The organism is Streptomyces sp. NPDC059874 (assembly GCF_042731135.1).
Lineage (GTDB): Bacteria > Actinomycetota > Actinomycetes > Streptomycetales > Streptomycetaceae > Streptomyces.
In genome coordinates, this window is sequence record NZ_JBHWJY010000071.1 from 1 (window position 1) to 44,846 (window position 44,846).

At 70.5% G+C, this 44,846-nt stretch carries 55 protein-coding genes; 12 read left to right on the forward strand and 43 right to left on the reverse strand.

Annotated elements, in window-relative coordinates; all coding sequences use genetic code 11:
• Positions 1 to 161: 161 nt before the first annotated feature.
• Positions 162 to 365, reverse strand: a complete 204-nt coding sequence (locus ACFV9H_RS31100; protein ID WP_030012116.1) for a cold-shock protein — start codon at positions 363 to 365, stop codon at positions 162 to 164.
• Positions 366 to 602: 237 nt separating this feature from the next.
• On the opposite strand from ACFV9H_RS31100, the gene ACFV9H_RS31105 reads away from it, so the two are divergent.
• Entirely contained in the window at positions 603 to 1,478 is an 876-nt protein-coding gene (locus tag ACFV9H_RS31105) for a menaquinone biosynthetic enzyme MqnA/MqnD family protein (RefSeq protein WP_385404733.1), read from the forward strand.
• 87 nt (positions 1,479 to 1,565) lie between these two features.
• On the opposite strand, the gene ACFV9H_RS31110 is transcribed toward ACFV9H_RS31105, so the two are convergent.
• Positions 1,566 to 1,898, reverse strand: a complete 333-nt coding sequence (locus tag ACFV9H_RS31110) for a DUF4190 domain-containing protein (protein WP_385404736.1) — start codon at positions 1,896 to 1,898, stop codon at positions 1,566 to 1,568.
• Between the two features lie 103 nt (positions 1,899 to 2,001).
• Between ACFV9H_RS31110 and ACFV9H_RS31115 the strand changes: the two genes are divergently transcribed.
• The 3 genes from ACFV9H_RS31115 to ACFV9H_RS31125 all read left to right on the forward strand — a co-directional run bounded on the left by ACFV9H_RS31115 (position 2,002) and on the right by ACFV9H_RS31125 (position 5,752).
• Positions 2,002 to 3,780: a protein kinase gene (locus tag ACFV9H_RS31115; protein ID WP_385404738.1), complete on the forward strand. Its 1,779-nt coding sequence runs from the start codon at positions 2,002 to 2,004 to the stop codon at positions 3,778 to 3,780.
• 92 nt (positions 3,781 to 3,872) lie between these two features.
• Positions 3,873 to 5,072, forward strand: coding sequence for a cyclic dehypoxanthinyl futalosine synthase (mqnC, locus tag ACFV9H_RS31120; RefSeq protein WP_385404740.1), 1,200 nt, complete (start codon positions 3,873 to 3,875; stop codon positions 5,070 to 5,072).
• Positions 5,073 to 5,095: 23 nt separating this feature from the next.
• Positions 5,096 to 5,752, forward strand: coding sequence for a hypothetical protein (locus ACFV9H_RS31125; protein WP_385404742.1), 657 nt, complete (start codon positions 5,096 to 5,098; stop codon positions 5,750 to 5,752).
• Here the strand turns inward: ACFV9H_RS31125 and ACFV9H_RS31130 are convergent.
• Positions 5,721 to 6,035: a response regulator transcription factor gene (locus ACFV9H_RS31130; RefSeq protein WP_385404744.1), complete on the reverse strand. Its 315-nt coding sequence runs from the start codon at positions 6,033 to 6,035 to the stop codon at positions 5,721 to 5,723. The genes ACFV9H_RS31125 and ACFV9H_RS31130 overlap by 32 nt on opposite strands.
• 11 nt (positions 6,036 to 6,046) lie before the next feature.
• Entirely contained in the window at positions 6,047 to 6,976 is a 930-nt protein-coding gene (locus tag ACFV9H_RS31135) for a DUF3152 domain-containing protein (RefSeq protein ID WP_385404746.1), read from the reverse strand.
• Between the two features lie 242 nt (positions 6,977 to 7,218).
• On the opposite strand from ACFV9H_RS31135, the gene ACFV9H_RS31140 reads away from it, so the two are divergent.
• Together ACFV9H_RS31140 and ACFV9H_RS31145 are read left to right on the forward strand one after the other, a co-directional pair.
• A complete protein-coding gene (locus tag ACFV9H_RS31140) occupies positions 7,219 to 7,911 on the forward strand; it encodes a demethylmenaquinone methyltransferase (RefSeq protein ID WP_385404748.1) in 693 nt (230 codons plus the stop codon).
• The gene (locus tag ACFV9H_RS31145) at positions 7,911 to 8,822 is read left to right on the forward strand and encodes a glutaminase (protein WP_385404750.1); all 912 of its coding nucleotides are present in this window, start codon (positions 7,911 to 7,913) and stop codon (positions 8,820 to 8,822) included. Before ACFV9H_RS31140 ends, ACFV9H_RS31145 begins: the two co-directional genes overlap by 1 nt.
• Before the next feature lie 716 nt (positions 8,823 to 9,538).
• Here ACFV9H_RS31145 and ACFV9H_RS31150 read toward each other — a convergent pair.
• From ACFV9H_RS31150 to ACFV9H_RS31165, 4 genes are all read right to left on the reverse strand, one after another.
• On the reverse strand, positions 9,539 to 10,162 hold the full coding sequence (locus ACFV9H_RS31150) for a class I SAM-dependent methyltransferase (RefSeq protein ID WP_385404753.1): 624 nt from the start codon (positions 10,160 to 10,162) through the stop codon (positions 9,539 to 9,541).
• Positions 10,163 to 10,384: 222 nt separating this feature from the next.
• On the reverse strand, positions 10,385 to 10,840 hold the full coding sequence (locus ACFV9H_RS31155; RefSeq protein WP_385404755.1) for a hypothetical protein: 456 nt from the start codon (positions 10,838 to 10,840) through the stop codon (positions 10,385 to 10,387).
• Between the two features lie 162 nt (positions 10,841 to 11,002).
• Positions 11,003 to 11,215 (reverse strand): hypothetical protein, encoded by a 213-nt coding sequence (locus ACFV9H_RS31160; protein WP_385404758.1) that lies wholly within the window; start codon positions 11,213 to 11,215, stop codon positions 11,003 to 11,005.
• Positions 11,208 to 11,384, reverse strand: coding sequence for a hypothetical protein (locus ACFV9H_RS31165; RefSeq protein ID WP_385404760.1), 177 nt, complete (start codon positions 11,382 to 11,384; stop codon positions 11,208 to 11,210). Before ACFV9H_RS31165 ends, ACFV9H_RS31160 begins: the two co-directional genes overlap by 8 nt.
• 179 nt (positions 11,385 to 11,563) lie before the next feature.
• Between ACFV9H_RS31165 and ACFV9H_RS31170 the strand changes: the two genes are divergently transcribed.
• Both ACFV9H_RS31170 and ACFV9H_RS31175 read left to right on the forward strand, forming a co-directional pair.
• Complete coding sequence (locus ACFV9H_RS31170) at positions 11,564 to 12,682, forward strand: helix-turn-helix domain-containing protein (protein WP_385404762.1); 1,119 nt, start codon at positions 11,564 to 11,566, stop codon at positions 12,680 to 12,682.
• 12 nt (positions 12,683 to 12,694) lie between these two features.
• Entirely contained in the window at positions 12,695 to 13,273 is a 579-nt protein-coding gene (locus ACFV9H_RS31175) for an HD family hydrolase (protein ID WP_385404763.1), read from the forward strand.
• Between the two features lie 777 nt (positions 13,274 to 14,050).
• On the opposite strand, the gene ACFV9H_RS31180 is transcribed toward ACFV9H_RS31175, so the two are convergent.
• On the reverse strand, positions 14,051 to 14,581 hold the full coding sequence (locus tag ACFV9H_RS31180) for a GNAT family N-acetyltransferase (protein WP_385404766.1): 531 nt from the start codon (positions 14,579 to 14,581) through the stop codon (positions 14,051 to 14,053).
• 102 nt (positions 14,582 to 14,683) lie between these two features.
• Here ACFV9H_RS31180 and ACFV9H_RS31185 point away from each other — a divergent pair, with 102 nt between their 5' ends.
• Positions 14,684 to 15,967: a geranylgeranyl reductase family protein gene (locus tag ACFV9H_RS31185; protein ID WP_385404768.1), complete on the forward strand. Its 1,284-nt coding sequence runs from the start codon at positions 14,684 to 14,686 to the stop codon at positions 15,965 to 15,967.
• A gap of 132 nt (positions 15,968 to 16,099) precedes the next feature.
• Here the strand turns inward: ACFV9H_RS31185 and ACFV9H_RS31190 are convergent, their stop codons facing one another.
• The 7 genes from ACFV9H_RS31190 to ACFV9H_RS31220 all read right to left on the reverse strand — a co-directional run bounded on the left by ACFV9H_RS31190 (position 16,100) and on the right by ACFV9H_RS31220 (position 20,922).
• On the reverse strand, positions 16,100 to 16,906 hold the full coding sequence (locus ACFV9H_RS31190; RefSeq protein WP_385404770.1) for an aminoglycoside phosphotransferase: 807 nt from the start codon (positions 16,904 to 16,906) through the stop codon (positions 16,100 to 16,102).
• Positions 16,907 to 16,982: 76 nt separating this feature from the next.
• A complete protein-coding gene (locus ACFV9H_RS31195; RefSeq protein ID WP_351319859.1) occupies positions 16,983 to 17,195 on the reverse strand; it encodes a hypothetical protein in 213 nt (70 codons plus the stop codon).
• A gap of 4 nt (positions 17,196 to 17,199) precedes the next feature.
• Positions 17,200 to 18,357: a radical SAM protein gene (locus ACFV9H_RS31200; protein ID WP_385404773.1), complete on the reverse strand. Its 1,158-nt coding sequence runs from the start codon at positions 18,355 to 18,357 to the stop codon at positions 17,200 to 17,202.
• Complete coding sequence (locus tag ACFV9H_RS31205) at positions 18,338 to 19,153, reverse strand: hypothetical protein (protein WP_385404774.1); 816 nt, start codon at positions 19,151 to 19,153, stop codon at positions 18,338 to 18,340. Before ACFV9H_RS31205 ends, ACFV9H_RS31200 begins: the two co-directional genes overlap by 20 nt.
• A complete protein-coding gene (locus ACFV9H_RS31210; protein WP_385404777.1) occupies positions 19,150 to 19,566 on the reverse strand; it encodes a hypothetical protein in 417 nt (138 codons plus the stop codon). The genes ACFV9H_RS31205 and ACFV9H_RS31210 overlap by 4 nt, the downstream gene beginning before the upstream one ends.
• Positions 19,567 to 19,851: 285 nt before the next feature.
• Positions 19,852 to 20,058 carry a DUF397 domain-containing protein gene (locus ACFV9H_RS31215; RefSeq protein WP_385404778.1) on the reverse strand — a complete coding sequence of 69 codons (207 nt, stop codon included), beginning with the start codon at positions 20,056 to 20,058 and terminating at the stop codon, positions 19,852 to 19,854.
• Positions 20,059 to 20,070: 12 nt separating this feature from the next.
• A complete protein-coding gene (locus tag ACFV9H_RS31220; RefSeq protein WP_385404781.1) occupies positions 20,071 to 20,922 on the reverse strand; it encodes a helix-turn-helix domain-containing protein in 852 nt (283 codons plus the stop codon).
• Between the two features lie 248 nt (positions 20,923 to 21,170).
• Between ACFV9H_RS31220 and ACFV9H_RS31225 the strand changes: the two genes are divergently transcribed.
• A complete protein-coding gene (locus tag ACFV9H_RS31225) occupies positions 21,171 to 21,608 on the forward strand; it encodes an ATP-binding protein (RefSeq protein WP_385404783.1) in 438 nt (145 codons plus the stop codon).
• Positions 21,605 to 21,805, forward strand: a complete 201-nt coding sequence (locus tag ACFV9H_RS31230) for a hypothetical protein (RefSeq protein ID WP_385404785.1) — start codon at positions 21,605 to 21,607, stop codon at positions 21,803 to 21,805. The genes ACFV9H_RS31225 and ACFV9H_RS31230 overlap by 4 nt, the downstream gene beginning before the upstream one ends.
• A gap of 561 nt (positions 21,806 to 22,366) precedes the next feature.
• Here the strand turns inward: ACFV9H_RS31230 and ACFV9H_RS31235 are convergent.
• From ACFV9H_RS31235 to ACFV9H_RS31330, 20 genes are all read right to left on the reverse strand, one after another.
• Entirely contained in the window at positions 22,367 to 22,621 is a 255-nt protein-coding gene (locus ACFV9H_RS31235; RefSeq protein WP_385404786.1) for a hypothetical protein, read from the reverse strand.
• Entirely contained in the window at positions 22,618 to 22,881 is a 264-nt protein-coding gene (locus tag ACFV9H_RS31240) for a hypothetical protein (RefSeq protein ID WP_385404788.1), read from the reverse strand. Before ACFV9H_RS31240 ends, ACFV9H_RS31235 begins: the two co-directional genes overlap by 4 nt.
• Before the next feature lie 65 nt (positions 22,882 to 22,946).
• On the reverse strand, positions 22,947 to 23,840 hold the full coding sequence (locus ACFV9H_RS31245; protein WP_385404790.1) for a peptidoglycan-binding protein: 894 nt from the start codon (positions 23,838 to 23,840) through the stop codon (positions 22,947 to 22,949).
• A gap of 66 nt (positions 23,841 to 23,906) precedes the next feature.
• Positions 23,907 to 25,847, reverse strand: a complete 1,941-nt coding sequence (locus ACFV9H_RS31250) for a hypothetical protein (RefSeq protein ID WP_385404793.1) — start codon at positions 25,845 to 25,847, stop codon at positions 23,907 to 23,909.
• Positions 25,848 to 25,884: 37 nt separating this feature from the next.
• Positions 25,885 to 26,763: a hypothetical protein gene (locus ACFV9H_RS31255; RefSeq protein WP_385404795.1), complete on the reverse strand. Its 879-nt coding sequence runs from the start codon at positions 26,761 to 26,763 to the stop codon at positions 25,885 to 25,887.
• Positions 26,763 to 27,800: a hypothetical protein gene (locus ACFV9H_RS31260; RefSeq protein ID WP_385404797.1), complete on the reverse strand. Its 1,038-nt coding sequence runs from the start codon at positions 27,798 to 27,800 to the stop codon at positions 26,763 to 26,765. Before ACFV9H_RS31260 ends, ACFV9H_RS31255 begins: the two co-directional genes overlap by 1 nt.
• Before the next feature lie 81 nt (positions 27,801 to 27,881).
• The gene (locus ACFV9H_RS31265) at positions 27,882 to 28,865 is read right to left on the reverse strand and encodes a hypothetical protein (RefSeq protein ID WP_385404799.1); all 984 of its coding nucleotides are present in this window, start codon (positions 28,863 to 28,865) and stop codon (positions 27,882 to 27,884) included.
• 12 nt (positions 28,866 to 28,877) lie between these two features.
• Positions 28,878 to 29,783, reverse strand: a complete 906-nt coding sequence (locus tag ACFV9H_RS31270; RefSeq protein ID WP_385404801.1) for a phage distal tail protein — start codon at positions 29,781 to 29,783, stop codon at positions 28,878 to 28,880.
• Between the two features lie 3 nt (positions 29,784 to 29,786).
• On the reverse strand, positions 29,787 to 32,198 hold the full coding sequence (locus tag ACFV9H_RS31275) for a phage tail tape measure protein (protein WP_385404849.1): 2,412 nt from the start codon (positions 32,196 to 32,198) through the stop codon (positions 29,787 to 29,789).
• 233 nt (positions 32,199 to 32,431) lie between these two features.
• On the reverse strand, positions 32,432 to 32,920 hold the full coding sequence (locus ACFV9H_RS31280; RefSeq protein WP_385404804.1) for a hypothetical protein: 489 nt from the start codon (positions 32,918 to 32,920) through the stop codon (positions 32,432 to 32,434).
• The gene (locus tag ACFV9H_RS31285; protein ID WP_385404806.1) at positions 32,920 to 33,441 is read right to left on the reverse strand and encodes a phage tail tube protein; all 522 of its coding nucleotides are present in this window, start codon (positions 33,439 to 33,441) and stop codon (positions 32,920 to 32,922) included. Before ACFV9H_RS31285 ends, ACFV9H_RS31280 begins: the two co-directional genes overlap by 1 nt.
• A gap of 13 nt (positions 33,442 to 33,454) precedes the next feature.
• A complete protein-coding gene (locus ACFV9H_RS31290) occupies positions 33,455 to 33,886 on the reverse strand; it encodes a minor capsid protein (protein WP_385404809.1) in 432 nt (143 codons plus the stop codon).
• On the reverse strand, positions 33,883 to 34,230 hold the full coding sequence (locus tag ACFV9H_RS31295; protein WP_385404812.1) for a hypothetical protein: 348 nt from the start codon (positions 34,228 to 34,230) through the stop codon (positions 33,883 to 33,885). Before ACFV9H_RS31295 ends, ACFV9H_RS31290 begins: the two co-directional genes overlap by 4 nt.
• Complete coding sequence (locus ACFV9H_RS31300) at positions 34,227 to 34,550, reverse strand: hypothetical protein (protein ID WP_385404815.1); 324 nt, start codon at positions 34,548 to 34,550, stop codon at positions 34,227 to 34,229. Before ACFV9H_RS31300 ends, ACFV9H_RS31295 begins: the two co-directional genes overlap by 4 nt.
• Positions 34,544 to 34,939 (reverse strand): hypothetical protein, encoded by a 396-nt coding sequence (locus ACFV9H_RS31305; RefSeq protein ID WP_385404817.1) that lies wholly within the window; start codon positions 34,937 to 34,939, stop codon positions 34,544 to 34,546. Before ACFV9H_RS31305 ends, ACFV9H_RS31300 begins: the two co-directional genes overlap by 7 nt.
• 2 nt (positions 34,940 to 34,941) lie before the next feature.
• A complete protein-coding gene (locus ACFV9H_RS31310; RefSeq protein ID WP_385404819.1) occupies positions 34,942 to 35,190 on the reverse strand; it encodes a hypothetical protein in 249 nt (82 codons plus the stop codon).
• Positions 35,190 to 36,200 (reverse strand): major capsid protein, encoded by a 1,011-nt coding sequence (locus tag ACFV9H_RS31315; protein ID WP_385404821.1) that lies wholly within the window; start codon positions 36,198 to 36,200, stop codon positions 35,190 to 35,192. Before ACFV9H_RS31315 ends, ACFV9H_RS31310 begins: the two co-directional genes overlap by 1 nt.
• Positions 36,201 to 36,218: 18 nt before the next feature.
• Positions 36,219 to 36,920 carry a hypothetical protein gene (locus ACFV9H_RS31320; protein WP_385404824.1) on the reverse strand — a complete coding sequence of 234 codons (702 nt, stop codon included), beginning with the start codon at positions 36,918 to 36,920 and terminating at the stop codon, positions 36,219 to 36,221.
• Between the two features lie 76 nt (positions 36,921 to 36,996).
• Entirely contained in the window at positions 36,997 to 37,167 is a 171-nt protein-coding gene (locus ACFV9H_RS31325) for an Rmf/CrpP fold protein (RefSeq protein ID WP_385404827.1), read from the reverse strand.
• Between the two features lie 10 nt (positions 37,168 to 37,177).
• A complete protein-coding gene (locus ACFV9H_RS31330; protein ID WP_385404829.1) occupies positions 37,178 to 39,433 on the reverse strand; it encodes a phage minor capsid protein in 2,256 nt (751 codons plus the stop codon).
• A 69-nt stretch (positions 39,434 to 39,502) separates the two neighbouring features.
• Between ACFV9H_RS31330 and ACFV9H_RS31335 the strand changes: the two genes are divergently transcribed.
• Positions 39,503 to 39,709 carry a cold-shock protein gene (locus ACFV9H_RS31335; protein WP_385404832.1) on the forward strand — a complete coding sequence of 69 codons (207 nt, stop codon included), beginning with the start codon at positions 39,503 to 39,505 and terminating at the stop codon, positions 39,707 to 39,709.
• Here the strand turns inward: ACFV9H_RS31335 and ACFV9H_RS31340 are convergent.
• The 7 genes from ACFV9H_RS31340 to ACFV9H_RS31370 all read right to left on the reverse strand — a co-directional run.
• Positions 39,706 to 41,181, reverse strand: coding sequence for a phage capsid protein (locus tag ACFV9H_RS31340; protein WP_385404834.1), 1,476 nt, complete (start codon positions 41,179 to 41,181; stop codon positions 39,706 to 39,708). The two genes, ACFV9H_RS31335 and ACFV9H_RS31340, sit on opposite strands and share 4 nt — an antisense overlap.
• Positions 41,168 to 41,605, reverse strand: a complete 438-nt coding sequence (locus ACFV9H_RS31345; protein WP_385404837.1) for an HNH endonuclease signature motif containing protein — start codon at positions 41,603 to 41,605, stop codon at positions 41,168 to 41,170. The genes ACFV9H_RS31340 and ACFV9H_RS31345 overlap by 14 nt, the downstream gene beginning before the upstream one ends.
• 69 nt (positions 41,606 to 41,674) lie before the next feature.
• A complete protein-coding gene (locus ACFV9H_RS31350; protein WP_385404839.1) occupies positions 41,675 to 42,907 on the reverse strand; it encodes a PBSX family phage terminase large subunit in 1,233 nt (410 codons plus the stop codon).
• Positions 42,907 to 43,356, reverse strand: coding sequence for a helix-turn-helix domain-containing protein (locus tag ACFV9H_RS31355; RefSeq protein ID WP_385404841.1), 450 nt, complete (start codon positions 43,354 to 43,356; stop codon positions 42,907 to 42,909). Before ACFV9H_RS31355 ends, ACFV9H_RS31350 begins: the two co-directional genes overlap by 1 nt.
• Positions 43,357 to 43,464: 108 nt before the next feature.
• Positions 43,465 to 44,244 carry a hypothetical protein gene (locus ACFV9H_RS31360; RefSeq protein WP_385404842.1) on the reverse strand — a complete coding sequence of 260 codons (780 nt, stop codon included), beginning with the start codon at positions 44,242 to 44,244 and terminating at the stop codon, positions 43,465 to 43,467.
• Positions 44,241 to 44,603 carry a hypothetical protein gene (locus ACFV9H_RS31365; protein ID WP_385404844.1) on the reverse strand — a complete coding sequence of 121 codons (363 nt, stop codon included), beginning with the start codon at positions 44,601 to 44,603 and terminating at the stop codon, positions 44,241 to 44,243. Before ACFV9H_RS31365 ends, ACFV9H_RS31360 begins: the two co-directional genes overlap by 4 nt.
• Positions 44,600 to 44,846: hypothetical protein (locus tag ACFV9H_RS31370; RefSeq protein ID WP_385404846.1), on the reverse strand; the 247-nt coding region annotated here is incomplete at its 5' end. The genes ACFV9H_RS31370 and ACFV9H_RS31365, both read right to left, overlap by 4 nt.

The following is a 44,846-nucleotide window of genomic DNA, read 5'->3' on the forward strand; positions in this document are numbered from 1 at the left end:
CACCCCCGCGCCCCGGTTTCAGGGGGGCGGGGGCGGCTGCGTACCCCGCCACCCCACCCGGGAGGGAAAAGGCAGGAGCCCCGTTCCCTCGTGCTCGCGCAGAGGGGACAGGGCTCCTTGGGTACTGCTTTTCCAACCCGCGATTAGGTTGGCCCAGGCGACTAGGCCGGGGTGACGTTCTCCGCCTGCGGGCCCTTCGGACCCTGCGTGACGTCGAAGTTCACCGTCTGGTTCTCCTCGAGGGAGCGGAAGCCAGAGGCGTTGATCGCGGAGTAGTGGACGAAGACATCCGGGCCGCCGCCGTCCTGGGCGATGAAGCCGAAGCCCTTTTCAGCGTTGAACCACTTCACGGTTCCGGTAGCCATGAGCCCTCCTATGGGCCAAAGGGTCGCCCTGCTCCAGAACCTGCTAAGAAGTCTGAAAACTACAAAAGCCTGCGGGTCACATTCTCCGCAGGCCTCGTACTGCAAGGGAAACCAAACTGCAACTTGCGTCGAGCCTAGCACGCACCCTGCGGCCGAGACCAGAGGGAAAGATCACGTCACTCGGACGTTTGAGGCCCGCCTGAAGGCTGACGGAGACCCGGGGGCTAGTCTCGCGATGTGGACGTCTATCGCAGCCGGCCCCGTGTCGGCCACATTCAGTTCCTGAACTGCCTGCCCCTCTACTGGGGGCTCGCCCGAACCGGCACGCTGCTGGACCTGGAGCTGACCAAGGACTCCCCCGAGAAGCTCAGTGAGCGCCTCGTCGAGGGGGACCTCGACATCGCCCCGATCACCCTCGTGGAATTCCTCCGCAACGCCGACCAGCTCGTCGCCTTCCCCGACATCGCGGTCGGCTGCGACGGCCCCGTGATGTCCTGCGTGATCGTCTCGCAGGTGCCGCTGGAGCAGCTCGACGGCGCCCGGGTCGCCCTCGGATCGACCTCCCGTACGTCCGTACGCCTCGCCCAGCTGCTGCTTTCCGAGCAGTACGGGGTACGGCCCGACTACTACACCTGCCCGCCCGACCTGAGCGTGATGATGCAGGAGGCGGACGCGGCCGTACTGATCGGGGACGCCGCCCTGCGCGCCTCCCTGCACGACGCGCCCCGGCTCGGGCTGGCCGTGCACGACCTGGGGCACATGTGGAAGGAGTGGACCGGACTGCCGTTCGTCTTCGCCGTCTGGGCCGCCCGCAAGGACTACTTCGACCGCGAGCCGGCCGTCGTGCGCCAGGTCCACGAGGCCTTCCTCTCCTCCCGGGACGTGTCCCTCGAAGAGGTCACCAAGGTCGCCGAGCAGGCGGCCCGCTGGGAGGCCTTCGACGCGGACCTGCTGGAGCGGTACTTCACCACGCTCGACTTCCGCTTCGGACCGGAACAGCTGGCCGGCGTAAGGGAATTCGCGCGCCGCACGGGACCGACGACGGGCTATCCCGCGGATGTCTCCGTACAGCTCCTGGAAGCGGCGGTCGCGGAGTCGGTCACGGAGTCCTGACAGGCTTTACCAACCGTTTCCGAGGATTTCACTCCTTTCCGCATTCCGTGCGCCCGGCGCTGGAATGCGGAAAGGAATGCCGGGCCGTTACGTCTTGTCCACCAGCAGGCCCACGCCGACGAGGAGCCCGACCGCCGCCGCGACCGCCAGCAGGGAGACGAGGAGCATCGCCCAGCCCCCGAGGATGCCCGCCAGGGCCATGCCCTTCCCGTCCCCCGCGAGCCGCCGGGCCCGGAAGCGGCCCACGTGCCCGGCCGGGATCGCGATCAACGCGCACACGATGGCCATGCCGATGAAGATCGGCGGGTTGAGCCAGGCGATGGGCCCGGCGAAGTTCGCCAGAGCCCCGAGGCTCCCCATCGCGAAGAACACGCTGACCTTGGCCGCCCGGTTCCTGCCGGGCAGGACGGTCTCGCTCATGTTCCGTTCCCCTCCGCTTGCGCACCTCGCGTGTGTACGACGCCGGCAACCGTAAACGATCTCGCCCGACCCCCTAAGGTGCTGTCAAGGATCTTCCTGGGGGATGGGGGACGCGATGCAGCCGCTCGAAGCGGGCGAACCAAGGACCATCGGCGCGTACCGGCTGCTCGGCCGGCTCGGCGCGGGCGGCATGGGCCGGGTCTACCTGGGGCGCAGTGCGGGCGGCCGGACCGTGGCCGTCAAGATCGTGCACCCGCACTTCGCCGCCGACGAGGAGTTCCGCGCCCGGTTCCGCCGCGAGGTGGAGGCGGCCCGCCGGGTGGGCGGCGAGTGGACCGCGCCCGTCCTGGACGCGGACCCGGAGGCTCCGGTGCCGTGGGTGGCCACCGGATACGTGGCGGGGCCCTCCCTCGACCGGGCGCTGGCCGCGCACGGGCCGCTGCCGGAGGTCTCGGTACGGGCCGTCGGCGCGGGTCTGGCGCGCGCCCTGGTGGCCGTGCACGGGCTGGGGCTGGTCCACCGGGACGTGAAGCCGTCGAACGTGATGCTGACCCTCGACGGGCCGCGGCTGATCGACTTCGGGATCGCGCGGGCCACCGACGGCACCGCCTCGCTCACCTCCACCGGGGTCTCCGTCGGCTCGCCCGGCTACATGTCGCCCGAGCAGATCCTCGGCAAGGGGATCACCGGGGCGGCCGACGTGTTCTCCCTCGGCGCCGTACTCGCCTTCGCCGCGACCGGGCGGCCGCCGTTCACCGGGGACAACTCGGCGACGCTCCTGTACAAGGTGGTCCACGAGCCGCCCGAGCTGGACGCGGTCGCGCCCGGCGAGCTGCGCGACCTGATCGAGTCCTGCCTGGCCAAGGCCCCCACCGACCGCCCCGCCCCGGAAGCCCTCGCGGCGGCCCTCGCCCCCGCCCTGGGCGCCCCGGGCTGGCTCCCCGCCCCCCTGGTGGAACAGGCCAGCCGCGCGGCGGTGGCCCTCCTGGACCTGGACGCCGCCCCCGCCGAAGTCGGGTTCGGGCCCCCGCCCGCCGGGGAAGCCCCGTCCGGGCCGGTGCCGTTCGCGACCCCGTCGTACGGAGGCCAGGTCGCGGCCGGTTTCGGCGCGCCGGACCCCTCGTACGGAGGGCAGGACGCGGGCGGCCAGGGTTTCGGGACGCCGAATCCCGCGTACGCCTCGCCCGGTACGGCCGGCGGGTCCCCGTACGCCGCCCCCGCGGGCCCGTACGGCAGCCCCACCGAGACCGCCGGAGGCGTGCCGCAGCCGCGGACCGCGCCCGACGGGCGGCAGGTGAGCGTGACCGCGGCCGGGCGCCGCTTCAGCTGCACGCTCGTGCTCGCCGCGGCCGCCGTACTGGCCGTGCTGTCCGGCGGGCTGTACGGGATGGGCATGCTCCCCGGGCAGGGAGACAAGGAGCGCGACCTCGCCGACGGCAGCGCGCGCCCCTCCACCCCGGCCCCCGCGGGCACGGCCCCCACGGCCTCCACGGCCCCCACGCCGAGCGCGAGCGGCACCCGTACGGACGTCCCCAAGGAGCTCATCGGCACCTGGAAGGGCACCGTCACCACCGCCCGCATGGGGGTCTCCAGCGAGTTCGAGATCACCATCAAGGCCGGCAAGGTCGGCGAGGTCGTCGGCCGCGACAAGTCGATCCTGCCCGTCTTCGGCACGGACTGCAGCGGCGACTGGAAGCTGTCCTCCGCCACCGACCGCTCGCTCGTCCTCGACACCGCCGGCGGCCCCAACCCGGCCCCCGGCATCTGCTCCAACGGCTCCGCCGACGAACGCTTCACCCTCAACGCCAACGGGACACTGCACTACAAGTCGGGCGACACCCCGGCCGGGAACCCCGAAGGAGATCTGACCCGTAGCCCCTGACGTGCCCCTCAAAAAAGTGACGGAGTGTCCCTGGCGTAGGCTGGATCGGTCCGGACCTTGACACAGACACACCGCCGAAAGGTGACTCACCGGTGACCGACCAGGCCGTTCTCCAGTCTGTCCTCGACCGCGCCGCCGCGGGGGGCCGGATCACCAAGGAAGAGGCGCTCGACCTCTACCGCCACGCGCCGCTGCACGCGCTCGGCCAGGCGGCCGACGCGGTGCGCCGCCGCCGCTACGCCGGTACCGAGCACATCGCGACGTACATCATCGAGCGGAACATCAACTACACCAACGTGTGCGTCACGGCATGCAAGTTCTGCGCCTTCTACGCGGCCCCCAAGGACACGAAGAAGGGCTGGTCGCGCGACCTCGACGACATCCTGCGCCGCTGCGCGGAGACCGTGGAGCTCGGCGGCACGCAGATCATGTTCCAGGGCGGGCACCACCCGGACTACGGCGTCGAGTACTACGAGCACCACTTCTCCGCCATCAAGCAGGCCTACCCGCAGCTGGTCATCCACTCCCTCGGCGCCTCCGAGGTCGAGCACATGGCCCGCATCTCCAAGGTGTCGGTGGACGAGGCGATCCAGCGCATCCACGCCGCCGGTCTCGACTCCTTCGCGGGCGCCGGCGCCGAGTTGCTGCCGGAGCGGCCGCGCAAGGCGATCGCCCCGCTCAAGGAGTCCGGCGAGCGCTGGCTGGAGATCATGGAGATCGCCCACAAGCTGGGCGTGGAGTCCACCTCCACCATGCTGATGGGCACCGGCGAGACCAACGCCGAGCGCATCGAGCACATCGCGATGATCCGGGACACGCAGGACCGCACCGGCGGCTTCCGCGCCTTCATCCCGTACACGTACCAGCCCGAGAACAACCACCTCAAGGGCCGTACGCAGGCGACGATCTTCGAGTACCTGCGCATGATCGCGATCGCGCGCCTCTTCCTCGACAACATCGCGCACATCCAGGGTTCCTGGCTCACCGTCGGCAAGGAGGCGGGCCAGCTCTCCCTGCACTACGGCGCGGACGACCTCGGCTCGATCATGCTGGAGGAGAACGTCGTCTCCTCGGCCGGTGCCAAGCACCGCTCGAACCGCCAGGAGATCATCGACCTGATCCGCAAGGCGGGCCGCACGCCGGCGCAGCGCGCGACGACGTACGAGCACCTGCTGGTGCACGACGACCCGGCGAACGACCCGGTCGACGACCGCGTCGTCTCGCACATCTCCTCCACCGCCATCGAGGGCGGCACGGCCCACCCCGAGCTGAAGCTCATCTCGACGAACTGACGCCGAGGACTGACGTCGAACCGATGCGTACGCTCCACTCCGCCGAACTCCTCCTCCCCGGACCCGGACCCGGACCCGGATCCGCGCCGGTGCCCGACGGCGCGGTCCTGGTCGAAGGCGACCGGATCGCGGCGCTCGGCCCGTTCGCGGACCTCGCCGAGCGCTACCCGCACGCCCGCGCCCGCCGCTGGCCCGGGTTGCTCACACCGGGGCTGCTGGTGCGCGGGGCGGACGACTTGCTGGAGCGCACGTACTACCCGGACGACCCCTACGAGGTCGCGGAGCTCGGCGCCGACCCCCTCAGCCGGGCGGCGGCGCTGGAAGAGCTCAAGATGACGGAGGCGCGCTGGGGCAACAGCGCCCGGCGCGGCACCCAGAAGCTCCTCGCGCGCGGGGTCGTGGCGGTCACCGGTCGTTTCACGGTCCCGGCGGTGCGCACGGCGGTGTCCCGCTCGGGGCTGACGATCCTGCCGCCGGCCGCCCACGAGGGCACTCCCTCCCTGGACCCCCTCGCCGGACGGGACGCGGCCGGGCAGGCCTTCTACGGGGTGCTGGAGACGGGCGCCCCGGCCCGCTTCGCGGTCTTCGCGGTGGCCGACGAGGCGGAGCTGCTGGAGCGCGGGGCGACGACCTGCGTGGCCACGGTCATCAGTGGTCGGCTGCTGCACCGCCGCCGCTGAGCGGCCGGTCCTCGACGTCCTCGCTCGCGCCTTCCCTCGCCAGGGCGGCGAGCAGGCAGGCCTGCAGCCGGCTTATCCCGCCGAGCTTGGCCCGTATGTTCCCGACGTGGAACTTCACCGTGCTCACCGACAGTTGGAGCTCATCGGCGAGCTCCGCGTTGGAGGCGCCGGTGGCCAGACACACGAAGACCGCCGATTCCTGTTCGGTGAGCTGGGCCCCCTGCGGCACCTGAGTGCCGTACGAGGGGAACCAGCCGGGGACGCTGAAGCTGACGACACGCAAGGTTTCCACGGTTAAGGGACGCGCGGACCCGACAGATAAGTTCCGCGCGCGTCATACGGCCAGGCGTTGGCCTTGCAGCCGAGCAGCCCCTTGATCTGCTGCATCATCGCGGGCGCGGGCTTTCCCGGGCCCGGGCAGGTCTCGTGCTCGCGGCCGATCTCGTGCCCCACCTCGTGGTTGACGATCAGCGCGCGGTACTCCTCCACCGGGCCGTTGAACTGCGGCGAACCCTCCTGCCAGCGCTTGAGGTTGACCACGACGGTGTGGCCGGCCCGGCAGTTCGTCTCCCCGATCAGCTCGGGGGTGACGACCTCGCACAGCCGGTCGGTGGTCGTCGGCGTCGCGATCTTCACGGTGAAGTCCACCGGCTGGCCGGGACCGGCCAGCTGGAAACCGTACGCCGGGTCCCTGGTCCAGCCGCGCGGATCACCGAGGATCGCCTCGACGGCCTTGGCCGCGGCGTCCGGCTCCACCCCGCTGCCCTCCTCGACCTCCACGCGCCAGCGGCGCACGGTCCCCTTGCCCTGGGGCTGCCCGGAGGCGGCGGAGGCCGTGAAGACCCCCGGGCGGGCGGGCGCGGTCGTGGCGGGGGACGGCGAGGGCGAGGCCGCGGGCGGGGAGGCGGGCGGGGTGGACTGCTGCGCCGGGGAGGCGGAGCTCCGGCCGCCCTGCGCGGAGGGGTCCGCGCCGTCGGTGGATTCCCCGTCGAGCTGATCGGGCTGGGCGGCCGTCTTCTTGCCGCCGTCGGCGACCGTGTCCCCGTCCTTCGAGCCGCCCGCGTACGCGGCCACACCGACCGCGACCGCGACGAGCGTCGCCGAGCCGAGAAGCGTACGCCGCAGCCGCTTTTGCCGCTCGGCCCGGCGCCTGGCACGCGGGCTGGTACGCGGATCGTTTCGGGTACCGCGGTGGGAGCGACCGGTGGAATGGCCTGCCGGCATCGTGAAGCCCTCTGTTCGCGGCGGCCACTGCCCGGACCGGCCACGATTCGGGTGCTGATCCGGAGGGTGACCCTCTCACCGGGCCGCACCCCGCCAGTCAACGTGGCCACGACGGCCCCGCGCAACTGTCCTCCGGGCCAGTTGTGCGCCGTCGTGGAGCCCCCGCCACAGGGGGCCGTGCGGCCTGAGAGGATGGGCCCCGTATCCGCCGATCCGTACCGCACACCGAGGGGCCAACGCCAGTGACCCGCGCATCCCTGGACAAGCAGCCGCACGAAGTCGCCTCCATGTTCGACGGCGTCGCGGCGAACTACGACCTCACCAACGACGTCCTCTCCCTCGGCCAGGCCCGGCTGTGGCGCAAGGAGGTCGCCAAGGCGGTCGCCGCGCGCCCCGGGCACAAGGTCCTCGACCTGGCCGCCGGAACCGCGACCTCCTCGCTGCCCTTCGCCGCGACCGGCGCGTACGTCGTCCCCTGCGACTTCTCCCTCGGGATGCTCCGCGAGGGCAAGAGGAAGCACCCGTGGCTGCCGCTGACGGCGGGCGACGCCACTCGGCTCCCCTTCAAGGACGGCGTCTTCGACACCGTGACGATCTCCTTCGGGCTGCGCAACGTCCAGGACACCGACTCCGCCCTGCGCGAGCTGTACCGCGTGACCAAGCCCGGCGGGCAGGTCGTCATCTGCGAGTTCTCGCAGCCCACCTGGGCGCCGTTCCGCACGGTCTACACCGAGTACCTGATGCGCGCCCTGCCGCCGGTCGCCCGCGCGGTGTCCTCCAACCCCGACGCGTACGTGTACCTCGCCGAGTCCATCCGGGAGTGGCCCGACCAGCCCGCGCTCGCCGGCCTCCTGCAGAAGGCCGGCTGGTCCAAGGTCGCCTGGCGCAACCTCAGCGGCGGCATCGTCGCGCTGCACCGGGGCACCAAGGCCTGATGGACTACGACGCCCTGCTGGAGCGGATCGCGACCGACATCGCCCCGCTGGTCGGCAGCGGCACGCCCGCCGCATACATCCCGGCCCTCGCGACGGTCGACCGCAGCCGCTTCGGGATGGCGATCGCCGACCTCGACGGCAACGTGTACGGGGTGGGGGACTGGCAGGTCCCCTTCTCCGCTCAGTCGATCACCAAGGTCTTCGCCCTCGCCCTGGCCCTCGCCGAGGGCGGCGACAGCCTGTGGGAGCGGGTCGGCCGGGAGCCCTCGGGCAACCCGTTCAACTCTCTCGTGCAGCTGGAGTACGAGAACGGCATCCCGCGCAATCCGTTCATCAACGCGGGCGCGCTCGTGGTCACCGACCGTCTCCAGACCCTCACGGGCGACGCGAGCAGCGAACTCCTCACCTTCCTCCGCGCCGAGAGCGGGAACGAGTCCCTCGCCTTCGACCCGGAAGTAGCCGCCTCCGAGCAGGAACACGGCGACCGCAACGCGGCCGTCGCCCACTTCATGGCCTCGTACGGCAACATCGACAACCCGGTACCGGCGCTCCTGGACCACTATTTCTGGCAGTGCTCCATCGAGATGAGCTGCGCGGACCTCTCCCGCGCGGGCCTCTTCCTGGCCCGCCACGGCCTGCGCGCGGACGGCTCCCGCCTCCTCACGCGCAGCGAGGCCAAGCAGATCAACGCGGTGATGCTGACCTGCGGGACGTACGACGCGGCGGGCGAATTCGCCTACCGCGTCGGCCTCCCGGGCAAGAGCGGCGTCGGCGGCGGCATCATCGCGGTCGTCCCGGGCCAATGCGTCCTGACGGTCTGGAGTCCGGGCCTGGACCCCCAGGGCAACTCGGTGGCAGGCGTGGCGGCCCTGGACCGCTTCACGACACTGACGGGCTTGTCGGTGTTCTAGGGGCGGGCGGTGTACGGGTCCACGCGCGTGCGGGACTTTCTCCCCCTCGGGGCATGCGCGAGGCCGGTGGTTGCCCACCCACCGCGGCGGGGGTGGGGAGCGGGCCCGGATTTCCTGTGCGGCAGCGGCTTCGGGAGGCGGGGTCCGAGCTGACCGGAATCAGAGAGGTCTTGGGGGTTTCCCGTCAGTCCCATAGTCCTTCCGTGTCGGGCCGGCCTGTCAAGGGCGCTCCTTCGTCGCGTCGCTGCGCGACGGCCTGCGGCCGCCCTTGACAGGCCGTCCCGCCCCGGAAAGACAAGAGACTGCCAGGAAACCCCCAAAAGAACGGGCCGGTCCGAGGTTCAAGGGCGGGCCGGTCAGGGATGTCCGGCCAGCGCTGCGGCAGGGGGCAGCCCCGAGCCCGGGCCCTCCCACGTCGCTTCCCGAGCCGGGCAGGCGGCCAACCTCCCCCAAACAGCGGCCACAAGCCCGTCGGGGGGAGGGTGGGCGCGTCAAATCGCTACGCGCTCCTCGCCGACGGCGTCCGACGCCCCTCCGGGGCTGATACCCACACCAGAGCGTGACCAGCAGCGCATCAGAATCCGACGAGCGCATCAGATCGCTACGCGCTCCCCATTTCTCGGCGTCCCCCCGCCGTCTGGGGCAGGCGGTCTCCGAGGCCTGCCATTTGACGGCGGTCGGCCCTACTGGTCCGCAAGTAGCCCTGGCCGGACGGCCTAACCAAGGGCGCGGATCACGACCGTGCGAACACCGCGCGAGCCGACGGGCGGGGGAATCGCCACGACCCTCGGCTGGACAAAGCCGCAGCGCTGTAATGCGTTCGCCCACTGGGTGGCCTCGCCCTCCCAGCGCAGCACCGGGCCTACATCGGGAACGGGCGCGTAGGTATCCGAGTCGAAATCGTCACCTGGCGGGACGTGCGCCAGTGTCACCACCCCGTCCTCGCGAAGCCGCGACCGGATCGCCGGCAGGAGAAGCTCGGGGTCGGTGAACCAGTGCGCCCCGAAGGCGGAGTACACAGCGTCGAAGGAGTCGGGCCTGTGCTGTAGGTAGTGAACGGCGTCTGCTCGGTGCACCTCGACGGCGGATCCCCAGCGCGCTGTCGCTGCGGCCACCTGTACGGCCGAGATGTCGACGCCGACCGCGCGGACGCCGAGACTGGCCAGGTAAGCAAGCCGGTCGCCCTTGCCGCAGCCCAGTTCCAGGACGGTTGAGCCCGCGTCGATTCCCAAGGTTTCCGAGCCGGGGCCGTGTCCTGGGAAGGGCGTCCAGCTGAACAGTGGCGGCGGCCCAGCTCGGCCGACGGGGGTGAGGCCGGCATAGCTGTCCCACGTAGTCATGCAGCTGACTCCAGACAGAGATGGGCCCGGCCGCCCTGGACGACCGGGCCTGTGTCATTCGGTTCCGGGCGGCGTCATGATGAACCCTCGGCTGGCTTGGGGCTGTGCCCCGTCCTGCTTCTGTGGGTCCGTTGTCTCAAGCCAGCGCTTTACGAGCTCCGCGTACCGAGGGTCTGTCCACTCCTGCATGGTGACTCCCTTCCGATCGCAGGGTAGCGGCGGTCAGGACGGCTCGGAGAGACACTGCGGGGTCGGCATGGGCTGGATGGGCCCGCAGTTCGGGGAGTGCTGGCAGGACGCAACCACCTGGACGATGCCGTCAGTCGGGCCGGTCCACAGCTCCCGGTTGACGGCGAAGCCGGCCAGCTCGATGGCGCCGATGGTCCGCTCGATGAAGCCAGGGTCGTAGCGGGTGGAGTCGGGGAGTTCCGGGTAGTGGTGGACGAAGCCGCCGCCGAGACGCTCGCAGAGGCTCTTGTAGATCGCGGTGTGCAGGATGAGTGCGTGCCACCCCTCGTCGACGACGCGGGACGGAGCGATGCCGCGGGCGTCTCCGGCCGCAACCGCCACGAACTTTATGGCCTCCAGGGTGACGCGTTCGGCCATGGCCCAGTCTGTTTCGGGGTTGTCCTTGGCGACGGTCGCAGTGACGGCCATGAAGTCGTCAGCGCTGAGCAAGCTGCGAGCGTCACGTGTGCCGGGCTGCATGACCAGGGTTGCGGTGTGGGCGGGTGTCGGCGGCTCGCCCTTACCGGCGCTGCACGGCGGCGGGGGCGGAACCGGATGGGGGCTGGACATGGTTGTCTCCTTTGGGTGGTGTGCGATGGGTGCAGACGGTGCTCAGCGGCCGGCCGCCTCGACGTTGCCGATGGCGGTCGAGATCTCACGGCCGTTGGTGCCACGGATATAGGCCAGTTCGACCCATCGGTCGATTGCCGTCGTGGACACGTTCTCGTTGACCACGGCCATCAGCTCGCCCTCAGTCCCCGACGCGATGTCACGGACACGGCGTCTTAGCAGGGGGTGCGTTACGTACTCGTACGCCTCAGGCATTAGCCAGATCCTCGGCGGTGCCGATGAAGCGCTCCCAGCCGACGAGCGCGCGGTCGAGGAGGTCGGCGCTGGGCTCGCGCACGGCGAGCAGGCCGTGGATCGAGTTGTCCGAGGTGTCGATGGACAGCACACCACGCGCATCCGGGCATCGGTTCGTGCGGTCGGCCACGGGGTTCTCCCTACCGTTAGCGGGAATCGAGCGGTGTCTCCTGCGGCACTCATCAGCATCAAAACCGCTACGCTGAGCGACTTGGGGACCACGACAACGAGCCTAGATTTCACGCCGGTTCGCTCGAAGTGACCACCAGTACGGGTTACCTAGCAGCACGCCTGGGCACAGGGAGCGTCATGGGCACCAACCCGACTTCCACCCTGACCACCAGTCAGGGAAGCCGGCGACGAAGCCGCGGCGGGACAGTCTCCGGTCACGTGTTCCGGATCATCCGCGAGCAGCTCGGCCACACGCAAGAGACTCTCGCGGAAGCGTTCGCGGTCTCAGCGGACACCGTCGCGGGCTGGGAAACGGGGCGGCGTCCCCTGACCGCGCTCGCCGTCGGTCAGATGCTGCTGCACCGGCACCGGCTGATGCGGATGGGTGCCACCCCCTCCTTGCTCCTCGCTCTGGAGAAGGCCCTGGAAGCAGATGTGCTGCTGGCCGGCGCGTTGGACGACGAGGACACGCCCGCCGACAGTCCGCTCGGCGCTTGGGTCATGCAGCGTGACCTGGTCGCGGTGCTGGTATGGCCCTTCAACGGCGTCACCCCGGAGCCGGTACGCGCCGGCGACGCCCCATTACGTCCCCGCCGCGGACCCGTTGCGAGCCAGCCCCAGTTCACCATGGAGGAGCGCCGTCGCTTCTTCGGCCACATGCGGCGCATGGCCGAGGAGGCACACCCCAGGCAGCAGTTTCTCCTCCGGCGACAGGCCCTCTACCTTGCCGGCTACGACGACGCGGCAGATACGTCCGCCTGGCTTGCTCAGCAGCGCAATGCCGAGAGGCCTTCTGACTGGCTCACCCAATGGCTCACCTCCCGCTCCGTCGCCGCTGTAGCCGCACGCCAGGGCGACCGTGATCGGATGCAGCACTTCATCGCGACCATGCTCGACGATGACGACGCGGGTGAGTCCGCGAACCTCAGCTACTGGGCCTACTGGATCGGCGAGTCCGCGCACCCGGAGCTGTGCGACGACTTCATCGCGAACTCCGGCGCGATGACCTGGCACGGCCACCGGCTGCTCCAGCACCTCGTCGGCGGGCTTTCCCCGCAGCACGGCTTCTTCGACCTCAACGTGCACACGCTGTGGGCTTTGCTCGCGGCCCGCCCGGGTCTCCTCCGCATGACCTCAGACGCCGGGCGGGCACTGCGGGCACAACTGCCCGTGCTGTTGGATGGCACCACGGCCTCGACGCGTACGCATCGAGAGCTGGAGGGCATCCGGTATGCGATCCGCCTCGCCGAGGCTTAAGAAGGAGACACAGTGGCTGACGACCTGTCCGCGGTGGCGCGCTTCCTCTATGAGGCCGGCACGCTCAAGCACACTCGCCGCACGGGCTGGTGGATGGCCGGCGTCAAGGACCCCGAGAGCGTGGCCGAGCACTCCTGGCGCACTTCGCTCATTGCGTCGATCATTGCGAAGCTGGAGGGCGCTGACCCCGCGCGTGCGGCGTTCCTCGCCGTGTGGCACGACACGCAGGAGACCCGAACCGGGGACGTCAACCACCTCGGGAAGAAGTACGCACCGGCTGGGGACCCGCGGGCCGTGACCGCCGACCAGACCGCGGGGATGCCCGAGGTGCTCGCGGCTGCGATCCAGGACCTGGTCGCCGAGTACGAGGGGAAGGACTCTCCCGAGGCGGTTTGTGCGCGCGACGCGGACAAGCTGGAGTGCATGCTTCAGGGCATCGAGTACAAGGCGCAGGGGTACGCGGCCGCGCAGCGGTGGATTGACAACAGCAGGGCGCGGCTCACTACGGAGACCGGACAGAGGCTCGCCGACGAGCTCCTGGGGCAGGGCACTCTCGACTGGCTCCGTGCGGCCATCGGCGAGAAGGGCTGAGCCCGGCCCACGTGCGGAGCCACGACGGACGAAAGCTCCTTGTCGGTTTCTGATCCGGGCATCAGCCCCAGACGGCGGGTGGACGCCGAGAAATGGGGAGCGCGTAGCGATCTGATGCGCTCGTCGGATTCTGATGCGCTGCTGGTCACGCTCTGGTGTGGGTATCAGCCCCGGAGGGGCGTCGGACGCCGTCGGCGAGGAGCGCGTAGCGATTTGACGCGCCCCCCTCCCCCCGAGGGGCTTGTGGTCGGGGTTTTGGGGAGGTTGGCCGCCTGCCCCGCCCCGGAAGCGCGGTGGGAGGGCCCGGGCTCGGGCCCGGCCCCTCCCCAGACGGGCCGGACGTCTCTGACCGGCCCGTCCTTGATCCTCGGACCGGCCCGTTCTTTTGGGGGTTTCTCGGCAGTCTCTTGTCTTTCCGGGGCGGGACGGTCTGTCAAGGGCGGCCGCAGGCCGTCGCGCAGCGACGCGACCGAAGGGAGCGCCCTTGACAGGCCGGCCCGACACGGAAGGACTATGGGACTGACGGGAAACCCCCAAGACCTCTCTGATACCGGTCACGGAGACCCCGCTTACCGCAGCCCCCGCCGTACGGTCCCGATACCGCCCGTGCGGCTCCCGCGGATCGCGCCTCGCCCCAGGCCTGATGCCGGACGCCGACATCCGGTCACCCGAGCGCCCACCCGCAGGCAGGGGGCGGGTGGGCAGCCACGGGCCCCGCGCATGCCCCGAGGGGGGAGAAGTCCCGCACGCGCGTGAACCCGTACACCCCCGCCCTCTTCACCCCCGCGTCAGCGTCAGTTCGTACCGCCGCGCGTGCCTCGTGCCGCCCGGGAGGGGGAAGCGGTCCGCCAGGGTCATGCCCAGGCGTTCGGCCACCGCGATGGAGCGGGCGTTCTCGTCGTTGATCATCGCGACCACGTGCGGGACACCGGCGGCACGGACGCGGTCCAGGGTGGTCAGCGCGGCGGCGTACGCGTAGCCCTTCCCCCACGCGGCGCGGCCGAGCCGCCAGCCGATCTCGATCTCGCCCACCGGACCCCAGTCCTTCTCCCGGGGCCACGGCTGCGCGCCGGTGAAGCCGAGCACCTCGCCCTCGTCGTCCAGAACGGTCCACAGGCAGTAGCCGAGCTGTGCGTCGTGCATGCGCTGGCGCGCGGTGAACTCCTCGTACAGGGACAGCTCCGCGGGGCCGCCGAGGAACTCCATGACGTCGGGGTCGTCGAAGGCCCGGTGCCAGGCGAAGGCGTCCTCGTCGGTGGGTACGCGCAGCTGTATGGCGGGGAGCGGCCGGGTCGGCGAAGTCGTCATCGGGCAGCCCTTCGGATCGCGATCTCTGTCGCTGCATAGACTGCACGTGTCCGGGGCCGCCCGGCACCCTTTATCGAGATCGAGCCTTCGGGAGACCCCGCAGTGACCGAGCCCCTCTCCGAACACTCCGCGGACGTGATCGTCGTCGGGGCCGGGCCCGCCGGCTCGACCACCGCCTACTACCTCGCCAAGGCGGGACTGGACGTCCTGCTGCTGGAGAAGACGGCCTTCCCCCGGGAGAAGGTCTGCGGCGACGGGCTGACCCCGCGCGCCACCAAGCAGCTGGTGGCGATGGGCATCGACATCTCCGAAGAGGCCGGCTGGCTCCGGAACAAGGGCCTGCGCATCATCGGCGGCGGGCAGCGGCTCCAGCTGGATTGGCCGGAACTCGCCTCCTTCCCGGACTACGGACTCGTCCGCAAGCGCGACGACTTCGACGAGACCCTGGCCCGCCAGGCGCAGAAGGCCGGCGCCCGGCTGTACGAGCGCTGCAACGTCGGCGAGCCGGTCCGCGACCCCCGCACCGGGCACATCACCGGTGTGCAGGCGAAGCTGGGCGAGGAGAAGACCCCGGTCACCTTCCACGCCCCGCTCGTCGTCGCGGCCGACGGCAACTCCTCCCGCCTCTCCCTGGCGATGGGCCTGCACCGGCGTGAGGACCGGCCGATGGGTGTCGCGGTGCGTACGTACTTCACCTCGCCGCGGCACGACGACGACTACCTGGAGTCCTGGTTGGAGCTGTGGGACCGGCGCGGCGCGCAGGACCGGCTGCTGCCCGGCTACGGCTGGATCTTCGGCATGGGCGACGGTACGTCGAACGTCGGCCTCGGCATCCTGAACTCCTCCTCCGCCTTCAAGGAGCTGGACTGGCGAGAGGTCCTCAAGGCCTGGTGCGCCTCCATGCCGGAGGACTGGGGCTACACCCCCGAGAACATGACCCAGCCGATCCGCGGCGCGGCCCTGCCGATGGCCTTCAACCGGCAGCCGCACTACACCAAGGGCCTGCTGCTGGTCGGTGACGCGGGCGGGCTCGTCAACCCGTTCAACGGCGAGGGCATCGCGTATGCCATGGAGTCGGGCCAGATCGCGGCCGACGTCATCGTGCAGGCGCACGCCCGGGCCACCCCGGCGCAGCGCGAGCTGGCGCTGCACAGCTACCCGAAGGTGCTCAAGGAGACTTACGGCGGCTACTACACGCTGGGTCGCGCCTTCGTGAAGCTGATCGGCAACCCGAAGGTGATGAAGGTGGCCACGCAGCGCGGCCTGACGCACCCGGTGCTGATGAAGTTCACGCTGAAGATGCTGGCCAACCTGACCGACCCGACGGGCGGCGACGCGATGGACCGCATCATCAACGGCCTTTCGAAGGTAGCTCCGCGTTCGTGATCATTCAACCGAGACAGCGGAACGACCGCTGAACTTCGGTGCTCCAGCCTACGGCGCGAGTCCTTTCGCGCCGTAGGCATGACAACGCCCGTCGGCCTCCTCAGTGGGCGCCGACGGGCGGGGGCGGTGGCGCTACCTGCGGGTGCGCCAGTAGGTCACCCAGTCATGGGCAAGCCGCCCCATGTGCTTTTTCCAGTCCTGCGGGTCCTCCCGGGCGATCTCATCCCAGGTTCGGGCGTTGGCCTCGGAGAATGCGGCGACGGAAGTGTGCGGGGCTGCTGCCCACGACGGGAACTGTCCGCGGGCCCATGCGTCCGCTGCTTCCGCCGTGTGTCCGGCTTCCATGAGTCGCAGGATGAGCACGGCGGGGTCGATCCATGCCGCGCCCCGGGTGGGCCATGCCCAGTCGATCAGGTGGGCACGGTCTGTGATGAACACATTGTGCGGGGCGAGGTCGGTGTGAAGCAGGGTGTCGCCGGCGAGCCGATCGACGCCGGCGGGGCCTGCGTAGCCGCTCCACCGGTCCTCGGCGCGTTTGAGTGGGATGTCTGGGCAGGGCGTGCTCTGGAGTTCGCGCAGGGCGACCGCGACGAGCTGTAGGTCGGCCGAGCCGGGAGCGTAGTCGGCGTGACGGGCGACGAGGTGCTCGTACCCGATCAGGTCCCATCCGGCGGCCTGTACGTGCCACAGAAGCCGGGGACATGACGGGGGCAGGTACGGATTGATCGACGCCTCGCGCTGCTGCGTCCGGATCTGCGGGTGATCGGTGGGCACGCCCTTGACGAACAGGGTCTCGGCGGCGGTCGTGAGGGCGGCGGCGATGCCGCTGTTTGCGCCGCCGTCGGCGGTTGAGGCGTGCAGTACCGGGCCGGTGTGCTGCTCGACGGCGGCGCGCGCGGCGAGCGGTAGGTCGTCCCAGTGGATGCGGTCTACGGGCATGGGGGCTTCCTGGGGGTGGACAGCGAGCCGCCCCCGACCCTACGCGGGCGGGGGCGGCTCTGTGTGCAGGTGCGGTCTAGTACGGCTGGTCGTCGTCGGCCTGGCAGGAGCAGCCGAGGGCCTCGGAGAACGAGCCGATGTCCTTCGTGATCCTGAATCCGTCGTCCGCGATCGGACGGGACGTGATCGCGACGGGGAGCGGGCCGGCGGCCGACTCGGTCGGGCGCGGCGTGATCGAGAGCATCACGGGCGCGCGGCTGGTGGTGCGGGGCTCAATGGCGGTTGCCATGGGTTCACCTCACGGGTTCGGGGTCGGGATGCTGGCAGTACATGTTTCGCGGTGCCTTCGCCTCCTGGTAGAGCTTTGCCATGGGGCGGCAGGTGGTGCAGCCGCCCGGGTTGCCGTCGGCGTCCTTCTGACCGAACGAGCAGCCGGCGCAGCCCCCGGTGCGAAGCTGTAGGCCGTCGGCGATGCCGCCGAGGCGTTTGAGTCCCTCGATGCCTTCCTGCATGAGGGGGATGTGCGGCTCGCGGCCGATCTTGCAGATGGACGCGTGGCCGAACGGGTCCGCATGGAAGAACGTGTGTCCGGCGTTGCAGCCGCTGAAGGGCTTCCGCGCACGCAGGTACTTGAGGGCCTGCTCGGGGATCGGCGTCGCGTCGCCCTGGATGGTGGGCGACATGTTCGTGAAGACGTACACCTGCCCGTACTGCTCGGCGAGCTGTTCCATGGCGGCGAACTCGTCGGCGTTGTCGTTGGTGACGACGATGTTGAGCTGCAATCGCAGGCCGGCCTCGCGGGCGGCGTCGAGTCCGGCGATGAAGCGGCCGAATGCGCCTCGGTTCCGGGTGAACCCGTCGTAGGTCTCTTCGGTGGCGCCGTAGACGCTCAAGGACAGGTGGTGCGGGGGGCGAGCGGTGAGTGTGTCGAGGATCTTCGGCTTGTGGAGCTGCGAGCCGTTCGTCGAGATCGTGAGCATGATCCCGAGGTCGTAGGCGTACGAGTACATCTCGGAGAACTCGCGGTCGATCAGGGGCTCGCCGCCCGTGATCTGGAGCCAGAGCACGCCGGCGTCGCGCATGATGTCGAGCAGCCGGATTTTGTCCGGGCCCGGCATCCCCTCGAACCTCTTGAGGCCGAGGTAGCAGTGCGGACAGTCGTAGTCGCACCCTTTGTTGATCTCCCACGAGGCACGCGACATGCCGTACGTCGAGGGGGCACGCACGATCACCTTGTCGCGCAAGGGGCGGTGCTTAGGCAGGTCAATCCCCCATGCCTGGCGGGCGCCGTCGACGAGCCACGCGGGCGCTTCGGCCCCGGTGCTTGCTGCCTTGTTCAGTTCGAGGTATCGCGCGAGCGGGATCTGCACCCCGTCGTCGTGCCCGGGGCGTAGTACGAGGTACTCGTCGAGGAACGGCGAGACGACGAGGCTATGAGTAGGTACCGGCATGGGCCCCCCACGTGAGAGTGAACAGGGTCAGGGTGTGCAGCTCGACGCGGTCGGGCGCCCATGAGCGCCAGAGTGCGATGAACGCGGCGTCGTCCTGGGGCAGGTCGAGATCAGGTTGTGCGCGGCGGGCGCGGGTGCGCAGAGCGCGGTCTGCGTGGGGGTACAGGGAGAAGTCGCCCGTGTAGTCGGCGACCGCCGCGGCGGCAGTCCACGCGCCGAGCCTGCGTACCTCGCACAGGGCCTTGAAGAGGCGGTCAGGTTCGAGGGTCACCCACTCGTCGGCGTTGTCGACGTAGGCCCGAGCTGCTGCTCGCAAGAGGGGCTTGTAAAAGCGGAGACGGATCGCGTCGAACCCTTGATCGCTGAGGTGCAGGACCGTAGGGGCCGTGGGGGGCATGGCCAGGGGGCCGGCGAACGTGTCGTGAGAGCGCCCGAAGGCGGCGCACCACCTGCGGTAGAGGGCGGCGCCCTGCTTGTCTCGGCCGAAGTGATGGAAGATCGCCGCGGTGATCGAGTCCCACAGATCCGGCGTGGTGAGGCGGGCGACTGTGCCGAGCTGCGCGAGGGTCTGCGCGAGGCGGTCCTGCTCGCGTTCGCGGGGAAGCATGATCGCCGAGGTGTAGCTGATCGTCGGCGCCTCGGCGTCGTCCGTCCCGAGGGGGCGCAGTACGAGGCCGGCTCCCTGCCAGTGAGCGAGCCAGGGAACTTCCTTGTACTCGACGACTCGCAGCGCTTCCCCGTTCAGGCCCGGGGGCATCACCCACGCCGGGTGATCAGTTACGAGGGTGGTGCTCAACGGCGTAATTCCCTACGTGCGGTGGGGTGCTGGTGGGGGGACTCACTGGGCGTGGCGAGGTACACGCGCACGGGGCGTATGACCCATTCGAGGTACTCACCCTGCGGGAGTTTCACCCTGAATCCGCACGGCTCATCCCTCGCGAGAGCGCCGAGGGCGTGCACCCATCCGTCTTCCAACCATGCGGCAGCTCGGGCGAGTTCGTTGATGTCGAGGCCGAACGGCGCGTTCTGTCGTAGCTGTAGGCGCAGCAGGCGTATCGCGGACATCGGATCGGGCAGAAGACTCAACGACCGCGGGTCGGGCGGTAGATCCGCGTCGGAGTGGTGCAGCAGGGCCTCGCACCAGTAGCCGCGTTCAGCGGCGAGCCCGAGATCGGTCTGCCGTTTCGGTCTTGCGAGTTGAGCGAGCATGGCTTGCCTCCTCCGCAGCGGTGGCGCCCCTCTCGATGGCCGTGTGAGCAGCAAGCGAGAGGCCCGTTTAGCGCTTCCCCAACCAGCTTGCGGCCATGGGGAGTTACAGCCACTTGCGTGCGATGCACGCCACTGGCTCTTGAATGGAAGGTAACGTGTGAAGCCGAGTGGACTCAACTGTTTGCCGTCAAACGAGTGATTCGGCATATGCCAACTTGTGAGGTGGTCCGGAAACGCAAAACGGCCCCCGCTTCGGGCGGGGGCCGCGTTGTGTTGGGCTTCGGTCTAGGCGCCGGTGCCGTACTTGTCCCACTGGCCGGCGCGAGCTCCGTCGAGGAAAGCTTGCAGCTTGGCGCGGGTCGTGCGAATGATCACGGCGGGGTCGTCGCTCTCCCGCAGCAGGATCTCGTCGCCTTCCCCTGCGCTGACCTCCAGGCAGTTACTGCCCTCGGCATCCGTGCTGTAACGGGACTTCTCCCACTTAATTTCCACAATCTCACGCCTTCATACTTGTTGTGCTCTTTCGTGGATAAAGTCCCTTGACCGGTCAGGGTCGAGGGACCGCTGCTCGGTTCGGTCGAGGATCGCGCGATAGTTGTCGAGACGCGTCTCGGCGTCGAGGAAAGCGGGGCCGTGCGCGGTGTCGGTCTGTACCGTGTCGAGCTGCGGGACCGGCCCTGACGCGTACAGGGTCGAGGACCCGGCATTGGGGAACCCGCCGGCTGCGAACGGGATGACCCTCACTGTTACGTTCTCCCGCTCCGACTGCTCTAGCAATCGTTCGAGCTGAGCCCTGGCCACTTTGGCGCCGCCGAACTCAAGCCGCAGCGCGGCCTCGTGGATCAGGAACGTGCACTGTGGCGGGTTGGGGCGGTCGAGGACGTCGCGGCGCTTCAGTCGGTACGAGAGCTGTCGGCGCAGGCTTGCCGGGCTGAGTGTCGGCACGGCCTCTTCGAACACAGCGCGAGCGTACTCCTCGGTTTGCAGGAGTCCGGGCATGTGCATGATCTGCACCGCACGCAGGGCTGTGGAGTGGGCTTCGAGCTCTGCCAAGTCCAGTGCTCCGGACGACAGGACGCCGTGGTACTCGTCCCACCACCCTTGCGAGCGCTCTTCGGCCATGGCGGCGAGAGCTTCGATGTACGCCGTATCGGCGCATCCGTAGTGCCCTGCCCAGGTGCGCACTCGCTCGCCACTCACGCCGGATCGGCCGGACTCGATGTTGGCGATTGCCGTTCGGTCGGAACCGAGGAGCTGTGCGGCTTGGGCAGGGGTGAGACCGGCGTGTTCTCGTATCTTGCGCAGCTCGGTCCCGAGGCGCCGCTGCCGAGCGGTCGGGGCTTTGCGGTTTGGCATCGGCCTCTCTCTCCCTGTCGGGTCTCAGTGTGGCCCGTCGTTTTGGGCTGGTCCACATTGTGGCAACTGTGAGGCGAAGGGGTATCACTTGTGATGCGGACCCGCTACGGTCTTCACAGCACCGCGTCGCACGCCAATAAGACCGAAGTGCAGCCGCTGGCACGCGCCTTGACGCGTCGTCACCCCGGGGGCGGCCATTGCCACGCATGGCGGGCAGCGCGAGCACTACCGCGTTGGGAGACGAGGACATGACGACTAGCGCTTTACCCCCTGCACCGCCGCCCGAGCTGGGCGTTAGCTACAGATTCGTTGCGCCTCGTGCCGCGACGACGCCGAAGATTCTTCGCGACATGGTGGCCGTTCTGGTGGTCGCCTTTGGGCACGAGGACATCGTCGAGCAGCTCCGACTGTGCGTGTCCGAGGTGGTTACGAATGCCTACCACCACACGCGTACCAACCTGATCACGGTGGATGTGTCCCTGGGTTCGGACAACGTCACCGTGTGGGTGAACGACGACCGCCCCGAGTGGCTGCCCCGGGTGCCGCGGACCGCCCCGCCGTGGCGAGAAGAAAACGGCCGAGGGTTGTTCCTCGTGTCGAGGGTGGCTGACCGGTGGGACGTTGCCACCAACGGCGCCGGTGCGAAGCGTTTCGGGTTCAGCATCGGCTACCAGGGGGCAGCGTGAAGAGCGAACCGAACATCGGCGCCGTATACCGTCCCTCCATCGCCGGCGCGCCGCGTGCTGTATGGCTGGTAGACCGCAACCGCACCCCGATCTGCGAGGTGCCCGAGGGTGACGCCCGCGGCCTGGCCTTCGAACTCGCCGACTTGCTCGGTCTGTTCGTCTGCGACCGTGGCGCAGTGAGCGAGGCGGCCGAATGAACCTCGGTCCCGTGCTCGTCGGCGCGATCTCGATCGGCGTAAGTCTCGCTCTGCTCGCCCTCACGGCGGTATGGGCATCGCTGCCGAGCGCGCGGCGCGCAGTCACCCCTGCGCCGAACCGTCCGGGCAAGCGATATCGCTGCTACTGCTGGAAAGAGCCTGTCATCGTGTTCGTCGAGGCGCCGCCCACCCCGAGAGCCGAGGCACCGCCCGCTCAGAGGTTCGCGCCGCCCCCGACTCCGAGGTTCGAGCCCCCGCCCGCTCCGTGGGCCGAGACGCCACCCACTTCGGAGGAGGAGGCACCGCCCGCGCCCCGCGGGCGCCACGCCAAACCGCGCGACACAGACCACGCCGCCCGCCCGGATAGCGCCTCCCTCGCGGGGGCGGGTGGCGGTGGAAGGGGAGCACCTCCCGTGCCAGCGTTCGCGTAGATCGCGCACACGGTGACCCCGGGCAGAGGGCCCTCGACGAGTGCACCGTCGAGAGCCCTCTCGCCTGTCTTCAAAACGAAAAAGGGCGCCCCCGCCACCGGCACGAGGCCGGGACGGGGGCGCGCTGTGTTCAGTGGGCGGCGGTCTGCCAGAGGGTGAGGGCGAGGCCGATCACGGCGACCATGGCGAGGACGCTCGGGAGCGGCCACCGGGTCTTTTCGAGGGCGTCGAGGCGCTGCTCGTGGTCGGCGAGCTGCCGGTCGACTTGGTCGGATCGCTGCACGAGCAGGGCGAGCGATCCGTCGATGCGGGCGAATCCCGCCTCGACGGTCGCGCGCAGCCGTTCCAGTTCGAGGGCGACGTCGGACGGGGAAGGGTCGGTCACCGGCGCCCGCCGGTCTTCCGGTCGAGGGCGAGCAGCTCGGCGTCGGCGCTCGGGGCGGCGCGCAGCCACTGCGGCAGCAGGGCCTCGACCACGGGCAGCGCCATGACGCGGGTTACGCCACCTGCGACGGCGAGGGCCAGGCCGACGCCGACGGCGGTCTGCGGGATGCCCGCGGCGTCGATGATCAGGGGTAGGCCGGCGGCGAGGGCGAGCACGGTCTGCACGATGGTGCGCACGGTGCGGCGGGAAGCGTCGTTCATGGGCAGTTCCTTTTCCACAGGGTGGGGACGGCCCGCCCGCTGGTGCGGGCGGGCCCGGTGCGGGGTTAGACCTTGGGGACCTTGAGGGCGGCCCATGAGGTCGGGCCCGGCCATCCGTCGGCGTCGTCGCCGGCGTAGCCGAGGTGCCGCTGCCATGCCGCGTAGGACTGGCGATCAGACTCGGTCCACTGGGGGCCTGGTCCCTGCGAGTAGCGGCTGCACCCGACGGCGACGAGGCGGCGGCCCATGGCGGTGATGAGCGGTGAGCGGGGGTTCTGCTTGAACCATGCGACGCCGGGGAACGGCGCGTACTGCGCGGCTGGCGGCGGGGTGGGCTTGGGCTGCTCGGGCGTGCGGCCGAGACGCCGGTCGATGCGCTCGCGCATGTCGTCCATGGACCAGCCGCGCGGGTCGCTCTTCCAGTCGCTCCACTCCTTGTGGCCGATGACGGATGCGGCCGACCATCCGTACGCGCGGCAGATCGCCGCCGAGGTCCGCTCGATCGCGTCGAGCTGCTCGGCCGGCCACGGGTCGCGGCCGTCGCCGAGGTTGACGCACTCGAACCCGTAGAAGTGGGCGTTACCGTCGACCGCCCCCGACGAGCCCTCGTGCTTGCTTGTCGGGGGTAGGGACTGCTCGGCGATGACCGCGGCGAGCACGCGGGCGTCGCCGCCCCCGGCGTGATTCGCGCGGCCCGAGCTGATCAGGTAAACCGTTCCGTCCTTGGCGATCACGCCGTGACACAGCGGGCCGGGCAGCTCGTCGTATCCGGAGTAGCAGAGCTGCACCGACGAGTCGGTGCCGCTCGAAACGGTGTGGTGGATCATCACGCCGTTGATCGGGCCGAAGCTGCCGCGGTGGTTGCGGTTGTGGGTGCGCCACTCGTCGACCTCGACGACGCGCACGCCCTCGGCGCGCAGGATTGAGACGAGCCGGTCAGGGCTGAAAGGGACTGCCATGCGTGGTGTCTCCAGACATGAAAAAAGCCCCGGCCAGAACGGCACGGGGCTTGTGGGAAAGGGGAGTTAGGCGAGGGCGACCCAGAAGCGATTGGCGCCGTTCTCCATCGAGGCGACGGCGATCGTTGCGGGGGCTGCGGCGGCGCCGGTGGTGTAGACGCCGAAGCGCCGCACGGCGCTTTGCCCGAACACGTTCGGTGGGGCGCCCGCCGCGGATTCTGCGGCGAGGAGCATCGGACCGTCGCCTGTGCCGACGTTGTACTGCCAGCGCGAGGCGACGTAGTAGACGCCGGCGGGCGCCGAGTAGGACGCTGTCAGGGGCGAGCTGATCGTCGCCCCGCCCGCGTTGTGGACTTCGGCCGGTTCGTAGGTGGCGGTGGACATGTCGCCGGTTGCGGCGACGCGGTTACCGGCCGAGTCGTAGATCGCGGCCCATGACCCGGTGGTGAGCCCGCCCGCGTAGCCGGTCGCAAACCACACGATCCGGGTTACGGTGACCGGGACTCGCAGGATGACCGCGGTTACCCGTATGGGGCCGCTGCCGGGATAGAGGGCGGTCGACTGGCCGAGTGCGGGATCGAATGCCCACGTGAGCAGACCGTGATCGCTCGGGAGCCACGCACCGCCCCCGAGCGCGTCGACGTAGCTCTTTCTCGTGAGGTGGTTCGCGGTGGTCGGCGCGGCCGAGCTCGACGGAATGCTCGAAAAGGTCTTGCTGCCGGTGACCGTCTGCGTTCCGGCGAGCAGGACGGCGGCCGAGGTCTGCGCGTACCGGGCATCGGCCGCGGTCTGGTCGAGGGCGCCGACGTCGGACGCGACGAGCGTCACCGAACCGGTCTTGCCGTTGACCGACGCGACGGCGCCGCCCCCGGCCGCGCCCACGGTGACGATCTGTCCGTCGCCCTGGCGAACCTTGGCGACGCCGCCCTCGCTGTAGAGGATCGCGGCGCCGGCCGCCGCGGCGGTCGGCACGGTGGCGGCGTCCTTGACGGCGATCACGCCCACGCCCCCGCCCGTGTCGGCGGTCGCGTCGCCGACCCTGAGATTGCGGTCGAGGTACACGTTTCCGGTCTGGACCCGGATGGACCCGCTCGCCCGGATCTCCAGAAGGTTCGTCGCCTTGTCCTCGGCCTTGACCGTGAACGGCAGCTCGGACGATCCGGCGGGCAGGGTGACGACTGCGGGACCGGTCGCGGGGACGGCGCCGACATCGGCGGCGGCGAGGACTACGGCGGCGGCGCTCTTGCCGTTGACAGACTGGACCACGCCGCCGGGGCCCGTCGCCCCGGTTGCCCCGGTTGCTCCGGTGTCTCCCTTCGGTCCCTTGAGGTTGCCGAGGGCCGTCCCCCACCCCGACGCGGTGCGCTGCCAGATGTCGCCGGTATCGGTGCGCAGCAGCAGGTCACCGGGCTTGGTGTTCGTGCTCGGGGTCGTTGTGTTGTTCAGGTACCAAGCGGCGCCCCGAACGTCTCCGCCGAGCTGCGCCCACGCTCCGGCCGTGCGCTGCCACGTCGAGACGGTCGTCGAGGTGACGCCGAGGAACGTGCTGGTCTCGTATCGCACGTAGAGGTCGCCGTCGACGCCGAGGCCGGCGGCGGGGGTGGTTGTGCCGCTGTAGATCCGCGATCCGGGGGCGCCGATCGGGCCGGTATCCCCCTTGGGCCCCGGTACGCCTACGTAGTTGGGCTTTGCCGGGTCGGTGGGGGCGATGTCGGCGAGGTCGACCTCGGGCTGCGCGCGGGGCAAGAGCACGTTGTATGAGCGGCCCACGGGGATTCCCGAGAGCTGCTCGGCGACCGTGTAGGCCCATCCCGACGGGTCCATGTCGGGGGCGTCGGTGGCGGGCAGGGTGACCTCGACCGACCCCTGCGCGTCGAGCGGGACGGTTGCCGGGCCGCCGAGGATGACGTCGGCGGCGGGGAAGGTGAGCGTTGCCGGTGCGCGGAAGACGAGCGCCCCCGACAGCGGCGTGCCGTCGGGGGCGAGGAAGCGACCGCGCACGGTCACGGTGGGTATGGATGGGGGCAGCAGTGCGGGGCCCTCCTTAGTCGTCGATCGTGCGCAGCCCTGATGCGGTGCGCAAGGAATCAGGCCGCTTGGGTTCGGCCGACGTCTCGCTCACGGCAGGGCCCGTTCCCCGCTGTGCGGTGGCCGTGGCCGTCGGGGGTCGGGTCGGCACGCGCGGGGCCTCGTCGGGGGTATAGGTGTGGCGGTAAAGGGCCGAGTACAGCCGGGTCTCGACGTCCCGGCCCGCCTGAAGGTTGCGGTGCTCGACCATCCACTCGACCCACTGCAAGGCTTCGACGTCGTGCATGGGCTGCGTAATGAACTTGTTGGTCCACGTACCGGCCGGACAGTCGTACTCGGCGACCGTGACCGCGGTCCCGCCCTCGGGCTTCATGGTGACCCTGACCTGCCCGCCCCCGGCGTTGGCGTAGGTGAACAGGTCGAGTTCGGCGACCGCGTGCGTTGCCGGACCTGAACCCCACCACGCCGGTTGATAGGTGGTCTCGGGCGTGTTCTGCCGTTGGGTGGGGTGGAGTTGCAGCGGCAGCATGGGGCGGCCGAGGAATCGGTCGCTGAACGCGTCATCCATGAGGATCGGGGTCGGGCGTTCCTTGTCGCGGCTCCATATGCGGATCATCTGATCGTCTTCGAGGACGTCGTCGCCGACCGTGAGGGCCCTAGTTCCGTTGGCGCGACGTAGGAAAAGACCCCAGTCACCTTGGGGGGTCTGGCCGACCTTGAAAGTTGCGACGCCGTCGGGCGTCTGGGCGATGAGCTGTCCGCCCTCGCCGATGGTGATGTCGCCGTGCAGGATCTGGTCGAGGGCGGGGCGCATGTTGGCGCGGCCGGTGAGTTCCCGCACCTTGCGCTCAAGTTCGCGGATGCGGTCGAGCAGGTCGAGGGGGATCGCTGCCACTAGGCGGCCTCCAGGAAGAGTTTCGCGGTCTCGGGTCGACCGCGTAGGGGTGGACTGACGGCGAGGCCGACGACGCGGTACCGCTGGTCGAGCCCTTCGGCCCACCACAGATCCCGGATGCGCACGCGGACGGTGGCGCCGAGCAATGCGGGCGAGAGCGGCACGCGGTCGAGCGCGACGGTCAGTTCGGGAATCAGCCGCGGCGTGAGCGCGGCGGCGAGGTCGGCGCGAGCGTGCGCGGCGAGCGTCGCGGACTCGGTAACGGTGCTGTAGTCGCTTGTCCCGTCGAGGCGCGGCCATCCGGCGCCGAGCTGGTCGTCGTCGACGAGCAGCTCGGTCATCATCGGCAGGGACTCGGCGGTCTGATTCCTGTTGTCGGACGCGCCCCGGGACTGCCAGACGTTCGCGCGCACGGTCGCGTCGATCGGCCAGTCGTAGGAGAGGAGCGGACCGGGGTGGTCGAGGACGATCTCGGACTCGCCCGTACGAATCACGGGCGCCCCGAGCTGCAACTGCTTGATCCGTCGGCCGCTGCTCGGTTCGCGGTAACTCGCGATCCGCCACTCGAACCCCTGCTCGACCGCGGCGAGTTGGTCGATGATCTCGCGTATGCGTGGCTGGTCATAGCGGCGGTACGTACGGTCGCGCAGGACTCCCGAGAGCTGCTCGGCGTCGTACTCGATGCCGATGTCGCCGCCGGCCAGGCTCGCGCTGTAGTCGATCAGGCCGCGGACGATGTCGAACTGATCGACGCCGACGGCCTGTTGCGTGTGGAACACGGCGCGGTGGTCGAGGTAGGACGCCCACCCTCCGGCCTGTATCCGCAGGCCGAGGGCGCCGCGCTGGTTGCTTGTGAGGTTGGCGGTCCACGGGATGCCGCCCCACCAGATGTCACGGCCGCGCTCAATCCATATCGCGGTGCGGCCGAGGTCGAGGGCGGAGCGGACGCGGGCGGCGATCTGTGCGTTCGGCAGGGGCACGGTCACGGCGGCCGAGCCGATTTTGCCGATGTAGTCGTCGAGCGCTACCTCGCTCACGGGCAGGATGTCGAGGACCTGATCGGTGCGCAGGTCGCACAGGATGACCCGGTACGCGGGGGCGATCAGACGATCACCCCCTTACGCGTCGAGCGGGTACTGCACTCCGGAGAGTGCGGCCCACGTCGTGAGTCCGGTGCTGGAGATGAGCCGTAGCTGTCCGCTGGTCTGCGCGTCGAGCTTGATCGCGGCGCCGCCCGCGGCGATCGGCACGGACGTGAGGGCGGCGGGCCGGCAGTTCGCTGGGAGCGCTACGGCGAGCAGGGTTCCGGTGTTGGGCGGCGAGCCCGAGGTCGCCCACGAGACGCCGCCTCGCAGTTGCAGGCAGGGGACGCCGGCGACGGTGATCCGCCGGTACTTGATGTCGCCCTGCGCGTTGCCGTTGTTGGTGTAGCCCGCGGCGAGGGTGAGCGGCGTCCACCCGACCGTGGGTTCGAGGGGCTGCCATGCGGCGCCGTCCCACCGATCGAGCCCGGTCCCGTTGTCGCGGTACTGACCTGCGTACGAGCCGGGGAAGCTGAGCCCCCACCCGCGGGGGATGATCCCGCCGTACGCCGAGGTGTAGCGGCGGCGGTCGGCGAGAGCCGAGGCCCAGGTGATGCCGCCCGTTCCGGCCGAGGTACCGGCCGGAACGGTGATCTCCCAGAGCCGCAGCGCGGCCGCGGGGAGCGTGGGCGGGGTCGGCGTCGCGATCTCGGGGCCCCGGATGATCTCGACGCGAGCGAGCGTCTGCCCGCTGGTGTCGTACAAGGAGTCGTAGACGCGCAGCACCACGGCGTCGATCCGCGCGTACTGCGCGTGTCCGTCGCCGACGGTGAGCGTTTCGGGGGCGGTCACGGCAACGGGGTAGGCGCCTTGCGCGTCGGTGCCTTGCACCAGGGCGCGGCCGACGCCGATCTGTACCTGCATGGCGCCGGCCCCGGTTGCGTTCAGCGCGGTTCCGCCGGCGATCACGCCGTCGCGGGAGGTCATCGCGGACTCGGGCGCCATGGTGCCCAGTGGCGCTAGGCGGGTGTCCTCGCGGGTCTGCCCGGTAGGGAGCAGCCATCCGGCACGCACGGTCAAGTCGGGGTCTCCTTACCAGTGGGCGGAGCGCCATCGCAGTGAGCACGAGGCGCGGGGGTCGGTGCTGCCGGGGGCCGCGCGGAACAGGAGCGAGGTCGTACCGGGCGGCAGGGTGAAAAGCGCCTCGGGGGCGCTGCGGGCGGTTGCGGTGTAGAGCCGCGCCGCGGTCCGGTTGAGGGTGACCGTGCCTTCGCGGGTGTCGATCACGAGCTCGTCGTCGAGCGCGAGGTCGATGTCGTACTCGATCGCCTCACCCGTCGCGAGGTTGGTCACGGACGGGAGGGAGACCGGGCCCCGGATCGCGATCACGGGGTGCGAGGGGGCGTCGCCGTCGTTGACGGCGAGGAGTGATCCGGTACTGCCCGGGGCGCCGAATTGGAGCGGGTAGAGCAGTCGTTCCGGGCCCGGGGTCACCTGCCAGTCGAGGCCAGGTTCGGCCGCAGGCAGGCCGGTCTCGGCCTGCTGCTCGACGAGGCTGTACCGGCGGGGGTCGGTCGCCTCGAACTGGAGCGCCGCCCCCTGCACGACGCCGATCGCGTACCCGCCCACTCCGACGGGGATCGAGCGGCGCAGGCAGCGGGCGAAGCACAGCAGCGGGGGCTCGTCGTCGAGCTGCACGACGAGCGGCTGCTCGTCGTCGCGAAGCGCGGTCGCCGCGCGCAGGGTGCGCACGGCGGCGCCCATCCGGCGGGGCTCGGTGCGGATCACCATGTCGTCGAGGGTGATCGTCCGTGGTTGTGTGAGCAGCCGGCCGGGGTAGGCGCCGTGGGCATCGGACCGGGCGACGGTGCCCGAGTCGACGCCGGGGGAGTCCTCCCATCCGGTGAGGTTCTTCCATCGGTAGGCGGTGTGGGGGCCGAGCAGCAGCTCGCCGAACTGGACGTGCCCGGGGGCGGTGACGCGATCACCCGCGGCCATCGGTCACCCCCTGCCCTTGGCGTGCCAGGCGAGCGCCGCCGCGGTCTGGTCCGCGGTCGCCGTTCCGGCGTTCCAGTTCTCGATATGGACTGCCGGACCGCCCCAACCCCCGCCCGCGCCCCCGCTGTTGGCGGGGCCGCTCGCGGTGGCGAACTGCGGTCCGGCGGGAACCGAGACGAGACTGCGCATCGTGCGGTCGATCGCGGGGGCGCCCGCTTTGATGCCTTCGACGATGCCCGCGGGAATGTGCTTGCCGATTTTGTCGCGCATGAGACGCGACGGAGAATGAATTCCGAGTGCCTTTGCGATCGGCCCCGGAATCAAATTTTTGGCCCAAGACATGAGGGTTGACCGCAGCCAACTTCCCATGCCCTTGATGCCGTTCCACAGTCCGTAGATCAGATCACGGCCGCTGTCGTAGAGCATCGAGCCAAAATTTCCGAAGTAGCCCGCGATCATTCCCGGTAGGCCCCGGACCCAATCCAGCATTTCTCCGGCCTTGCGCACGGTGCCCGACTTGATCGAATCCCAGTGCTTGATAATCAGCCCTGGCAAAGTCCAGTTGAGGAAAAAATCGACGATGCGGCCGGGGATGCCGCGCACCCATTCAACGGTTGCATTCCATGCGGATATGGTGCCGCTCTTTATGGAGTCCCAGTGCTTGATGATCAGCCCGACAATTGTCCAGTTCAGGAAGAAATCGAGGATCATCTGACCGACCCACTTGAGCTTTTCCCACACCCAATCCCATGCCGCCGTTGTGGCGGAAACGATCGTGTCCCAGTTGGCTACGATCAGGGCGACGATGCCGACTACGGCGGCGATCACGAGCGCGATCGGCCCCATGGCAAGGAGCCATGCGGCGGCCATCCGGGCGCCCTGTATCAGGGACTGCGTCCCCATGAGCACCCAGGCCCCGACCACCCGTAGAGCGGTGGCACCCGCGCTTACGCCTTGTGCGACCCAACCGGCGAGCATGGTCGCGTTGAGCAGTACGAACCGTGCCGCGGCGGCGACGCCGGCCGCGGTCTGTGTAGCCCATCCGACGACCACGGCGGTTGTCGTTGTGGCTGCGGTGATGCCGAGTGCGATAAGCGTCGGGAGCATCAGGACGGCGATCACGCCGGCGGCGATCGAGAGCGCCGTCGAGTGCTCGGAGATCCACCCGACGGACGCGCGGAACGCGCCGCCGAGTCCGCCCTCGCCGATCCAATCGGCCGCTTTCTCGATGACGGGAATCGCGTAGTTCCCGAGGACGCCGACGACCTTCTGCTCTATGCCGCGCTTGAACGCTTCTAGCTTGGTCGCCGCATTATCGTGCAGTGCGTTACCGGCGGCGTCGGTGGCGCCCTTGACGTCGCCGAGTGCCTTTACTGCGCTCGACGGATCGAGCGAGTAAATCGCTTTCTGCATATCCTCGGCCTTGGTGCCGAACAGGCCGAGGGCGATCTCGCTCTGCTTCGCAGGGTCCTTGACGTTGCGCAGCTTGTCGAGGATTTGATCGAGCGCCTTCGCTGCTTCCGGTCCACCCTTCTGGAAAACCTCCTGCATTTTCTCGGCATTAAATCCGAGATCCTTATAGGCAGCCGCCGTTTCCTTGCCCATTCCCTGGGCCAGCAACGTGAATTCCTTGAGGCTGTCGGCGACGACGTCGGCGTCTCGGGCGCCGCCCTTTAGCCCCTGCTGCAAAAGGCCCATTGACGTCTGAGCGTCGAGGCCGAGCTGCCGAAATTCAGTCGGATATTCGGCGAACGTGTCGAGCAAATCCTCGGCAACATCGACGCCGTTCTGCGTGCCCTTCACGAGCACGTCGAGCGCTTCCTGCGCGGAGTCGGCGAGCCCGGTTTTCATCATCGTGCCGACGGCACGAGAGACCTTGCTGACGTCCTCGCCCATGACCGAGGCGGCGCTCGCGACCTGCGTCGCAAGCTGCTTGACCTGGCCCTGCGTGGCGTCGGGCGGGAGGAGTCCGCCCCGTGCGATGCCCTTGATGATCTCGGCGCCGTCGGCGACCGAGTCGACGATCGCCGAGGCGTAGAGGTCGCCGGCGACCTTGCCGTATGTCTTGGCTACCGGGCCGGTGGCGCCGAGCTGTGCCTGCAACTGGCCGGGCACCTTGGACTGTTCGAGGGCCTGTCCGATACCGGCAGTGAGGGCGGCGCCGATCGCCGCCCCGATTGCGGCGGCGGCGAAACCTTTCAGCGCGGCCCCCATGCCGGAGGATGCGCGCTCGCCGCCATCGGCCGCGCCTTCGGCGAGACCGTCGCCGAGGGCGTCGCCCGCTTCCTGGCCTGCCTGATCTGCGGCGGCGGCGATCTGGTCGCCGCCCGCCTGCACCGCGGCGCGGGCGCGCGCCATGCCGGCATCTGCGCCCGAGTCGTCGATCGTGATTGTGGCGGCGAGCTCGCCCACCATGAGGGCCACGGGCGCTCACCTCCTGGCGGTCGCACCTCCCGCGGGGGAGGCATCGGGCGGAGGGGTGAGCACCCGGGCGAGGCGAGACTCGGCCGAGAGCAGAGCGAGGATGCGCACGCGCAGCCATCGCCAGGAACGGGCTTGCAGCAGTCCGGGGTCGCCTACGTCGATGCCGTAGACCTCGTGTAGATCAGCCTCGACGAGCGGCCACTCGGCGAGGATCGCCGCCCAAGTCAGTGACGCTTGCGGGCCTTCTTGCCCGCGCCGCGGGCGGGTGCCGGGCGGGTACTCGTACCACTCGAAGAGCCCCGACTCGGCGTCGAACTCGCCGCACCCGACTGGCTGCGGCGGGCCGCCCGGTTCGGGGCCAGACGAGAAGGGTCGCCGGCCGCGGTCCAGTAGCGTTCGGCGGCGGTCTTGTCCTGCGCGATCCACACCATGGCGGTGATCGCGCAGTGTTTGAGCGTCGGCCACTTCACGCCGTCGGCGATCATCTCGTCGTGCGCGGGGCCGAGTACGTCTCGGTAGAGGTCGCGCTCGGCGGCGTCGCCGAGCACCTGCTCGTCGGCCCGTCCGCCGTCCGCGGCGACCGCGGCGGCGTGGATGAGGGCCTGTGTCCGCAGGCCGATCTCGGCCGACGGCGCGGGCACGGTGTAGATGCGGCCGGCGACCGGTAGCTCGATCGACTCGTCGAGCAGCTCGCCGAGTTCCTCGAACGCCACTAGCTGTCACCCCCCTTGGCGGCGAAGGTTCCGCCACCGGCCGCGGGGTTGGTGATCTCGACGAGCGGACCGGACCCGGTAAGCGTGACCTTGATCGTGTCGACCTCGTCGGGGCCCCCGCCGTCCGGCTCCCAGGTGACGAGGGCGGAACCTTCCTGCGCGTCGGGGGCGCCGTTGCGGTCGTAGTACCGCACGCGGACATAGGACTTGGCGCCGAACGAGCGGGACGCCTTCCGCAGGGCTTCCTGCGCGGCGTTGAAAACCCCGGTCGTCGGGTGGGCGCGGTGCGCGATCGTGGTCTCGATCGACCACGCGAGCATGGTCACGGCCTGCTCGCTCCATCCCTCGGCGTCGTAGGTCGTCACCTCCTGCTGCGTCGGCTCGATCTTCGGCGTGAACTCGGTGACCCCCGGAACGAGGGTCCATATCGGGGTGCCGGGCGTGGTGCCCATGTCCAGCTCAAGGCGGTAGCGGCGCGCGAGGGCGGTTACGGTCTCGGCCGGGGGCGTCGGGGTGCTCAAAGGGGGCGCCTCCTTATTCGAGGTGGGGGTGCGCCCGGTGGGCGCGGGCGTAGTAGTTGGCGGATCGCTCCCAGCGGCCGGCCGAGTCGGTGCCGATCGGGGCGGCCGAGACGCGGTAGACGAGTTGCACGGGGACGGCGCCGAAGCGGTGCGGTCCGGACGCGTGCAGCACCTCGTGCACCTGGTCGTCGAGGGCGTCGACCTCGCGGGGATCGGCCCCCGCGCGGGTGCGCGCCTGAATCCCGGTGGTCGTGTCGGTGAGCACGGGGGAGTCGGTGACCGGGTAGGCGGCGAGGCAGATCACGCGGTCGGGGACCGGGGGAAGCGCGGCGATGGTGATCGCGGTCTCGCCCGCGGCGTACACGCCGTCGGGCCGGTAGATGCCGACACCCTGCTCGTGCAGCAGGCGGGCGAGACCGTCGAGCAGGTCGACGGTGTAGGTCATCGCAGCGCGCGCCGGATCTGCGCGGCGATCAGGGCCTGCACCTCGCCCGCGGTCTCTGGCAGCACGCTCTCGACGTACTTCGCGGAGCGGCCGGGGGAGTGCCGGGCGGTCATGTCCTCGTGGACCCGCGCGGCATACGGGGTGTCGTAGGAGACAGCGGCGGTCATGGTGGCCTCGTCGACCGAGGTTGTGCCGGAGCGTTCGAGGGTGCCCTCGGCGATCGGTACGCGCTGCCTGCTCGCGCCGAGCACGTGCTCGGCACTGAGCAGCAGTCCGCGCGCGGCGGCCTGCCGGATAGCGGCGGTGGCGGTGTCGCCGTTCCAGCGCAGGCGGGCACGGCTCATTCGCACATCACCTCCGCGCAGCTCGGTACGGGCAGGCCCGGGGCGGTGTGGCGGGTGATCGAGAGCGCGGTCGCCGTCCGGCCGTCGGGCAGGGTGACCCGTGATCCGGGCGGACAGTCGAGATCGGGCGCGGCGATGACCTGCGCGCTACTGGTGACCTCGCGCCCGTCGGGCGTGCGCACCATGCGGACGGCAGGCGAGACGAGGGCAGGCACTGCGGGGACGGGGGCGCCGTAGCGCGGCCCGTACGCGCCGTCGCCGAGGTACGGCTCGATCCGGATGCGGTGGCGCAGCAGCACCTCGGGGATACGGCTCACCATCCGATCACCCGCCCCGGGGTCAGACCCGCGCGGCGTAGCGCTCGGTCGGCGCGCGGAGCGAGTTCGACGCCGGCCGCCGCGGTGCGCGAGCTGCGCCCCGACAGGCTCACGGGGCCGATGCTGACCGAGTCCCACTGTCCGCCGGCGCCGGTTCCGTCGTCGCCGCCGGCGAGCTGGTACTCGACCTGCGCGCATGTGGCGTTGGCGAGGGCGGTCCGTATCTCGGGGTCGAGGGGGTCGCCGTCCTCGTCGACGGGGTAGATCGCGGTGAGCAGCGCCGAGTCGACGTCCTCGCCGGCCCGTGCGAGGAGTCGCTCGGCGTCCGCGGGTGCCGGTTGTCCGGTCCATGCGGCGAGCTGCTCGGGGGTCGCGTAGGGCTGGCGGGCCACGATCACCCCCTCTTGCTGCGGGCAGCAGAACGGCCCGTCGACGTGGTGTCGGCCGGGCCGTCCTGCTCGCTGCTCTGCTCGGTATCCGGTGGGTCGTCGCCGAGGGGCTCGACGCTGTAGCCGGCCCCCTGGCAGTAGCCGATCACTGCCGGGTCGCTCGTGGTCGCGGTGCCGTCGACGAATGGAATCCCGCCGGGCCCGTCGCCGGTGAAGTCGGTGACTGGGGCGGTGATGCGCATGATCACGGGCATCACGCGCTCTTGATGTTGCGCAGTACCGCGGCGGCCTTGGTCGCCTTGAGGACCGGGGCGACGGGCCCCATTTCGACTTCACCGGTCTTGACGGCGCCGGAGCGGTCGAACTCGGGGAGCCACGTGTTCACGAGCGGCGAGCCGCCCCCGACCGAGGCACCGTGGAAACCGTCGAGCCCGTACCGGACGGCGTACAGGTCGCCGAGACCGGTCACGTTCCCGCCCCCGCCGGCGCCGTCCGGGTCGCGGGTCACGAGGCCGATCACGTCGGCATTGCTTCCCGCCTTGCTCTTGAGGTCGATCAAGGGAATGCCGTTGTACGCGGTGACCGGGCGGCCGAAGCTGTCGGTCGTCTTGTCGAGCTGTTCGGTCCATGCCGCAATCCGTTTGAAGAGCGACAGGGTCTTGCGGTTGCCGTAGATCACATCGGGGGCGTCATCCATGGCGGCGAGCCAGTTGTCGATGTGGGTCTGCGCGGCGAGCGCCGCAGCCTTGTCGTTGATCGCGGTCCAGTCGAGGAACCCCGCGGCGACGCCGTTCGCGAGCGGCAGGTACTCGGTCGAGCTGCCGGTGAGGATCTTCGAGAGACCGTCGAACCCGTTCGTCTCGACGGCCTTGTCGCCGTTGATCACGGCGTCGGCGAACCGTGCTCGGCTCGCCTTGATGAGCTGCTGCATGTTGAGGGTGACGGCGCCCGATGCGGCTGGCCCGATGCGGGCGATCACTCGGTCGATCTGGAAGCTACCGCCGAGCGGCACGAGGTCGACTGTGTAGCGCTGCGTCTGGACCTCGGCCGGGGTGTACTCCGAATTGAGCGCGCGGAAGTCGGCCGAGCGCTGGCTGATCAGGCGCCGGTATCCGTAGGTGAGGGTGTCGCCGCCGGTCGGCGATACGACGTTGTCGAAGGTGAGGCGGTCGAGGATGTCGGACGACTTCCGGAACTCGTCGATCACCTGCACGTCGACGTCGTCCTGCGCGTTGTTCCGGGCCTCGGCGAGGGAGGTAGGCAAAACGTTTCTCCTGTGGGGTTAGGCGCCGCTCATGCGGGCGGCGACGGCGTCGTGCAGCGTGGCGGCGCGGCGTTCGCCGGCCGGGGCGCCGTGGAACTCGGCGCCGCCGCGGGGCGGTCCTGCGGGCGCGGTGCGGTAGAGGTCGGGGTCGGCTGTGACTGCTGCGGTGATCGCGGCGGCGAGCTTGGTGTCGAACTCGGCCGCGGTCGGATCGAGGTCGGCGACCGAGGCGAGGAAGGCACGGGAGTTGAGTAGGCGGTCGCCGCGGGCGCCCTGGTCGGCGGCGGCGCGGGCGACGGCGAGTTCGACGCGAGCGGAGCGCAGTTCGCCGGCGTGCTCGGCGAGCAGCCGGTCGCGTTCGGCGACCGCGGCGGCGAGCTTGGTCGGGTCCTGCTCGGCCTCGCCCCCGTTGGGGTTGAGCGCGCGGGTCACGGCGTCGAGGGCGGAGCGCAGTTCGTCGCGCTCGGCCGCGGCCTGCTCGGCGCGGGTCGTTGCCTCGGCGAGCTGCTGCTCGGTGGCCGGATTCGCGGCCGGCGGGGCGGCGGGGTCGGTGTTCGGGGCGGTGGCCGGGTCCGCGGTGGGTGCGGTGCCCGGGTCGCCGCCCTCGCCCGAGCCGCCCTTGATGGGCCAGATCGGGCGGCCGTCGCGGCGGAAGCCGAGGGCGTGCTCGCCCGTGCGGGGGTGGGTGGGCAGGGTGCCGTCGAGGGTGTTCTCGGGCATGGTGGGTCGGCCCTCCGGGGCTCGTGCGGGCATGGGAAAGGGCCGCCGGATCGGCGGCCCTATATAGGGGGAGCGGCTACGGCTCGGGCGGTGCGAGCTGCTGCTCGGCGGCGACGTAGCCGCGCACCCATGCGGCGCGCAGCAGTGGCTCGTCGCCGCGGTGCGGGCAGTCGGTAGCGGGCCGTCCGGTCAGGGCTGCGCGCGCGCCGGCCTGCCGGGCGCGCACCGCGTTCTCGCGGAATCCCACGGGCACCCCCTTACTGCTTGAGCTGCTGGCCGTGTGCGGACTGGCGGGCGGTCTCGGCCGCGGCGTTCTTGACGCCGGTCACCTGCTCGGTGAACTCGGCGAGCGTGACCCTTGGGCTCGTGTCGGCCCACCACCTGATGAGGTCCTCCGAGGCGCGGGCGTAGGCGACGTGTGCCGGGCCAGTGAAGAGCGAGCGAGGGTCGACGCCGGCCGCCTCAGCCGCGCGGCTGAGCATGTGGCCTCGGGTTGCGTCCTCGGCGGCGAGCCATTGCAGGTAGATGTGTTCCTGGTACATCTCGCGGATTTCGGCGCGGCTGTATGCCTCGCGCGCCGCCCGCTGTTCGAGTTCCCGCTCGTACGCCCACCGTTCGGCGGCGGACATGTGCTCGGTCCCGTCGGGGCCCTTTTCGAGGTCGCGGCCGTAGGCGCCCCACTCGTCGGGGTCGGCCGGGGGCGGGTCGTCGAGGGGCACGGGTCGCATGGCCTCGTCGAGCGCGGCTCGGGTGGCGAGGGTGTCGGCGACCCGTGCGCCCGCGGGGGCGGGCGCCGGCGGGGTGGGGTACCGGCGGTCGATCTCGGCGGCGATCCGTACAGCGTCCTCGGGGGAGGCGTAGCGCACTCCCCAGACGAGCAGGTCGTCGCCGAGGGTGGAGAGATCGCCGGCGAGACGACCGCCGGGGAACAGCTCGGCGAGCGCACGGCGGCGGTGGATCTCGGCGCCGATCGCCGCCCGGTCGCCCTCGACGTTGCGGGCGCGGGCGGCGAGGTCCCGCTCGGACATGCCGACGAGGTCGCGGCGGATGCCGGGCATGGCGGCGTCGATGTCGCGCCGGTCCATCTCCCCCATGATCCGCAGCATGTCGTCGTCGCCCAGGTGGACGGCGACGGCGGCGAGTTCGTCGTCGCTGAACTCGGCGAGGTTGTCGGCGAGCTTGCCGTTCGGCCGGATGCGGTCGAGCAGCATCTGCTCGTCGCGCCGGCCGGCCTCGCCGCGGATGCGGTCGAGGTCGCGCTGATCGAGCACGCCGGGCCGGATCGCGGCGCCGAGCTGCTCGTCGGTCATCTCGGGCAGGGTGCGCTCGTCGCCGGAGCGGACGCGCGCAGCCTCGAAAGCGTCCTGCGGCGGGCGCGGTGCGGTCGAGGGGAGGTTGCCCGCGCCGGGCTGCTCGCGCTCGCGGCGGCGGATCAGTTCGGGGTGTTCGGCGAGGTGGGCGCGCTGCTTGGCCTGCCACTGCCGCACCTTGGCCTCGGCCGCCCGACGGGCCTCGGGGCTCGTCGCCGCGGCTGAACGGTTCTTGTACTTCCTGATCCCGCGCTCGATCGCGCGTTGCCGTTGGCTCGCCTCGTACCCATCGGGATCTTCGGAGTGCTCGACGGGGGCCCGGGTCACCCCGGGCAGGTAGGCGGCAACGCTGTGCCTGCAATTGGGGTGTTGGAAACCGCGCTGCCGCGCCTCGTCGAGGCTGCCCGCGATGTGCACCTGCACGGCGCGGCCGTCCTCGACGGCGTGCTCGACCTCGACCGTGCGGGCGCCGCCCGGTCCGTCGAGGCTCAGCACCTTGCCCTCGAAGGGCTTGCAGAGCGGGCACTCGTGCGGGGCGTTGCTGACGATCACGAGGTCGAGGCCGGCCGCGCGCAGCTTGTCGCCGTGCGCCTCGACCGCGGCCCGTCCGGTCGCCGTCCGAACGGCCATCTCGGCGTAACTCGTCATCTGCCACGCACGCCCGCCGCGGTCGACGAACGTCCGCAGGCCCCGGTCGGCAAACCGGTCCATGGCGGATTGGGTGGCCTGCCTGCGGGTGTCGACGCCGAGCAGGGGAGTGGCCGACACCTCGGCGATCACCTGCCGGTATCCGTCCTCGACGCCGCGGAGAATCCCGCGGTGCGTGGCGGTGACGAGTTCGATTGTCTCGGCGGCGAGCCGATCAACGGCGCGCGTGTTCGGGGTGGTCTCGGCGATCCGGCGCAGGTCGTTGTCGTGCAGCGCGCCGAGTTCGGCGAGGCCCGATCGGGCGCCAACGTTGTACGCCTCGGCGACCGCGTCGAACACCTCCAACCGTGTGGCCTCGGAGAGGGCGTCGACGACTCCCTGCGCACCACGGCGCAGCGCCTGCACGTCGCGCAGCTTGTTGGTCGCCCACCCCGGGGCCTCGAATCCGTCGGCGAGCTGCCGGGCAACGATGCCGAGCAGCCGCTGCTCGGCGTCCGCGTAGAGGTCGCGGACGCCGGCCGAGAGATCCTCGACCATTCCGGGGTGGATGGGCACGGCCACCCCCTTCAGTCGGGCACTCTTGTGAGTGAGTTCGTGGCCGACCATGAGAGGACCGAGGGGCGCGTGGCTGATCTGATGCGTGGACGCGTGAGCTGGTACAACCCGAGCAAGGGGTACGGAGCCATCACCCCAGACGATGGGAACGATGTCATCGTGCAAGCGCCCGCAGTAATTGCCGCGGGCCTGCACACCCTTGCTGCTGGTCAGGTTGTCGAATATGAGGCTGACGAGAAATCTGGCGTGGTCGTCAATCTGCGAGTTCGGAACTAGTCGAGGGCGCCAGCCTGCATGGGGTCGGGAACGGCCTGCCCGGTTTCGGTGAGGATGCGTGCGACCTCGGCCTGCACTGCGTCCTCGTCCCATCCGGGGTGGACCATCCTGACTTTCGTGTCGACGCTGACGGCCTGCGCCTGCTGGTACAGGGAAAGGGTCTGCGCGAGGGTGGTCGGGTCCTCGCTCACGGCGCCGCCGAACGCGATCCGGGGACGCTCGGGCACGATGCCGCGGCCGAACATCAGGCGGTCGAGTAGCAGCATGACGTGCAGCATTTCGCCGAGGGGCGGGGACCAATACCGGATCTTCTTGCCGCGGGTGGTCATACTCCGGCGTTCCTTGGCCTTGACCTCGGTCGCGGTGATCGCGGCGCCCTGGTCGTCGATGCCGAAAGTCTGCGCGGCATAGCCGGCCGACCGTACGGCCTGCCGTGTCGCGGCCTCGGCCGACCGCTCGTGTTCCTCGACCCTGATCGCGAACTGCGACAGGGTGATGCCGCCCTGCTCGGTGGGCGGGATGTTCAGGAGCTGCCAAATCTCCCTGTCGTCGTCGAACGAGGCGCCGCGGCCGGGGCCGTGGTCGCGCAGGTAGGCGTCGGGGATGATCAGGCGGGCGCGCGCGAGGCGGATGTCGCGAATCCATGAGGTCCATGTCGTGTCGAGCGCGTCTAGCAAGTCGTACAGCGGGGCGGCGTAGTCGCTGCGGCCGAGGTCCGATCCGCGGTGCCGGCGGTTGGGGCCGATGTTGCGGACGTATGCGGCGGTCAACCGGTCGATGCCGGTCTCGATCGACTCGCCGTCGGGGCCGAGGGCCTCGGCGAGCGGTGCGACCGCGGGGTGCTCGGTGAGCGGTACGCGTCGGCCGAGGTTGTCGGCGGTGCCCTGGTAGAGAGCGTGCAGAATGCGACCGCGCTCGTGCCGTTCAAGGTGGCGGAGCACGCTCGCGCCGTCCGAGGCGAGTTCGTGCCAGAAGGTCACGGCGCGCAGCAGCCCGAACGAGAACTCGGGTACGGCGGCGTCTGCGTGCACGGTGGTGAGCAGCGGCCGGTCGACGAGCGAGTGATCCCACGTGATCCGCAGGTACACGCCGCCGAGGGCGGCGGCGACCTCGGCCCCTTCGAGCAGGGTGTTCGCGATGCCGTCGGCGTCGCTCAACTCGTTCAGCCGGTCCTGCGTGGCTGTGTCGGCAACGGTGAACGTCGGCGGCTCACTGAACAGCAGGTCGGCGCTCGCGGTGGCGATGTCGCCGGCGAGGGGGATGTGCAGGCGGCCGTCGCGCTTGCCCTGCTGCGGGGCGCGGTGGCGACCCCACAGGCGGGACGTCCCGCTCTTACGGGTCGGGTTGTTGGCGTAGATGCGGATCAGCTTGGCGGCGTCGCCGGAGTACCAGGCGTCATCGACGCGCATCTCGGCGAGGGGCCGGGCGAGGTGCGGCGGGGGCCACGGGGTGTTGTTCTCAGGCAGCGGCACAGCGCACCCCCGTTCTCTTGCGTGCGCGGGTGCGCGCGGCCCTGCGGCAGGTGCGGCACTTGCGGGTGCCGTTGCCTGCCCGGTAGGTGTTGGCCTCGCTGAACGGGTGTCCGTGGATGCACGCGGTCTGACGGGCGCGGGCGGCGACGTGCGACTCGCCCCGCAGAACGTTGACTCGCTGCGTCACGGGTTCCAGGTGGGCGGGGTTCACACACCCGCGGTTGCGGCACAGGTGGTCGATCACGAGACCCTCGGGTATCGGCTCGACGAGTGCCTCGTATGAGGCCCGGTGCGCGTACTGCCGCTCGCCGCCGATGCTGATTCGGGCGTACCCGTTGGGCATGAGGTAGCCGGTCCACTGCCAGCAGCCGGCCGGGGTGTCGGTGACTCGGGCGAGGAATCGGTCGGTCCAATCGGCGCGCACGGGCGGCCCCCCTTGGGCATGACAGAGCCCCCGCGCCGACTCGGCGGCGGGGGCCGTGGTCGGGTTGGGTTACGCGGCTTGTGCCAGCAGGGGGCGCCACTCGTGCGCCGTCGAGTGGATCACGTAGCGCAGTGCGTCGACGCTGTGATCGTCCTTCTTCACCGGCTTGTCTTCACCGCGGGCGGCGGCCTCTTCCGACCACACGTACGTGGGTAGCTCGCCGAGCAGCCCCTCGCACGAGCGATGGATGCGCAGCAGGCCGGCGTCGAGCGCGTTCGACACGCTGCGGATGCCGTCGATCACGTCGTTCACCGCGCGGGTGACCCCGGGGTGCCCGTCGGCCCAAAGCTGAGTGGAGTAAGAGGCGGCGCTCGGGTCGATGAACGTCCACTCGGGGACGACGTCCAGTTCGCCGAGCCAGTCGCGTACGGCGCGGCTGTACTGCGCGTCGGTCATCTGGCGGTGTACGGCGCGGGAGTCGTGGCGCCACTCGCTCACCACGTACAGGCGGTCGTCGTCGCCGAGGCCGAGCAGCAGCGCGGCGAAGGGGTTCGCGGTGCCGTAGTCGACGCCGAGCCAGTGGCGGCGCATCGGCGGCAGCTCGTCGACGACGTGCAGCGCCTCGTCGTAGGCGTCGTAGATCGCGCCCTCGGCGACGACCCACTCGCCCAGGATCATGCGCCGGCGCCAAAGGCCGGTGAACTCGGCGGCGAGCGCGGCGACGTACGCCTCGGAAAGACTCGGGTTGTCGGCGAGACGGAAGTGAAATTCGGCGAGGTCGAGGTCGCCGGCACGGTCGAGGTAGTCGGTCCGCAGCCAATGCCGGGGGCTGTCCGGGTTGGTGGTCCCGATCAGCTTCGCCCCGGGCACCGACAGGCGGGCGAGCAACTGCCGGAAGAACGCGGCGGGCAGCAGCGTGACCTCGTCGCAGTAGGCGAGCGAGGCGGTCATACCGCGCAGGCGTCCCTCGGCGCGCGCGTCCGAGGCGCCGACGAGGTGAACGACCCTGCCGAGGATCACGGCCGTGGTGGCGCCGCGGGTGTGGTGGACCTCGGCCGCGACGTCGCCGAACAGGGTTCGGTCGGCGAGGACGTCGAGACAGTTCCGCTCGATCGTCTGGAGCGACCGGCCGCAGATGACGATCAGGCCCGACGCGGGGGCGCGCCGGATCATCAGCAGGAAGCAGACGAGCGAGGCGATCGTCTTTCCCGACCGCACGCTGCCGTGCCAGATGTTGATACGGGCGGTGGCGCCACGGATCGAGTCGACCTGTTTGGGGGAGAGCGGCGCGAGGGTGGTCACTACACCTCCTCGCGGTCACCTCCGGCCGGGGGCCCGAGCAGGGCGTCGGCGAGGCGGTCGAGCATCGAGCCGCCGCTGCTCCCGTTGCTGCTGTGGCGGGCGAGTTCAGCTACGCGGGCGTGTACCTCGGTGAGGGCACGCGCGGCCGTGGCGTGGTCGCGGGCGTCGCGCGCCGACTCGGCGCCTGCGGTGCGGGCGACTTGCCCGAGGGCGCCGTCGAGGGCCTCGTCGGCGAGCTGCTCGCGGCGTGCGGCAGCGTCTGCTCGTCGGGCCTCGGTCGCGGCGGCGACGCGGGCGCCCCCTGCGAAGGTGAGCCCCTCGGCCTTTGCGATCTTGCTTACGGTCGCCGCGCTGCGCCTGGTGAGTCGGGCGATCTCGTTGCGGCTCTTGCCCTCGGAGTGGAGGCGGCGCACCTGCTCGCGGTCGCGTTCACGGATCGGCTCGGCCACGTGCTCACCTCCCGGCGGACATGAGTCCGCCCCGCCACGGGGGGGATGTGGCGGGGCGGACAGGATCGGGGGGTTTCCGGGCACGCCGAAGACGCCTCGAACAATAGGTCACGAAGAGATAACGGCGCAAGCCTGTTCCGTGACGATCTCCCCGGACTCCATCGCGGCGGCGAACCGGGCGAGCAGGGGCCCCATGTCGGACCGCTCCCACACCCGGTGTCCGTCGAGGTCGAGTCGAGTCGGTGCCGAGCAGGCCGGCCCGCCCGAGCAGGTGATGCGCTGAACATCCCCCGAGGCCGAGTGCAGCGTGAGCGGGGCCGCGCACCACGGGCACGGGTGCCGGCCGACCGAGCCGCGCTCGTCGTGGCGCAGGGTGCGCAGTACGCGGTCGGCGCACTGCCGTGCGACGCGGTGCGCCTCGTGCAGCGCCCACCCGGGCAGGGGCGCGAACAGCGGCGCGGGCCCGTCGGTCTGCTCGCCGAGCACGCGCCCCTCGACAAACACGCTCGCCCAGTGGGCACCCTGCGCCCGCGATCCGGGCCCGTGCTGCGTCCGGTAGTTCCAGCGGTGCAGCTCGTCGAGCGGAGTGCACTCCTGTGCCACGGCGGCGCACGTGTCGGCGAGGTCGAACAGTGCGGTCTCGACGGCGACCACGGCATCGTGGGCAACGAGGTTCAGCGGCGCCGGGTGCGCGCGCAGGGCGTACGGGGTCCGGTCCTCGACGAGCAGGGGCCCGTCGGCGACCTTGTCGAGGAACGCGGTCGTCTCCCTCGGCGGCCAGTCGGCCGCGGTGGGCGGCGCCTCGACCGCGGCGAGCAGCGCGCCCCACTTCTCGCGCACGAGGCGCAGGGCCGTGACCGTCTGATCTATGGCTCGGGTCTGGTTCATCGCTCCCCCTCGGTGATGTGCTGCTCGACGAGCTGCTCGCGCAGGGCCTCGGCATCGGCGAGGGCCTGGTCGCGGTCGGCCTCGGTCTCGACGAGGGCCTGCTCGGCGGCCTCGATCCGCTTGTGCAGGCGCATCGCTGCTGCCTGCTGTCCGCCAGCGCTGCGGCGGTGGGTGTCGCTCTCGGCGACCTCGGCCTCGACGTCGGCGCGCAGGGCGGCGCAGTCCTCGGGGGTGAGCACGCCGCGGTCGGCGCGGGCGAGCAGCAGCAGGAAGCGCTCGCGACGGGCCTCGCGGGTGAGTTCGCGAACGAGGACTCGGCCGCGGCGGGAGTCGGTACGGGTGCGGGCGTGCAGTGTCATGCGGGCGTGTCTCCGTTCGGGGCTCGGCGGGCGGCCGACGAGCAGGCGGTGCAGTGGGTCGGGCAGGGGCGGCGGACGAGGGCGCGTGCCTCGCGGTCGAGGCGGCCGTCGAGCCGCACGGCGCCGACGAGGGCGGCGACGAGGACGAGGGCGAGCAGGACCGAGGTCACGGGGTTGTCCCTCCGTCCGTACGGGTGCGGCGGAACCAACGGAGGAGGGAGCGCCGAGCGCGCGGTTCCCGCG

Coding starts and splice junctions, on each gene's coding strand:
- ACFV9H_RS31100 (WP_030012116.1), bottom strand. CDS start 365: ATGGCTACCGGAACCGTGAAGTGGTTCAACGCTGAAAAGGGCTTCGGC.
- ACFV9H_RS31110 (WP_385404736.1), bottom strand. CDS start 1,898: ATGAGCGAGACCGTCCTGCCCGGCAGGAACCGGGCGGCCAAGGTCAGC.
- ACFV9H_RS31115 (WP_385404738.1), top strand. CDS start 2,002: ATGGGGGACGCGATGCAGCCGCTCGAAGCGGGCGAACCAAGGACCATC.
- ACFV9H_RS31125 (WP_385404742.1), top strand. CDS start 5,096: ATGCGTACGCTCCACTCCGCCGAACTCCTCCTCCCCGGACCCGGACCC.
- ACFV9H_RS31135 (WP_385404746.1), bottom strand. CDS start 6,976: ATGCCGGCAGGCCATTCCACCGGTCGCTCCCACCGCGGTACCCGAAAC.
- ACFV9H_RS31145 (WP_385404750.1), top strand. CDS start 7,911: ATGGACTACGACGCCCTGCTGGAGCGGATCGCGACCGACATCGCCCCG.
- ACFV9H_RS31150 (WP_385404753.1), bottom strand. CDS start 10,162: ATGACTACGTGGGACAGCTATGCCGGCCTCACCCCCGTCGGCCGAGCT.
- ACFV9H_RS31160 (WP_385404758.1), bottom strand. CDS start 11,215: ATGCCTGAGGCGTACGAGTACGTAACGCACCCCCTGCTAAGACGCCGT.
- ACFV9H_RS31170 (WP_385404762.1), top strand. CDS start 11,564: ATGGGCACCAACCCGACTTCCACCCTGACCACCAGTCAGGGAAGCCGG.
- ACFV9H_RS31180 (WP_385404766.1), bottom strand. CDS start 14,581: ATGACGACTTCGCCGACCCGGCCGCTCCCCGCCATACAGCTGCGCGTA.
- ACFV9H_RS31190 (WP_385404770.1), bottom strand. CDS start 16,906: ATGCCCGTAGACCGCATCCACTGGGACGACCTACCGCTCGCCGCGCGC.
- ACFV9H_RS31195 (WP_351319859.1), bottom strand. CDS start 17,195: ATGGCAACCGCCATTGAGCCCCGCACCACCAGCCGCGCGCCCGTGATG.
- ACFV9H_RS31200 (WP_385404773.1), bottom strand. CDS start 18,357: ATGCCGGTACCTACTCATAGCCTCGTCGTCTCGCCGTTCCTCGACGAG.
- ACFV9H_RS31210 (WP_385404777.1), bottom strand. CDS start 19,566: ATGCTCGCTCAACTCGCAAGACCGAAACGGCAGACCGATCTCGGGCTC.
- ACFV9H_RS31220 (WP_385404781.1), bottom strand. CDS start 20,922: ATGCCAAACCGCAAAGCCCCGACCGCTCGGCAGCGGCGCCTCGGGACC.
- ACFV9H_RS31225 (WP_385404783.1), top strand. CDS start 21,171: ATGACGACTAGCGCTTTACCCCCTGCACCGCCGCCCGAGCTGGGCGTT.
- ACFV9H_RS31240 (WP_385404788.1), bottom strand. CDS start 22,881: ATGAACGACGCTTCCCGCCGCACCGTGCGCACCATCGTGCAGACCGTG.
- ACFV9H_RS31245 (WP_385404790.1), bottom strand. CDS start 23,840: ATGGCAGTCCCTTTCAGCCCTGACCGGCTCGTCTCAATCCTGCGCGCC.
- ACFV9H_RS31270 (WP_385404801.1), bottom strand. CDS start 29,783: ATGGCCGCGGGTGATCGCGTCACCGCCCCCGGGCACGTCCAGTTCGGC.
- ACFV9H_RS31275 (WP_385404849.1), bottom strand. CDS start 32,198: ATGGTGGGCGAGCTCGCCGCCACAATCACGATCGACGACTCGGGCGCA.
- ACFV9H_RS31290 (WP_385404809.1), bottom strand. CDS start 33,886: ATGACCTACACCGTCGACCTGCTCGACGGTCTCGCCCGCCTGCTGCAC.
- ACFV9H_RS31295 (WP_385404812.1), bottom strand. CDS start 34,230: ATGAGCCGTGCCCGCCTGCGCTGGAACGGCGACACCGCCACCGCCGCT.
- ACFV9H_RS31300 (WP_385404815.1), bottom strand. CDS start 34,550: ATGGTGAGCCGTATCCCCGAGGTGCTGCTGCGCCACCGCATCCGGATC.
- ACFV9H_RS31310 (WP_385404819.1), bottom strand. CDS start 35,190: ATGCCCGTGATCATGCGCATCACCGCCCCAGTCACCGACTTCACCGGC.
- ACFV9H_RS31320 (WP_385404824.1), bottom strand. CDS start 36,920: ATGCCCGAGAACACCCTCGACGGCACCCTGCCCACCCACCCCCGCACG.
- ACFV9H_RS31360 (WP_385404842.1), bottom strand. CDS start 44,244: ATGAACCAGACCCGAGCCATAGATCAGACGGTCACGGCCCTGCGCCTC.
- ACFV9H_RS31365 (WP_385404844.1), bottom strand. CDS start 44,603: ATGACACTGCACGCCCGCACCCGTACCGACTCCCGCCGCGGCCGAGTC.